Annotated in this window: 28 protein-coding genes and 7 pseudogenes (2 of these 35 cut by a window edge); 21 read left to right on the forward strand and 14 right to left on the reverse strand. The window is 46.2% G+C overall.

The window, feature by feature from the left end; translation table 11 throughout:
- Positions 1-853, reverse strand: partial view of a 3'-5' exonuclease gene (locus ACGF49_RS01830; protein ID WP_387489209.1) — the 5' portion only. It extends 623 nt beyond the left edge of the window; 853 of the gene's 1,476 nt are visible here — the first part of the coding sequence; the start codon lies at positions 851-853; its stop codon lies beyond the left edge, outside the window.
- A 686-nt stretch (positions 854-1,539) separates the two neighbouring features.
- Between ACGF49_RS01830 and ACGF49_RS01835 the strand changes: the two genes are divergently transcribed.
- Complete coding sequence (locus tag ACGF49_RS01835) at positions 1,540-1,674, forward strand: hypothetical protein (protein ID WP_350388510.1); 135 nt, start codon at positions 1,540-1,542, stop codon at positions 1,672-1,674.
- A 416-nt stretch (positions 1,675-2,090) separates the two neighbouring features.
- Here the strand turns inward: ACGF49_RS01835 and ACGF49_RS01840 are convergent, their stop codons facing one another.
- Positions 2,091-2,894, reverse strand: a complete 804-nt coding sequence (locus ACGF49_RS01840; protein ID WP_387489212.1) for a hypothetical protein — start codon at positions 2,892-2,894, stop codon at positions 2,091-2,093.
- Positions 2,895-3,037: 143 nt separating this feature from the next.
- Entirely contained in the window at positions 3,038-3,610 is a 573-nt protein-coding gene (locus ACGF49_RS01845; RefSeq protein WP_387489214.1) for a serine acetyltransferase, read from the reverse strand.
- 817 nt (positions 3,611-4,427) lie between these two features.
- Between ACGF49_RS01845 and ACGF49_RS01850 the strand changes: the two are divergent.
- Together ACGF49_RS01850 and ACGF49_RS01855 are read left to right on the forward strand one after the other, a co-directional pair.
- A pseudogene (locus ACGF49_RS01850) lies at positions 4,428-5,102 on the forward strand (phage tail protein); the annotation flags it as partial.
- Positions 5,080-5,325 (forward strand): annotated as a pseudogene (locus ACGF49_RS01855) (group II intron reverse transcriptase/maturase); the annotation flags it as partial. The pseudogenes ACGF49_RS01850 and ACGF49_RS01855, both read left to right, overlap by 23 nt.
- A gap of 459 nt (positions 5,326-5,784) precedes the next feature.
- On the opposite strand, the gene ACGF49_RS01860 reads toward ACGF49_RS01855, so the two are convergent.
- Positions 5,785-6,060, reverse strand: a complete 276-nt coding sequence (locus tag ACGF49_RS01860) for a type II toxin-antitoxin system RelE/ParE family toxin (RefSeq protein ID WP_054481487.1) — start codon at positions 6,058-6,060, stop codon at positions 5,785-5,787.
- Positions 6,061-6,071: 11 nt separating this feature from the next.
- The gene (relB, locus tag ACGF49_RS01865; protein WP_083451967.1) at positions 6,072-6,296 is read right to left on the reverse strand and encodes a type II toxin-antitoxin system RelB family antitoxin; all 225 of its coding nucleotides are present in this window, start codon (positions 6,294-6,296) and stop codon (positions 6,072-6,074) included.
- Between the two features lie 248 nt (positions 6,297-6,544).
- Between relB and ACGF49_RS01870 the strand changes: the two are divergent.
- Both ACGF49_RS01870 and ACGF49_RS01875 read left to right on the forward strand, forming a co-directional pair.
- A pseudogene (locus ACGF49_RS01870) lies at positions 6,545-6,884 on the forward strand (ISAs1 family transposase); the annotation flags it as partial.
- Positions 6,885-7,408: 524 nt separating this feature from the next.
- A complete protein-coding gene (locus tag ACGF49_RS01875) occupies positions 7,409-7,621 on the forward strand; it encodes a hypothetical protein (protein WP_387489218.1) in 213 nt (70 codons plus the stop codon).
- Here ACGF49_RS01875 and traA read toward each other — a convergent pair.
- The 9 genes from traA to ACGF49_RS01920 all read right to left on the reverse strand — a co-directional run bounded on the left by traA (position 7,618) and on the right by ACGF49_RS01920 (position 13,858).
- Positions 7,618-7,953, reverse strand: a complete 336-nt coding sequence (gene traA, locus ACGF49_RS01880; protein ID WP_387489221.1) for a TraA family conjugative transfer protein — start codon at positions 7,951-7,953, stop codon at positions 7,618-7,620. The genes ACGF49_RS01875 and traA overlap by 4 nt on opposite strands.
- Positions 7,954-8,666: 713 nt before the next feature.
- Positions 8,667-9,365 carry a hypothetical protein gene (locus tag ACGF49_RS01885; protein WP_387489224.1) on the reverse strand — a complete coding sequence of 233 codons (699 nt, stop codon included), beginning with the start codon at positions 9,363-9,365 and terminating at the stop codon, positions 8,667-8,669.
- A gap of 55 nt (positions 9,366-9,420) precedes the next feature.
- Positions 9,421-10,554: a hypothetical protein gene (locus ACGF49_RS01890; RefSeq protein ID WP_387489227.1), complete on the reverse strand. Its 1,134-nt coding sequence runs from the start codon at positions 10,552-10,554 to the stop codon at positions 9,421-9,423.
- Positions 10,555-10,871: 317 nt separating this feature from the next.
- The gene (locus tag ACGF49_RS01895) at positions 10,872-11,231 is read right to left on the reverse strand and encodes a hypothetical protein (RefSeq protein WP_387489230.1); all 360 of its coding nucleotides are present in this window, start codon (positions 11,229-11,231) and stop codon (positions 10,872-10,874) included.
- A gap of 36 nt (positions 11,232-11,267) precedes the next feature.
- Positions 11,268-11,675 carry a hypothetical protein gene (locus ACGF49_RS01900; protein WP_387489233.1) on the reverse strand — a complete coding sequence of 136 codons (408 nt, stop codon included), beginning with the start codon at positions 11,673-11,675 and terminating at the stop codon, positions 11,268-11,270.
- Positions 11,675-12,316, reverse strand: coding sequence for a hypothetical protein (locus tag ACGF49_RS01905; protein WP_387489235.1), 642 nt, complete (start codon positions 12,314-12,316; stop codon positions 11,675-11,677). The genes ACGF49_RS01900 and ACGF49_RS01905 overlap by 1 nt, the downstream gene beginning before the upstream one ends.
- Positions 12,306-13,019, reverse strand: a complete 714-nt coding sequence (gene lepB / locus ACGF49_RS01910; protein WP_387489238.1) for a signal peptidase I — start codon at positions 13,017-13,019, stop codon at positions 12,306-12,308. The genes ACGF49_RS01905 and lepB overlap by 11 nt, the downstream gene beginning before the upstream one ends.
- A 29-nt stretch (positions 13,020-13,048) precedes the next feature.
- The gene (locus ACGF49_RS01915) at positions 13,049-13,471 is read right to left on the reverse strand and encodes a hypothetical protein (RefSeq protein ID WP_387489241.1); all 423 of its coding nucleotides are present in this window, start codon (positions 13,469-13,471) and stop codon (positions 13,049-13,051) included.
- A gap of 198 nt (positions 13,472-13,669) precedes the next feature.
- Positions 13,670-13,858 (reverse strand): hypothetical protein, encoded by a 189-nt coding sequence (locus ACGF49_RS01920; protein ID WP_387489244.1) that lies wholly within the window; start codon positions 13,856-13,858, stop codon positions 13,670-13,672.
- A 120-nt stretch (positions 13,859-13,978) separates the two neighbouring features.
- On the opposite strand from ACGF49_RS01920, the gene ACGF49_RS01925 reads away from it, so the two are divergent.
- The 16 genes and pseudogenes from ACGF49_RS01925 to ACGF49_RS02000 form a co-directional block, all read left to right on the forward strand.
- On the forward strand, positions 13,979-14,272 hold the full coding sequence (locus ACGF49_RS01925) for a hypothetical protein (protein WP_387489247.1): 294 nt from the start codon (positions 13,979-13,981) through the stop codon (positions 14,270-14,272).
- Between the two features lie 1,313 nt (positions 14,273-15,585).
- Positions 15,586-15,803 (forward strand): annotated as a pseudogene (locus ACGF49_RS01930) (type VI secretion system contractile sheath small subunit); the annotation flags it as partial.
- A 38-nt stretch (positions 15,804-15,841) separates the two neighbouring features.
- Positions 15,842-16,998: pseudogene (gene tssK / locus ACGF49_RS01935) on the forward strand (type VI secretion system baseplate subunit TssK).
- Positions 16,999-17,001: 3 nt separating this feature from the next.
- Positions 17,002-17,658, forward strand: a complete 657-nt coding sequence (gene tssL / locus ACGF49_RS01940; RefSeq protein WP_387489250.1) for a type VI secretion system protein TssL, short form — start codon at positions 17,002-17,004, stop codon at positions 17,656-17,658.
- Positions 17,659-17,970 (forward strand): annotated as a pseudogene (gene tssD / locus ACGF49_RS01945) (type VI secretion system tube protein TssD); the annotation flags it as partial.
- Positions 17,971-18,173: 203 nt separating this feature from the next.
- The gene (locus tag ACGF49_RS01950; protein ID WP_387489253.1) at positions 18,174-20,549 is read left to right on the forward strand and encodes a type VI secretion system Vgr family protein; all 2,376 of its coding nucleotides are present in this window, start codon (positions 18,174-18,176) and stop codon (positions 20,547-20,549) included.
- A gap of 44 nt (positions 20,550-20,593) precedes the next feature.
- A complete protein-coding gene (locus ACGF49_RS01955) occupies positions 20,594-22,789 on the forward strand; it encodes a M23 family metallopeptidase (protein ID WP_387489256.1) in 2,196 nt (731 codons plus the stop codon).
- A gap of 2 nt (positions 22,790-22,791) precedes the next feature.
- A complete protein-coding gene (locus tag ACGF49_RS01960; protein ID WP_387489259.1) occupies positions 22,792-23,226 on the forward strand; it encodes a hypothetical protein in 435 nt (144 codons plus the stop codon).
- 80 nt (positions 23,227-23,306) lie between these two features.
- Positions 23,307-25,412 carry a peptidase M23 gene (locus ACGF49_RS01965; protein ID WP_387489262.1) on the forward strand — a complete coding sequence of 702 codons (2,106 nt, stop codon included), beginning with the start codon at positions 23,307-23,309 and terminating at the stop codon, positions 25,410-25,412.
- Between the two features lie 11 nt (positions 25,413-25,423).
- Positions 25,424-26,023, forward strand: coding sequence for a hypothetical protein (locus ACGF49_RS01970; protein ID WP_387489265.1), 600 nt, complete (start codon positions 25,424-25,426; stop codon positions 26,021-26,023).
- Between the two features lie 193 nt (positions 26,024-26,216).
- Entirely contained in the window at positions 26,217-26,783 is a 567-nt protein-coding gene (locus ACGF49_RS01975) for a hypothetical protein (protein WP_387489268.1), read from the forward strand.
- A 75-nt stretch (positions 26,784-26,858) separates the two neighbouring features.
- The gene (locus ACGF49_RS01980; RefSeq protein ID WP_387489271.1) at positions 26,859-27,167 is read left to right on the forward strand and encodes a hypothetical protein; all 309 of its coding nucleotides are present in this window, start codon (positions 26,859-26,861) and stop codon (positions 27,165-27,167) included.
- Positions 27,168-27,679: 512 nt separating this feature from the next.
- Complete coding sequence (locus ACGF49_RS01985; protein WP_387489274.1) at positions 27,680-28,912, forward strand: hypothetical protein; 1,233 nt, start codon at positions 27,680-27,682, stop codon at positions 28,910-28,912.
- Positions 28,909-32,301, forward strand: a complete 3,393-nt coding sequence (locus ACGF49_RS01990; RefSeq protein WP_387489277.1) for an ImcF-related family protein — start codon at positions 28,909-28,911, stop codon at positions 32,299-32,301. Before ACGF49_RS01985 ends, ACGF49_RS01990 begins: the two co-directional genes overlap by 4 nt.
- A 266-nt stretch (positions 32,302-32,567) precedes the next feature.
- Positions 32,568-32,699, forward strand: a pseudogene (locus ACGF49_RS01995) (helix-turn-helix domain-containing protein); the annotation flags it as partial.
- Between the two features lie 1,608 nt (positions 32,700-34,307).
- Positions 34,308-57,671: the 5' portion of a non-ribosomal peptide synthase/polyketide synthase gene (locus ACGF49_RS02000; protein WP_387489280.1), read on the forward strand. Its footprint extends 5,736 nt past the window's final position; 23,364 of the gene's 29,100 nt are visible here — the first part of the coding sequence; it begins with the start codon at positions 34,308-34,310; the stop codon falls past the right edge of the window.

The raw sequence follows: 57,671 nt of genomic DNA on the forward strand, positions 1-57,671 counted from the left end.
CTTCATCCAAAGGGCCAAGACCGACTAGAGGATGGATCTCACCTTTCATTGAAAGCACAATATTCGCCAATGCTGCGACCATTGGCCCGAATCGGAAAGATTTTGTCAGGCGCATTACCGTAGCGCCTTTCTCTTCAACGATACCTAAAGCGTTTTCTGCCCCACGCCATCGGTTAATCGCCTGGTGAACATCACCACCAAAGATTTTGCTGCATTTATTATTCAGGACAATATTGAGTGTTACAGGGTTTGCATCCTGAGCTTCGTCAAACAATATCGTGTCATAGACTTGATCCAAAGATGGGTTTGACATCTGGAAGAGCTTTAACAGGGTATTGCTAGTACAGGGTACATCGGATTTAGGGTCGATTTGCTGTTTCCATACCTGACGAGCGGCCCGTAATGCGGCATCAATTCGGGAAGATGGGATTTTATCGGGATCACCAATATCCTTCAGAACGTGGGCGATGGTAATTTCATAGTCTGCGGAGTTCATGAAGTGGGTGAGGCCATTAATCGCCAGTTTCACAACTCGCCAATCCTCTTCTCCCATCAGATCCTTGTATTCCTTCACAGCTATGTTGATCTTCGACTTGTAGCTGTAATGTTTGAATCTGGCTGCGGCCAGTGCATGCGAAGTTTTGCAGTCCACATTCTTAGGGAATTTTTTCTGGGCTTCTTCCCTGATAGATTTGTTGAACACAAGATATAGTATTTTCATTTCTGGATGAGCTTCAGCATAGGATTTTAACGTATAAGTTTTACCGGAACCGGCATAAGCCTGCACACAAACCATGCTTCCCGGGGTAGCCTTATAGTTAATAATAATCTGCTGTTCATCAGTAGCTGGCATGGGAGTACCTTTTTTGAACGGAAGGACAAATGATACCTTCACAGGCAACTCTGTAGGGGTAAAAAAGACTACAGTTTGCGGTCCTTTGCTTATGAGTACTTTATAAATCACAGTGTGCTTAAATAGGATGGGTTTCTGAGCAATCACTGAGAATTAAATTCGGGACATGATGATGTAATTGAAGTGATTGCGATGCCGTAATAAGGTGGAACTGATAATACAATACAGCTGTTGTCAAAGAATTAAGGAAATTGTACCGGTGTGAAATCTCCGATTTTTGCCAACAATTTTATCCCCATTGGTATCAACGGCTCATTGAGTAATGGTTTTCTTAAACATCATCGCTCAACTTCTCTTTCTCTCAGAGATTCTCATTTTACCTTTATTAATTCAACGAAAATCGTGGTTTGTCAGAACACGCATATCCCTTGCCTTTTGCCAGTGTTTGGTTGACAATCGCGTGGGATTAGCGGCTTGCATACCGGCTGAGACCTTCAGGCGACGGGAATGTGTCCCGTTCGTCTGATCTCTTCTCTCCTTCGAACGGAAGTCTTTTTCTTAACCCTATTTTAATTATCTTGATGCCTTGGTGTTACGTAATATTGCGATTGTGGCAGGTGTGAATTCACTTCGTTCCAGTCTTTGAAGTATGCGCCGTTGAAAGTGGTATAGCTAAAGAATGGTTGATGATGCTCAGGCGTGAACGTGCTTCTTTGCCGTCGACAGTTCGTTTACAGTGTTTTGCTATTCGTCCACGTTTTGCTGCGAATTGGGCGAGTATAATGGGGAAATTTGAGGGAATCTTTGTTGACTTGGTTTGAAAGAAATTTTACCGTTAATGTACTACTAAAAATCCTCTTCAAGTGTCTCACAACCTGAGAATAAAGATGCTCACGGCTCTGCACAGACAACTTAGAAAATTAACTACTGAGATTACTCGTTAGTTGAGAGTGCGCTGCCGCACAGCAGCTTAGAAAGCTATTAGGCTATGAAATTCATGCGATCAAAGGTGAACTGCCGTACAGGCAGTTTAAATTCTTAAAGTTCTAGGTGTGGTTTAGAGTTATAAAAGCAAGGAATTTCTATCGAGTGATAAGACTGGAAATATTGGCTTCATATTGAGATTGGTAAATATTCTACCTCAAGGATGAGGTAGAGTATAGATAAACTTGAGCCTTAATTGAGTTTTTTCGTATTTTACATGAAAATACGAAATCTTTATCAGAAATTTAATTACTTAAATTTCCCTATAATCCAACTTTTCGAATGAATTTATAGCGCTATTTTTCGATAGATTATAAATTTTAACTCCTCTATTTATTGCTATTTCATGAGCTAAGTTGAAACAAGGAATGATGAAATCGTGTAAGTTATTATTTAATTTGGTATCGAGTTTGTCATTTTGAGTTTCATAAAATCTTGGTTTTGAAAAATTGTTCATGTCTAAACCTGCGAAATATATTTTTTTATAGCCCAAGAATAATGCTATTTGCAGAGCAGAATATGCAACTGTTGTTCCATTATAAAATCCAAGATCTAAGTTCAATGAGAATGCTACACCATTTTGTATTATTATTTTATCACTCTTTATCTCAGAAAGTTCTTTTTCCTCTTTATAAACTGGTTGATCAATATTCTCAATAATAATTACCTTACATTTCAATTCAAGATAACCATAATGAATTAAGATGTCGTTGAGGCAATCCATTGTTGTGAAGAGTATTAATTCATTGTTTTTTAGTATATTTAAAACAATATTTTTCCTATTTAGAATGAATGTTCTGTCAATTATAACATGATATTTGAATTTCACCTTTGGTGATAGTTCATACGAACCGTTAACGCCCATAATATCAAACTTAGTATCATCAAAAAAATCTGTTTTGATAGTAGATACTGACGGTCCAGATGCAATAATGATTAATGGTTTTTCTGATTCTTTGGGGAATTCATTGATGCTTATATTTTTCTTATTGAACGAAACTGAGTTGATTTTACCATTAATGTTTCTTGAAATCTTTATGTGAGGCCAAAAGTTCATGTTGTGTTTCATTCTTTTGCTGGCTATATTTCTGTATATTGATTTTGTTATATTCTGCTTACAGAGCAAGCCTAATTTTAAGAGATATTTGTATTTAAAAAACATATTGTAATTCCATTTTTATTTTAAGGTGTAACATTTGGTTAATTGTTTTTTACTGTTTTTATCTTTATCTCATTTCGAGATTTAGGAGTATATACAATGCAATTAGCAGGGATATCTTTATTAATAAATGACATTGCACCGATGTAGACATTATCCCCAATTGTTATATTGTCACTTATAATACAACAATTTGCACCTATTTTTACATTATTGCCTATCCTTATTGTTCCATCAACATCTTCATTAAGAACGCCAATGGTTGTATTTTGTAAGATATGAAAATTATCACCGATAATGAATGTGCGAGAAATAACAATGCCAACATAATGAGATATACGAAAAATTTTCCCTATATAGGACCCTAATCCTAAATCACATCCATATTTATTCCTTAGATTTCTATTTATATGAATAGAGATTTTCTTGGCTTTATTTGTCCTGTATAAATAATTAGCAATTCTCCACCAGAAATAGAACCTGCGATCTGGACATTTAAGGGCTCGATGGACTGCTTTGGGCCATGAAAATGATGTTCGTGAACAGATAACTTCACTGAGTAAACATGCCTTTAAATGGTTTAGCTCTTCTTTTTGTGGTGATATTTTGTTCATTTTTCTGTTAATACTTTGTATTGACTAGTTGTATCATTTTTCAGGTGAATTATATTAAAAATGTCAAATTCAGCCAAATAGATTAGTTTGGCAAACGTAGAATATGTGGATTGGTGCTCACAAAATACAGGCTAGCTATCATATAATTTCTATGCTGCATGTTATCTCTGGCAGGTTTTTAGCCACTCAACCTTTTGAAATGAGTCCCAAAAAAGTCACTGTCAAGTGCAAACAGCGTAAATCCAGTCAAACCATCTCGCAGAAAAAACAGGGGAATTACTGGGTTGGCAATGAGACGTATATCCGGGGAATTGTAGATTTTCTTTATCGCCATACGGGTTACAAATTATTTTAGTGGAATCCACCGCTATCTGATATTGGTCTTTCCGTTGTGATGCCTATAAGTTAACGGCACTAAGTGGCAGGAATTATTCACTGTTGGAAAGATAATAAGTTTGGTATCGCTTCTACTCAAACCATATTAATTAAAATTGGGAATATTTTTAAATTATCAGTAGTTAAAAGCATCAATAATGATGTTGAAATTATTGTTAATGAATAAAATTCTGGATGCGGTTTTTAATACTGGACATTACCGTTTGGATGTTCGTGTTCAGATACCAAAATATTCAGTGTAGGACATTGAGTTGCTTATTGTAGTCAATTATACAAAAATAGTTAACCTTATAAGTAATAAGAGCAGTGCATTACTTTTTTTCTGAACTAGACTTTAATTGGTGTGAGTTGTAATGGGGTGTTTTTATAATAATTTAATGTGTTGATTGTGAAATAACATTATTTAATTTAAGGAAGGTGTATGAGTCACAAGAATGATTTTAAGGCTTTTTCTATTAGTGATAATGCGAATGTAGTCAGCCAAGAAAAATATGAGGTAAATCAGAGTTTGCTGACTGGATTTTCACCAGATAATGTTCCCACTCACTTGTTAAATAAGGTATTACGTCAAGCATCAACGGTATCATCTGTCGTGGCTGATTTTATTGCAGCAGGATCTGGCAATGATGTTCTGGATGATGGAAATATAGCCAAACTCACCGTTCAATTAAATAAAGCGTTAGAACAGAAAATTACAGCGGACATTCCCAGCGCCTCATTAACTCAAAAAGGTATTGTCCAGCTTACAAATGTGGTTGGAAGTAGCGATACATTGGCGGTTACACAAAAGCTTGTTCAGGAAGTAATAAATTCATTACATAAATATACCCGTGAAGAGATAGATAACCGGATTAAAACAGCCAATGAAATTCCTGTCGGTTCTCCTATTCCGTGGCCGTTACCTCACCCACCATTCGGTTATTTCACTTGTAATGGTTCAGCATTTAATAGATTACAGTATCCGAAGTTAGCGGAAGCTTATCCTGATGGTAGATTACCTGATTTAAGAGGCGAATTTATCCGTGGATGGGATGATGGTCGAGGTATTGATAGTGGCCGTGGAGTTTTAACTCACCAGGGGGATGCTATCCAGAGTGATCAGAGGCTGGATAAATTATCACAGCATATCTGATAACCAGAGACGAGTTGGGCAGTTTATCTACCAAAGTATGCGAATAATCTATAGATGGTTCAACCGTAAAGGGGGTCGTCGCCGACTGACGTGGAAAAAGCTGAATCTGATCCTGAAAATGCTGGGTTATCCAACTAAATGGCTATTTTTTAAATGGAAAACCCGATCTATACTCTGGGCTCGCTGAATATGAGTGGGGACACTGATCTGTCGGGAGCCGGATGCGGTAGTTCCGCACGTCCGGTTCTGAGGAGGGGCCCGTCTGGGTAACCGGCGGGTCTACTCAACCCGCATCAGAATTAATGAGCTAGCCGGAGTACGGTTGATGGTTCTACATTATCTATAGCAGCATAAACACCAATGTAGTGCCCCACACAATTTCATGCTCTCAATGCCCTGCTGGAGTCGTGTGACTGGAAAGCCTCACCCTGCCCCGATGAAACCGGGTCAACGCTGTTTAATCTGACTGCGAGAACGCTCAGTAATGCGTAGCATGAGAAACAAAAACGGTCTGGCAGGGCGGGGAATTGTCACGGCTAAAGCCGTAACGCTTTTTTCGTCCTCGCTTCGCTGCGGGGCTTCCGGCGCGTTGCGCCTCCCATGCCCTGACGGGCATGAAAAAAAGGGGCGCTATGCCCCTTTCCGATTAAAATTTCTTGTACACGTCTTTGCGGTGTCCAACGCTCAATGCAATGACCAGCAGCTTTTCATCTTCTATCGTGGCAATGAGACGGTAATCTCCGATGCGCCAGCGGATAAATTCGGCTTTATCACCTTTCAGGATTTTACCCATCAGGCGGGGATTCACCGCGTTGTTAATATGCGTCTCTATGTACTTCTGGATAACTCTCTGGTGTACCGCGTCGATTTTCTTAAACTCTTTGACAAACCGTTTTGTGTACTCTGTCCGGTAGCGTGTCATGCCTCACCACCTCAAACAGATTTAAACAGTTCGTCATGGCTGATTGTCGTTTTATCACTGAGATAGTCCTCATAGCTTTCAGTGGCGAGTTGTAAATCTAACTCGTCCTCAATTTTTTCCCTTACTGCACTTTTGCACAATTCGCTGAATGTTATCCCTTTGCCGTTCGCGTAGGATTCAAACAGGTGAAAATCTTCGTCATTCAACCGAATTGCTTTTGTCAGGTTTTTGTTCATATCCGCCTCCTTATTTATTGTTATACAATGTATAGCGATAAATAAGGACCGTCAATAAAAAAGGGGCTTTATGCCCTTTCCTTTTTGTTAAAACATCGCGTAACCTTGCAGGTAGTTTAGCCACCACCGGAATTGTTCCCACTCGTTCCCTTTCATTGCAGGATTACCCATTGAAGTGGCTGCTTAAAAGTTGGCGGTTATCGGTGTGTCACGAACACTTCTTATGGAGTGGAACTGTACGTTAGATGAGGGAAGGTCCGGTTGCCAGACAATTGATTGAATTACTGGCGCTTGATGGCGCGATTGTCACTATGGATGCCCTGCATTGCCAGAAAGAAACCCTTGCATTAATTACTCAGCGCGGCGGTGATTTTATTGTGGGTCTCAAAGGCAATCAAAAGACCCTCCATGAATGGGTCAAATCGTATTTTGCTTCGCATTATGAGAGTGATGAGCTTGTTGAATTTACGCAGAAAAATAGCGGTCATGAGCGTGATTAAACAGAATACCAGTATAAAAGACAGTCAGGCGGCTAAACGTCGAAGAGCCATTTGGTCAGGGGAATTCCGTAGTCAACTTATTTTTGATGTTGAAACAGATGATGATGACTATCAAACATGCAACATGTCTTTTGTTTATAAAGGAAAAAAATACGAAGTTGAACTTAATAATTCTGCGCTTGCTATTGAATCAGATTTTTTAGATGAAGATGATTTTGATGAACTAGATAATTATTACCTCGAAAATATTTATCATTATGTTGAAATGTTAGCAACAGCGGCGGGAATGAGTATTATTCAAGGATTAACAGGACCTGAACCAGATGATAACCATGAGATTGTAACAGGACTAGCAACAAAAGAACAACAACGTGATGTATATGTTGATATGGGCTTAAATAATGTTATTAAATTCGTTAATCAATACCGAGCTAATTAATCACTAGAGGAATCGGTTTTCTGGGAAAATTTTTTGTTATTTGTCGAACGGCCGATAGAAATAAGTGATTCGTAATATTCGTTACCAGTTTTTATTGAGTCTTTAAATTTCATTGCCGACTCCCGTAATGTTGTTTTCATGACCCCCTACATTTGCAACGCTGATTTTGATTTATGATGGACTTGCGTGAACAATTATCAGTCGTTGCGAAACCAGAAAGTAACTTCTTAACTTACGTAGCTAACGGACGTTTTGTTTGCAGAACACCGTTTGCTGATCTGCAATGGCCTAGGCTATTTTATTCGTTAAAGCACGATGGGCCACAACGTTTGAGTAATGCTGTGCAACCCGACCATCGCCGGGTTTTTTCTACTCATAGGGTTTAGATGCCAACAGGTAGAGAAGTGGTTATCGCAACGCTGGAAGCCATCATGCCATCGATGATGGACGGGGAGTAATACAGACCGATTGCTGCACCAACAGCTACAGCGAACACCATAAGAGACTGACGTACTACCGCAGCGGCCACACCGACTATAACGATAAGACCAACCAGCACACGCCCCAGAGAACCCTGCATGTATTCAGTGATGGTCTGCCAAACGTCGCTGAAACCAGTCTGAGTAGTACCGTTTGCGTAAACAGCCGCCACACCCAGAGTCAGAATAGTATTGACAGCCATTGCAGATTTTACATTTCGCAGAGAGAGAGTTTTCATCTATAACATCCTTCAGCGTAAAATTATATAAATTTAATTCTTATTTTCGCCTGACTATTAATTGTCTTTATCAGGAGATGCAGTTAAATATATATACTCGGTGGCATTTAATCACGGGGAAATGCTTGCAAAAACAGAGGATAACAGCACTAAAAAGGTGACATTTATCCGTGTGTTTTAAAAAAGGTAATTTTTTAATTTAATTTTTTGTTTTTTAAATATTTTTTAATATAAAAATCGTAATAAAATAACAGATTTTAACCTGTTTCTATAAATTAAACGAAAAGAATTGCGATGATTAATTAGAGGTCTATATGAAACTGAGAAAAAACTGCTTTATGTCATATTGTCACTATCGGTCTTGATTTGGCGCTGTATCTGTCAAAACTCTTAATGCGGTAGATATCACCGATAAGGTGGCTAATGCTGCGATGGATATTCTCGTTAATACGAAAATTTCTCTGGGTGAGTGGTCAATACGCAATTCATTACGATAAATTCATTGTGGTAGATCGGAACACAGTGGAAACCAAGTCATTCAACTACAGTTCAGCGGCGAACAAGAGCAACAAGTGAAACCGTAATTATGCTTTATAGCATGCCACAATTTGCAGATGTTTATCTGGAACACTGGGTGTCACGCTAGGCTGGGGAACGGAGCTTGAATCTTCCTACTAAAATTAAAAGCCATGCTAACCTTGCAGCCTTTTCATTTATCCCTGAAGTATGAGTTTTAGTCCATCAGAGTCTGTGTCACATAAAAATGAACGCCATGACTTCCGGGCAATAAGGGGATGCACTTTGCTGACCTGAGTCAGGGGAAGAAGTTTATTCAGGCTAAGCATCATAAAATGCTCATAAATAAGTCGTGAGTGCTTATCAAATACGCTGAGTGGCTGGGATGCAATATAAGCTGCTTCAGCCATCGTCAGTCCTTCAACCTGAAGGGGATATCCCAGAATACGGGAGCACAGTTCACGCATCACACCGCGTTTCACATTGAAAATTTCATCAGCAATATGATGTTCAGGCAATTCACTGCGGGAGCAATGTGTCGGATCAATTCCCCACATATAACATTCCTGGTTCTCTCGGATACTAAAGTGAGGTTCATCTTCCTCAACAATGCATCGCGTGAATTCACAAGGATCAATAACGGTGCCGTTGGGCAAACTAATCCATCCGTATTGCGTGTTACCTAACGTATATACGCCATAATCTCCATCCTTAGATGCCTCTTTTTTGAGTTCACGACGTGTCCCTATCAGGGGTACACCCTTGGAGATAACACATTCATCAACTAAAGCTCGACAAACCAGATAGGAATTTTGGGCACACCATTCTGTATAAGGGATCCCTATGTAGTGACTCGTTGAAATAAGTCGTAATCCTTCAATGATAGATTTATTCATAGTAACTCCGATAAAAAAGGCGTATCACTGGATACACCATTTTCAGCGTCAGATATTAGTCTTTTTTCTTAATTACAGTTTCCGGAGTGAAGAAGCGAAGGGTGTCAGTACGTTTTTCCGGATCGCCTACGGCTTGAAGAATAAGCGAGTATGTGCGGTCACCGGCCACAATGAAGAGATCAGTTGCCTGACTCCACGACCCTTTGTTTTCAGCACGATGAACACGAATGATATTGTTCGGCAGCATTGAGAGTTTCCAGCCGTTTTCATCGGAAAGGTAGGCATTGACGTTGTCGTTTATACCTAGAGGTAGTAGGAAGATCTTGGTCGCAAAAGTTGAATAAACATACACTGTGTTTTGTTGCTGCTGATTATATTCGACTTTAACAGATTTCCCTGTGTAGTTGAGGTCTGCGCCAGTGAGCATATCCTGCATCTGGCCATAAAGCGGTTTATGAAGAGATTCGGCACGCCGGAATGGCAATTCTGGCATCTGATTGGCCGGTTTTACATCCGGTTTCACTGTGGCTTGAGAATCTTCAGTAATACCAAACTTAGCAAGATCGTAGTTGTGTCCCCCAGCAGGTTTATTGGAGGTCACGACACCAGATTCAGTTTTGCTGTTATCAGCAGGCCTTACACTGCCAGTAGAAACTGTAGATTCAGACTTGGATTGAGTTGTAGACTTGACTACTTCATTAGACGGTACCACATCGGTTACCGGCGTAGGTGTGTTAATAGTGATAGCTTCTTCACTGCCATCGGTGTAACCGGGTTTAACTGTGTTAGCGTCATCTGCCGAAACCGGCGTGTCAGAAGGTTTAATTTGCAAGTTTTCATCAACGTTAGCATTGTTAGTTTTTTCTTCCGGCTTCACCAGTTGAGATTCAAAGTTACCCTCGGTTTTCTCATTATGTAGATCCGATATGTCATCTACGTTGATACCGTCTTTGTTGAGCTCAATAACGGTATCATCCACCCTTTGGCTCGGCGTTTTATCGCCGGTCAGCATAATAGTACCAATCCCTCCTCCCGCGAGAATGGCAGCAATAATCATACCCAGCATTTTTTTGGTGGCAATTTTCTTATTGCCACGGCTTTTGTCAGTATTCACTTCTGACTGCGCCGAACGCTCACTTAATTTTTCCTGCCCGTATCCGGCATCCGTTCCGCGTTTTTCAGTCGTCATTTAAAACCTCATTGATTGAAAAATCATTTGGCCGAAGCCCCACCCACGGCTTATCACGTACCGTAGAGATCACTACTAAAACTATTTTTGAAAGTGATAACATTGCCTTCCAAGCCCCCACCAATGTGTTATGACCCCTGTAACTTTTAGAATCACATGACGATTATATTGCCTACCTAGGCGGCGCTGAAATTTTGGAGGCCGAAAAGGGCCGCATTTTGCGGGCATTTTCTGACAAGAGGCTATAAAGAAAAATGCCAGCGTTGTGCTGACATGCTAGGCTTCTGTTTTTTGCCAAGATATTTCCTGTTTGATTACTAATCTGCGTTTGCCCGTAGGTATGATCGATGAATGACATCCTTGCAGTTTTTAAAGATAATGTCGTAAATCATGGTTAAAACTATAAACGCCGCAAAGCTGTAAACTATGCACTCTTTTACGAATGGGAAATGAGGATGCAATGCAGCAAAGTAAATCGAAATTAAAGCCAGATACGTAGCCCAGATATAAAAAAACATCGGACGGACAAGGATACCCGCCGTTATCCCCAAGGCTAACATGTTAGCGAAACCGATACTGTTGACACGGCTAATACCTTCCAAAGGGTGTTCGTATAGAACAGCATAAATACTTACAGTTACCGCTAATACAGCGTAAAGAAATAGTCTGAAAATCATATTTTTTCGCCCCAAAACAATCGTTGTAAAAATTCATTAAAGTGAGTCTACTACTAGCGTTCCAGGTGACGAATATCCTGATAGCTCTTCTGCTGATATAAAGTCGGTCATATCACCATGATTTTTACAGCTGATTTGCTGTGGCATCCAGAAATCTTCGTTGTGGGTAGAAACGTGTTTAAACACCATTTTACATGGAGCACTTTTTACTGTGGCAACGATCATGGTCCGGTTACTATTGGTTATGAACGAAACATCTTCATAATCTGAATCTTGAGCAAGTCCTACATCAACCAAAGTCTGCCATGCATCCGACTGCTTCTGCATTGACTGTGTAGCTGGTAATGACTTCGATTGTAATACAGGGCTCGTCTGCGTCTTTCCCGGATCATTGCCTGCACATCCTCCTGCCAGTAAAAATGCAATCAATAACAGGTATTTCATTAGGACTGTTTCTTCTTTAGACGCACATTGTGGATATTGAATTGTTCAATAACCTGTAGAGAGTTCAGAGGCTTCCAATAAACGGGAATATCTGGTTTTTCGTATACCGGGTAGGGGCCGCGCCCTCTGACCGGCAGAGAGCAAATTAACGAGAGGCTTTCGCGCTCATTTTCGATAGCCCAGATCTGACTTACACCCAGCACACCATTAATCAGGACTTCCTGATAAATCCCCAAATTCATACAAGTTGCTTTTTCAAAACCGTTAAACCGAGGAGTTCCGTATTCATCCCCAGAGATACCCAATCCAGCAATAGCTTCTGCGGATATGCCAGCCAGTTGTCGGTAAACCTCATTACCATGCACATGATCGGTACGTATAACAAAAGGAATGTAATGAGGCGGGGTAACCAGCGTTGAATCTCTCAACTGACGAAAACCACCCACCTTTTGAATGTGCTCGGCCGATGAGCGCAGAAAATACTGAGGTACACAGAAGTCGCTCCCAACAAATCTCTCAAAACCGTCCTGCTTGCAGAGGGTAAATGTTGTGGTAAACCAGTCGTTATAAAGCTGTACCGCTTGTTTGTATTTCGTGATAGCTTCAGGATTCTGGGTTCGGTAGAAAACATCAATGATCATTACTGATTACCTCATTTACATTTTTTCGAACCACCTGCATTGCACCGTCCATTGCGTCGTAATGTGTAGAAGGCTGGAAATTGAAGAGATTGGTGATAAAACGAGCTTCAATTCGTTCATAAGGCACCAATCCTCGCAGATGTTTCGGGGTACCCGGTGGATTTTCCCAATACCGGGAGTCCCACGAATGATCCCGGTTGTCCCCGGCCATGAAGTAATAGCCTTTCGGTATTTGCCATAAACCTTTAGTCGGTACATAAGTGGTCTTGTTGTCAATAATGAAGTGATAGGAGTCGTCTGACCGATCATTAGTAGCTGAATAGATGGAATACTGCCGGACTGTTTTCACCAATGTACCGAGCGGTTTCCCATTCACTCTGTAAGTTTTGTTTTCGTCAAACTCGATCACATCGCCGGGAATCCCAATGACGCGTTTGATGTACAGTGTGCGGGGGGCAATAGGCGCTTTAAATACAACAATGTCACCTCGATGTATTTTTCCATCGTCCAACAAACCATTAAGACGCACCCCAGAGATATAATCTCCGGGATGAAGCGTAGGCTCCATTGAAGCAGTCGGAATTCTATAAATTGCACCGAACCAGCGGTTGCTCACCAGTAAACACACACAGAAGGCCAGTGAAAGTATTAACCACGACTGAGGTTTTCTACGTTTAAAACTATCACGGATTAGCAGAATCACCAAAAGGCCTAACAGTATTGGAATACCTGTCATTGGGCTTTCCTTTGTTTGAGGTTACGCGCATATTGGCTCAGACAATCAGCAAGCTTCATATAGACATACAGGGCATAGAACTGATAGACCACGCCAAACGGGGTCTTTACGGGAAGGGAATAGGCATGCTGCTCACCTTGCTGGTTAATCATGAGCGTGAGGTAGATGAACGGAGAATCGCGAAAGATTCTCACGCTCTCAACTTTATGCTGCCTGACGGGTAAAAAGTAGTTGCGATACCCGATCACGGTAAAGACGAGTATACTCGCTACAAAAATACATACCGGTACATACCAATTATTCAGGCCACCAATTGTACCCCATACAGCCAGAGCTGTGATTGCATCAATACAGAGGACGAGAGTTCGGTTATGGCGTAAACGTCCAGTAAGAATCATGATCAATATAAATCGAAACATAAGCCCCCACTCGTAAGAATGAGTTCATCATACTCAAAGGCATTTTTCTCTATGCTTTTTTCAACGACAAAATGCGGTCAAAAAAATAAGCTCAGGATATATATTCTAGGACTTATTGTTACTGGTGATACTTGCCCGCCCTTTCTTCTCTTCGTCTGGCTGCCGGGATATGGATATCATAAGCGGAGGTTACTTGTATTATTTTTCTTTGTTTTTTTCATTACTGAACGTTTTGTCTGATTGCTGAGACATGATCGGTGGTGGTTCCTTATGCTGACTTCCTTTGCTATCTTCATTGTTGAAGAAGTTCTTCCATACATAGTGCGCAACAAAAGCCAGCACGCCAGCCACGATAAGGACGAGATCGAGCTTATCGAACTCAAACATATAGTAATCTCCGGTTGGTTTTAAGGATACCAGCGCATCTGGCTTACTGAAGTATAGCGATGCAGGTGAGGCCGAAAGAGTAGAAAAGGGGACAAAATAGGGGGTAAAAAAGGCGGATATATGACAGCATCATGTGACGTTAAGGCTTTTTATCAACTTAAATTATCGGTAGGTGATTTTGTGGAAAGCTCTTTCTTCATATTTATGACTTTCATTAATCCAAATCAGCATAATTTTATCCCATGCACAATAGGTATCGAAATAAAAAAGGACCGCGTTTTGTCCACATTTTCTGTGGATAAAGTGGTAGATAAAAATGTGGATATACAGAAATTTAGTCAATGCACCATTAAAGGAAGGTGGTATTTATTTGATGGGCAAAAAACAACCAAAAGGTGTAAAGATACGGCCTAAGATAGTGAAAGATACAAATCAACCGAAAGAAACAATTCGAATATAGGGAAGGGTGGTTCTATTACCAGACCACCCTTCCGTGCTGGATCCCCACCCAGACTACAATAATTAGATTAATTAGTATAAATCATACATGTTATTATTTCTATAATAAAGGATTTTTTACCTAATTACAGTGAGTTACGAGTTACTAAAAGAAAATTTAAGATATTTCCTGTAGTTAAAATTAGCATACATACTCAACCGGAATTACATTTATGTTCAAAAAATAATCTCTTAGTAATAAAAAAATAACCAAGTAATTTGGGTTTGAAAGGTTGAGAGGAGAGTAGAGCGAGCGTCCTCTGTGTCATTCCACTTCAGTGATGTGTGGATTCCTACTTTGCCATCAAAATCAATGTTGATTAATGTGCTGGATTTGAATTCCAGAGATAGTACTCAACCTAATATTCGAAGTCATTGTCAGCCGTTATGCTCGCTTTGGAAGTTATCGTGAGCGTCTTACTGTGTCAAACATTTTCCTTAATACTATAGTTTGAAATTGATTCTTGCATGATAGGCTTGGACTTAAGTATCAACACTATAATCTGTTTGCCGATTAAAATACACTTGGCACAGCTCACGAATATATCATCAGACAAAGCTGAAAAAGGTATCTCTATTTCGTCTCACAGGATAGGAATTTTTATCTTCATACTTATCACTATTATCACAGAAAAACTATCATTAAGAAGGTTGAGTATTATCTCATAATATGATGGATATGACGCGCTTAACTGAATTTATTCTCATTCTCATAACCTGACTGATAATTATTATCTTTCTTATTAATACCCTTAAGCGCTGTTCGTTTATTATCTAGTTAATTGAAAAATAGTATAAATTAAAAAATATAGTAGGGCTACATCGTACCAAATTACCTTAATTTTAACAGGGAAGATGCTCTGCTATCATTTTACAAAAAAAATCGCAATCTTTTTTATAAAAAACATCAAGTCGTTTAGATTAGGTTTATATATTATGTGTTTTTTATGTTATAGATCAGTTTTTGCGTCTGGATTGTCTTGTGCAAAAAGTGCTATCGAACAAAAAATGTCTTGATTTTATATAAATCTGTTTAGAAAATCGCCTTGATTGGGAAATGAACTGTCCAGTGAATGTGTTTATTTATTGCGACAGTGCTTATCGGTATTCTCTTATTTACTGCTCGGTTAATTGCCTGCTCTGAAATATCTGAATCCATTTTTTTGTTCCTGAAACTCATATGGTATGGATTTCATGCCTTGGATTGTTTTCTATTGTTGAGGAGCTGATTGTGGCCCAGAAGTTTTCAAAACGAGATCACCAAATATCGGGTGAATATTAAATTAGATTTGCATACTGGTGGCGAACAGAAAAAATCGAGCTCCCTTTGAAATTATTGGTGATGAGAAATTACAGTCATAGCCAAGACAGTCATCTACTGACCGAGTGCGAAAAGGTTTCTATTCACAAAAACAGTTTTGACAACGTGATGGTTGAATTCAGCCCCGTAATACCTTGACTGAAAACTAAGGAGTAATAAGTAACATGAAAATTGAGCGTTCGCTATGGGGGGCGGGAACCATCTTGTCTTCCCAACAGTTTCAGCTACAGGCATGTTGGGAAGCCTATACTAATGAATGCATTGCCCCTTTGGGGCTAGCGCATCTTTGGGGGGTACTAACAGCAGTCTTTGATAAGGATACTTTGGCCTTAGGACAATTGAAAGCCAATCATTTGTGTGTGCGTTTTGCCGATGGATCGCTGATTGATGCCGATCGGGAGGATCAATTACCGCCAGTGCTGGAATTGGCTACCGTTTTGCCAGCATGGAAAACGAACAGTATCTCACTTGTCCCATTGCTCGTTTATTGCGCGATGCTCAGGGAAAGTGGGCCTTCGACGGGCAGTTTGTGCCGCCATTATTGCGGCTGAAGGAGAGTGCGGGGCTGATAGAGCGGCTCGATCGGTTGCTGACGCAGTTGCGTGCCAAACAGGCCAGGTTAATGAGGATGCGCCGTGAGAGTAACGAAAGGATGGTGGATTTTGCTAGCACGGATATGTTGCCATTCTGGTTATTAAATGTGCTGAATAGTTATGAGCCGGTCTTCCGTAATTTTCTGATGCACGCAGATGTACACCCAGAGTTGTTTTACCGTGAAGCAATCAAGCTGGCAGGCAGCTTGCTGACTTTTTCACTAGACCATGACGCTGGGGAAATTCCTTTCTATCAGCACGATAACCTGACGGCGGTTCTTCCGCCGCTGTTTGATTTGCTGAGTGAATTACTGGAAATCAGCTTACCGTCGCAAATAGTGGCAATTGAATTGAAGAAATCAGCACAACAACAAAAGTGGACTGGGGTATTTCATGATGCCCGCTTGTGTGAGGCAGCAGATTTTTATCTTTCTGTTCATTCTTCCATGTTGGCGCATCAGTTGCAGATTCAGTTTCCATTGTTGTGTAAAGCTGGAGCAGCGGATGAAATTATCAAAATGATTAACCAGGAGTTGGCTGGTATCCCCTTGGTGGCCTTGAGCCATGTTCCAGTCATGCGCTCATTGCGACCGGAAAACCAGTATTTTGCTCTTGACCTAGCCCATCCGGCAGCTAAGCCCATGCTGGCGACAGGGACCTGTGCTTTCTACGTGCCCGGTGTACTGGGCGATATTCAGCTTGAACTATTTGCGGTATTGAGGGCATAGCACATGAATCAGTCACATTCATTAACTAAAAAGTCTTCACTGGACATCGATACCTTGTTGCAAGATAGCTATCTGTTAGTAGTAGAACTGTGCCGTGGCGTGCGGGTGGTGAAGCAGTGGAAGGTGGTATGGCAACGCTGTGTTGCTGAGATAGAGCGGACTCAACAGGTACTGCGTGACGCAGGTGTTGATGAATCTGCGATTAACCATATCAGCTACGCTCAGTGTGCCCTGTTGGATGAAATCATACAGGTATGGGCCCCAGAGGAAGGTTATGCGGCATGGCGGGTAACATCATTGCAAGAGCATTTTTTTAATACCGCTGAGGCAGGTGACCAGTTGTATGAGCGGATACGTGCGGTTTTGGATGAATCGATTCCCGATCAGGTGGTCTTGACCTGTTTTCACCGGGTGTTGCTACTGGGATTCCAGGGCGCATGCCAGAAGGATATACGTGAACAACTAATCATCCGCTTAAGTCAACAGATTGTTCATTTAGTCGATGCTCAGTCATCACCTGTGTTAGTCATGTCAAGACTTGGTGGCCCCTGGCTGCGCTCCACTGGAGTTCGGCTATGTATGATGATAGTAGGATTGGCTGGCGTCTGGTGGGGGCTGGGCCAGTATCTGTCAACGTTGTTTTCGGGGTTAGGGCGGTGAGTGCATGCTGCAATTAAGGGCTCTGTAGATATGCAGGGTAGGGAAGGCAGTACTAATTGTGGTGCAGGAACATGCGTTGTACATCCAGACAAACAACAATATTGGCCTGATAGGGACCCATGTGCATGTCCCATTGGTATTCACCAAAGAGGTGGATGCATCAAGTCCCATTTGTATAAAGCGGTCACCACCGGCCAGACCCTGAAATCTGCTGAAATCAAATGGTACAGCATTGATGACGCAGGTCAGGAGAAAGAGTACTTCATCACCCAACTGGACAATGTGAAGGTGGTAAAAGTGGTGCCGCTGATGCGTGGAATGAGCGCACGACGGCGTAGCAAGTGCGGCAGACGGTTTAATCCGTCTGCTATTTTTTCATTTTTTGTGTAATCGCGGGGGGCGGGAGGCCCCGCGATAAAAAACTTAAAACCAGATAAATCATAACCTTATGGGCCTCGGTATACGGCTATGGGCGGTAGCTTACCTAAACGACTGAGGAATAATCGGAAGAAAATATGACAAATCCAACACCGATGATCATCTTTGATCACAGCCGCTACAGACTAAAAGTGTGGGGCAATAAAGTCCCGCTGGATGTGCTGGCCTTTACCGGGCAGGAAGCCTTAAGCCAACCGTTTCACTATGCCATTGAATTCACCAGTGTGGAGAAAGGGATTGAACCGGCACAGATGCTGATGCAGCAGGCTGCATTTACCCTGACTTCGCCTGAGATCAATCCGGGGATACGGGGCTGGCCGATTGAACCCCCGGTACCGTTGCGCTCGGTTTACGGGGTGATTAGCGGTTTTAAACTGCTCTCCACCTCGCGGGACGAAAGCTGTTACGAAGTGACGCTAGAGCCACGGCTGGCACTGCTGGCGAGAAGCCATCAATTCGCCATCTATCAAAAACTCTCCGTGCCGGAGATTGTGGAGAAAATCTTGCGGGAGCGGCATGGCTTTCGCGGGCAGGATTTCCTGTTCAGTCTGGCGTACAGCTACCCGAGGCGGGAACAGGTGATGCAGTATGGCGAAGATGACCTGCGCTTTATCCAGCGCCTGCTGGCGGAAGTGGGGATCTGGTACAAAGTGACCGCGGATGACCGGTTAAAGATCGACGTGGTGGAATTTTACGACGACCAGCGTGACTACCAGTTCAACGTCTACCTGCCTGCCCGCAATCCGTCAGGCATGCACGGCGAGGAAGACGCGGTGGTGTGGGGCATGGAGACCGCGTATCAGGTGGTGGAGGGGAAAGTAACGACCCGCAATTATGACTACCACGATGCTCGGCCATATCCCGGCTTGAACACCGAGGCGGATGTGACACGGGGCGACCGAACGACCTATGGCGAAGCGTACCATTACCGCGATCACTACCGGATACCCGGCGACCGTTACGCCTATCAGCCGGAGACAGAAAGTGGGGTGTTTTATGCCCGCCTGCATCACGAGCGTTACCTAAATCAACGCATCCGCCTGCGGGGAATGACCACTTCCGCCACGCTGGTGCCGGGGCAGGAGTTGAAAGTGAAGGGGGACGCCCCGGAAGCGTTTCGCAAAGGGGCGATCATCACCCAGATCACCAACAGTGCCCGCAGGGATAGCAGTTTTGAAATGACATTCACGGCCATTCCCTATTCCGAGACAGTGTGTTTTCGCCCGGAATTAGTATCGAAACCAGTGATGGCGGGCACGATACCCGCGCGGGTGAGCAGCACGAAAGTGAATGATATCTACGGCGATATCGACAAAGATGGCTTGTATCGGGTGGCGTTTGACTTTGACCGGGAGAAATGGCCGCAAGGGGAAGAAAGCCTGTGGGTGCGTCTGGCGCGTCCGTATGCGGGAGAGACCTATGGTTTTCACTGGCCGTTGCTGGAAGGCACCGAAGTGGCGATCGCCTTTGAAGGGGGCGACCCGGACCGGCCCTATATCGCCCATGCACTGCACGATTCAATGCACCCGGATCACGTCAATCTCTACAACTACAAACGCAACGTTCTGCGCACCCCGGCGAATAACAAACTGCGAATGGATGACGAACGTGGTCGGGAACATATCAAACTGAGTACCGAATACGGCGGTAAAAGCCAGTTAAATCTCGGTCACCTTGTCGATAGCCAGCGCCCACACCCGGATAAACGGGGTGAAGGTTTTGAGTTGCGAACTGACGACTGGGGAGCGATTCGGGCTGGTAAAGGATTGTTTATCAGTGCGGATAAGCAGACCCGTGCTGGTGGGGAAGTGCTGGCAATGGAGGAGGCACTTAGCCGGTTGAATACAGCGAGCGAACAGATGCAGGCGATTTCCACAGATGCTCAGACGGCTAATGGATCTGCGGCGGATATTAATGCTCAGTTAGCACTGTTACGACAGGACATTGAACAATTGAAATCTGCGGTAGTACTGATGAGTGCCCCGCAAGGGATATCGCTGACCAGTGGTAAACACCTGCAACTGGCAGCGACTGAGAACTTTATCGCCAATGCGGGTAAACATGCAGACATTGGCGTTGTGAAGAACTTCTTTGTTGGTGTTGGTCAGGCTTTCAGTCTGTTTGTACGTAAATTGGGCATCAAGTTAGTCGCGAATCAGGGGGCGGTTTCTGTTCAGGCACAAAATGGTCTTATGGAGTTACTGGCTCGTAATGCGATTAATATCACCAGCACTGAAGATGAAATTCATATCACGGCAAAGAAGAAGATCACCATCAATGCGGGTGGCTCTTATATCACCCTTGATCCGTACAAAATTGAGCAGGGAACTGCGGGAGATTACCTGATCAAATGCACCAGTTTTGACAGAAAAGGGGCGGCTGGACAGAAAACAGAACTGGCCACATTACCCGTTAAGGCGGAGGATCCGCCAGAACGTTGGTTATTTTCCTGAACAACTTAACGAATTAACCTAACTTGATGATTAAGGAGTAAAAAATGATTATCAGTCCCCCGCTGTTGCGGAATAAGTCCGATACTGAAAGTGATGCAGCCTGGATAGAGAGAATGATCCCAATAGATGTTCGGCGCGGTTTCCCGGTAAATGCCTGGCATACCTGGCACGGTGGGGTGCATCTTACACATAGTGATAGCACCAGCCAGCCGGAAAAAATTAGGGCTATTGCGGATGGGACGGTGCATTTTGTCCGACACCCTCAATTCTCTAAACGGGACTTGCCACCATATAACTATAACGGCGGAACGGATTGTGGCTGCGTGGTGTTGAAGCATGAAACGGAAATTGGCATCGGAGAGCATGGGAAAGTCACGTTTTTCTCACTGTATATGCATTTAAAGACCTTAGATAAGGACATTTCTGTGGGAAAAACCGTTTACCAAAAAGCCCCATTGGGTACAGTGGGACAGGTGGACGGGGCCAACGCGGTTCACTTCCAGATATTTTGTGACGATACCAATCTGATGAAGCTGGTTGGTCGTACCACGTCAGAATTGGATATAACCCAAGATGGCCGTACCGATGTTCTCTACGGCGATATACATTTCTACCTGCCGGTAGGTACCGCTTTTTATGAAGAGGTCCGGATAACCCAATGGGAAAGGGTAAAATATATCAGCGCTGAACCCCTTTTCGTGACAATGAGCTTTGATAATGGCAAATGTACCTTGACAACTCGGAGACGACACCGGAACGGGTATTATGAAATGGTAGGAGAAGCCCAGGTCAGCGATGATAATGAATATGACCTGTATAAAAAAGCGGTCAAACTCTATCCTGACAGTCCGGGTGCTGGTTATGAGATGTTGCGGTTTGGCCGCATTATCAATACTGAGCATGAAACCCTGTTACCGGCTAATGCTCCTCACTGGCGGGAAATAAGTTACCCAGGAGGGGAAGGTTCAGTCAACCTGGCAGTGGATTCAGTGAAAAAATTCAGCGATGCGGATTTCCCTCACTGGATGGGATGGCAGTTGATTAATGATGATAGTAGCAATAATAGCCAATGTCACTCCCCGACATTACTGGCCCAACTTAATGCAGCAACAGAGCCTCGTACAGACCTGAACTATACAATCTGTCATTTTTTATTTGAATGGGATGATGCAACAGTAGAATCCCGTTTTAACTGGTTGAAATCGCCTAATGACGTGTTGGATGGACCTATGTCGGAGGCAAATTGGAATAAATTTATCGCTCATACTAAAGCGCTAAGTATTGATACAACGGGACTTCCATCCGGCAAAATTTGGCATTTTGAGCCGAGAAGATTTATTACTCAATTTAGGAAGTGTGATTGGAAAGTTAAAAATACGCAAACACTACCCGATGAGTCATTAAGATTAATGTTACGCCAGAATAATCAGGACGTGATGTTATTGACACTGGAAGAGGGGTTTGAAGTACTCCAGTCGTGGGGGTGGAAAAAGACAAAAGCAGCTTGGGTTTCCGCGACACAATCTGATTTAGGTCAGATCATGGTGAACTATGGAACGAATGGCAAAGATGTTGTGACTACTTCAATGGTAATTGCCAAATTAGGAGATTGGGGAATTAAAGCAACGGTCTATGTTAATCATAAAGGCACTGAACTGATAAAGTTGACCGGATACCCAGGTATTCGCAAAGTATTAAATGCACCCGTGTTTGCATTAAAAAATCCGAAAGTGGTGGATTTGGGCATCGGTAAGTACGGATTAAGTAAATCAATAGTGGAAGGGGCAAGATTGACATTTTATGTGGCCGCCGCTTATCGGACATTGGACTTTATTCTGAATGATAACACCAGTCTTGCGGAATTTATTGGTTCATTAGCGACAGATGTGGTGAAGATAGGTATTGCGTCTGCGATTAGTTGGGGAATTGGGGCGGCAGCTGTCACGTGGATACCGATTGTTGCTGTTCCTTTAGTGCTCGTTGTTGGGGTTGGGATACTGTCTGCCTGGGGGCTAAATGCGTTGGATGATAAATTTGGGGTGACAGATAGAGTTGTTGCTTATCTCAGTGCGGCTCAGCAAGAAACGCTGGAGAAAGCCCGAAAGATGGAAAAAGGGTTTTGGGATCTAGGCGCGATGTTTGCGGATAAAATTCTGGAAGAAGGTAAAGAAGTTGTAGAGACAGAAATAAGAACTTATTTAAGACGCACCCTTGAGGATATTAAACCGAGATTTTTTTAAAAGTGAATTTACCAGAAGAAATGAGAAAAAGACTGCCTACATTGATGGTATTGATTGCCATTATTGTATTCCCGGCAATAGGTTCCTATTGGGCTTTTATAAGCTTGATTGATCTATTTTTATATAAGCAAGTGATTTTATTCAGTCGGTTTGATGTTTTTGCGTTTTTAAGTCCCCTTTTTTTATACCCGTTGGCTATTTTAGGGGGATATTTTCTTTTTACCCTGAATCAGGCTCCTACGTATTTGCAAGTGAAAATAGGGAAGATCATTATTTTTTCCTTTTTTTTCGCAATAGTTTCTACGATGGTTTTCTCATTTTGTTATACCCATTTTTTGGAGGAAAAAGGATATATCCGTTGTAGCGGTGTTCCGTTAGGTTCAATGCCCGGCATGGCGGTTAAATATGCTACTGATGAAGCTCTGTGCAAGTCATGACTGTTCAGTGGGCTATGACAGTGTAGGTTATTTTCTTGACAAATTCGTTATTTGATCAATTAACGATAAGGCGTATAAAAATGATTATCAGTCCTCCGCTGTTGCGGGATAAGTCCGATACTGAAAGTGATTCAGTCTGGGTAGACAGAATGATATCCGTGGATACCCGGCGAGGTTTCCCGGTAAATGCCTGGCATACTTGGCATGGGGGTGTTCACCTTATTCACAGTGATAGCACCAGCCGGCCGGAAAAAATCAGGGCGATTGCGGATGGAACGGTCCATTTTGTCCGGCAACCTAAATTCTCTCAGCGAGATCAGCCACCGTATAACTATAACGGTGGAACGGATTGTGGCTGTGTAGTACTAAAGCATGAAACGGAAATTGGCAGCGGAGAGCATGGTAAAGTCACGTTTTTCTCACTGTATATGCATTTGAAGACGATCGACAGTACTGTGTCTCAGGGAAAAACCGTTTATCGGAAAGATCCGCTCGGTACGGTAGGACAAGTAGACGGGGCCAACGCGGTTCACTTCCAGATATTTTGTGACGATGCCAATTTGTTGAAATTAGTTGGTCGTACAGAGCGGGAGTTAAATACAACAAAAGATGGTCGTATCGATGTGGTATATGGTGATATTCACTTCTACCTGCCAGCCGGGATTGCTTTCCGTGAAAAAGTGCCAGAAAAAAGGATGACAACTTGGGAAAAGGCGCCATATACCAGCCTGGAGCCGCTGTTTATCACCATGAGTTTTGATAAAGGCAAATGCACCATGACGACCCGGCGGCAACACCGGAACGGGCATTATGAAACGGTGGGAGAAGCCTTAGTCAGTGAGGATTATGAGTATGATCTATATAAAAAGGCGGTAGAACTTTACCCTGATAGCCCCAGTGCGGGTTACGAGATGTTACGGTTTGGGCGTATTATTAATACTGAACATGAAACCTTATCTCCTGCTGATGCGCCTCACTGGCGGGAAGTGAATTATCCCGGTGGGAAGGGTTGGGTCAATCTGGCGGTGAGTGAAGTGAAGAAATTCAGTGACGCGGATTTTCCTCACTGGATGGAATGGCAATTGATTGATGATGACAGCGACAGTAATAGTCAGTGCAACTCCCCGACTTTACTGGCCCAGCTTAACGCGGAAACAGAACCCCAAGCCGATCTGAGTTATGCGATTTGTCATTTTCCGTTTGAATGGGATGGTGCGACAGTGGAATCTCGCTTTAACTGGTTGAAACTGCCCAATGACGCGCTGGATGGACCGATGTCGGAAGAGGATTGGAACAAGTTTATTGCTCATGTTAAGGCGTTATGTATTGATATGGCAGGACTGCCATCCGGCAGAGTCTGGCATTTTGAGCCGAGGAGGTTTATTACTCATTTCAGGAAATGTAGGTGGTTAGGGGAAGGAGATTTAATTAGAGTTACTAGGGAAAGTGTTAAAAATAGCAAGACACATAAGGAGGAAGAATTTTTAAGTAAAGAGAGTGTTATTACTCGTATTTTACAAAGTGAAAATAATAAAGATAATGTGGTTATCCGTCCTAAAAATATAAAGGAAAGCTTATCTAAAATTATTACCAAATATGGTCTTAATCTTTCGTCTTTAAGAGTCGCACACTTTTTATCACAAATTTTTTGTGAGACAGGCAGGCTGAAAGTAGTCGTTGAACACGGGAAATATAGCTACTTCGATAAATATGAACCCAAAAAGGATTATGCTGGTAAAGAAATGAATAATCTGGCAAGGACATTGGGGAATACCCTTGTAGGGGATGGAAGTCGGTTTAAAGGAAGAGGGATTATACAAACGACGGGTAGAAAGAATTATGAGCTCTACGGAAAATATAAAGGTGATTCTGAAAAATTCTTGACAGATGCAGGAGCTGCCATTCTTGCCAGTAATGCATATTATGCTTGTGATACGGGCGGATTTTATTGGATACAGAAGCAGAGGATGAGAAAACATAATGGAAAAAAAGTCTCCTGGGGGAGTTTAAGTTTGCATTATTGGGCAGACCAAGGGGCTTTGTATAATGATGTAAAAGCAGTGACTAAATGTGTGAATGGTGGTGATCATGGGCTGGATAATGTCAGATGGCCTTGTTTTGAACATGCATTGTATGCACTGAATGATGCTATTGTTAAACCCAATAATTTTAAGCCTATAGAGTAATGGTGAATGATATGAAACTGAAAATGTTATTTGCATTGATCATAACTGTACTTTCATTTTCTGCTTATGCAGAAAAGATAGATTACTGTTATACCATTGAATTTGACAGCGGGGTTTTTAATTTAAAATCGTTAAAAAAGTCCTCTGCTAAAAATGATTGTAGATATAATCTAGTGCCTCTTATTTATAATGGAATAAAAGATTATTTTAATTTGTCTGATGCGGCATATCCATCGGGTGGTATTATCTATATAAAATGGAATGATAAAAGTAAAAAATATAGCTATGACACAGATGAAATAAATAACACATTGAAAGAGGCTTATAGTAAAAATAAGAAATTTAGCTATGTGTTAAACATGAAATATAAGGTGGAAATAAAAACCTTTCCTAGGCGTAAAGGTGCAGTGGTTATGTCAGATGTCATTTTTCTTGATAAGAAGGATAAACCTTATAGTGTAATGAGAACATTGTTTTTTTATTCTCAAGATAATTATGCCGCTGAGTATTACCCTGACCCAATAAAATATTCTGATAAAAAGAGAATTGATTTTTTAAATAAGGTGACAGATTTATTTATGACAATGGAGATTAATTGTGATTTTAGCTAATAGATTAACCTGTGTTAAATTATGCCCGGTATGTGTTGGGATATTTAAATAACGTTTCATAATTCTGCTACACATGGCCGTTTTCAACTCATTGTTATACATAGAATTATGGGTAGTATAAGATGTAGCACTATTTTGGAATCTTATTTAACAGGCATAGTTAGTAACTATCAATCAATAGGAGGAAGAGAATATGATTAGGTTTATATCTTTATTGCTGTTTTTTTTACTTTGCTTTTCTGTAAGCAAAGTATTCTCTGCGACAGAGGATGTATTTTTCTGTGTAAGATCAGATAATGATAATTATTTGTCCAAATATATGTTATTCACTGTATCAAGTGAGGATATATATGACCATTATAGTACTGGACTGGGACCTTTGCTTATGAGAGGGAGGGCTTATTTTATTGACTCTAAAGGTCATGTTAAAGATTATAATGTTGATTACACTAGCTCTATAGAAGAGGATGGTAATGGTGATATTATTTTGTCTAATGATGTTCTGAATATATATAAAGGGAATCGTGGTGATGTGATAAATGACAATAATTACACTGATTATTTTGTAAACAACGCGAGGAAATACTTGGATTTTAAATTTTACATTAGTACAAAAAACAGTACAGATGAGAGTTATGGTTTTTATTTGTATGATTATGATTTGATCAAGCATATATACATATATGATGAAAAAAATAAGTCAGAGTGTTTATCAAAATTTCCTGAAAAATATTTAAGGAAAATTAATTTGAATAGTTAATATCGTAAGTAAAATTAATTTAATTTATTTGATGGTTATTTTTCAGGTAAAGACATCCTAGATAGGAAATTTATAATGAATGTCCGTTATATTATAATTATATTTTTTTATCTTGTGGGTATTTTATTTTCCAATAATTTAGTATATGGTAAAGATGAGAATAGTTTAATTTTGAAAAAAATTAAAGAATTTTTTTATGTTAATGGGAAACCACATAGTTTAAGTTCAGTCTACAATGTTGAAACCTCTGATAGTGGATTTTCTGCATTTTATGTCTATTTCTGGAAAAAAATGATGCAAAAACTTATCCATTTGTATACAAAGATGAAAAGGAAAGGAAGCGTTCAGGTAATGATGATAGTCGATGTAACGTTTTTATTGTGAATAATGGACAGGTCGCTATTTCAATTCGTAAATTCCAATCTGGAAGTGCTGAGGATTTTGAACCATGTCTTGGATATAACACAGGATATAGGGTAATAAAATCACCAGATCACAATATAAATTGGTTTATATTTAGAGTAATGTATGAGGATGCTAATTTGAATTCACATGAAATATATGAGGTTTATGCTAGGTAAATTATATTCCATGCAGTATCTTTATAGTAAGAAATTATTTTCCCCTATTGATAATGAACCTTATTTTATAAAGAAGGTCATTATCTTAATTTTAATATGAAAAAGGAAATAAGTGATGAATGGCATGATCCATATCGGAGATAAAACTATTTGCGGTGATCGAATGGTTTTAGGTCCTTTAATCATGAAACTTAATGGTGCCAGTGTTGCCCGTAAAGGTGACAAAGTGCCCCGATTGCCTCTTGTGGGCACCGTTATACGTGCGGTTGTGCACTGCTATTTTCTATATTCTGGATGTTACCGAGAGTAATCATTATGCCTGTTAAATTGAATCTTTTACCCGGTCCAGCTCCTCGCCCTAAAAATCCCCGACTTTTGTTTTGGCTTGTTTTACTCCCCGGCGTGCTTTTTGTTGTCGGTGTCATGAGTACCATACTGTGGGGAGGCATGGAAATTCGTCATCAACCAGTGATTTTTGGCTTACATGCGTTGGGTATCCCTGCGTTGTGCTGGTTGTTTATCACAGGATGTCGGTGGTTACTGTATACCAGCCAGCATCTCTGGGCAGATGGTTGGGACCAACGTCGCCAGCAGGTTATTTTACAGGAAACTCGGCGGGGCCGACGTTCGTTGCAGATTCTGAGTGTTGCATTGCACACGGCGTTCGTGGATGAAGAAACACCAGAGAAGCAGGTTGCATTACTCACCAGGAATGAGAAAGCGTTAAAAGCACAGCCGTCATGGCTAAGCGAAGAGGCTATTCGCCACAGCCGGTTACCCACTCTGGGAGATGAATCTTGTGATGAGCTGATACGGCGAACATTGTCATCCATTATTGCCACCTTTGCTAAGACGCTGGAACGGCTGCCAGATAACACTCCTCTTTCCCTACTTTTTGAGGCCAATACGACTTTATCTGAAAGTGAATTGAACAACATATGTCAGCAGGTATGGTCTGAGGCGGGTATTCGCCAACCTGTGAGTTTTGTTGAAGGTGCAGGGTTATCTGTGGTGGATGATTGGCTGGATAACCATATTTGTAAACGTTCGTTGTTACTGATCGTGGCACTGCAAATTTGTCCGGCACAACCTGAGAAGACGGCGGAATTGGCTGTCGGGCTGATATTAGGTAACCGGCTGACACAAAAGATATTAACACCACAGGCATTTTTGCACCGTCCTGAATGTTCCTCTCATTCGTTGCTTGCGCAAAGTATACGGCAGGCGCTGGATTGGGTGCCAGTCACATCGGAGTCGTTACAGTATGCTTGGTTATCACAATTGTCTCAGGCAGATAGTGAAGCCTTTACTATATTGAGCAGTATTGCTCCCTTAAACATGACATATGCACAGGGTATTTATGACCTGGATATCTTATTAGGTACATCGGGCTGTGTTGCCCCCTGGATTGTGATTGCCGCTGCGGCGCTTCATGCTCAGCACACTGCGGCCAGTCAGCTGACTTTCAGTGGTTCATCTGCCCTTGAGCAAGGGTGCTGGTGTGCAGTCGTGTCCCCGAATGAAACTTTACCGGAGGTAACGCAATGAAGCGTATCCGAACTCAATCTTTTTTCTGGTTGTTGCTTGTCTTCGTTTTGGTCATAGCCGCAATGCTAAGTTACTTCGCTTGGAAGATGCCTAATGAACTGGGCATTCAGGCAGATAGCCATCTTCAACAGATGTGGTTTATTGGTATCGTCATAAGCAGTGTAGTTTTTCTGCTTATAATGGGAATTTATTATGTTGCTACCTACCAAACGGGCAAGTTGAGTTTTGAAGATCTGCGCAAAAGTATTTCTGGTGATGACAAAAAAACCGAACCTGTGGAGGCTCAACTCCCTGAATCCGTCTCCGCTATAAAAGACTTGCCTGATCGCATGCGCCTCCGTTATGGGAGGTTCTGGTGGTATAAAGTCCGTATTTTACTGGTGGTGGGTGAAGTGGAACAGGTGGAAGCCATCGCACCGGGGCTGACCTCGGCGTATTGGCAGGAGGGCTATCGCACGCTGTTGCTTTGGGGCGGCAGTTTGCAGGTTGAACCGGATGCCACTCAGTTAATGGCCCTTCGTCGCTTGCGCCGTTACCAGCCATTCAATGGCATTGTCTGGGCGCTGACCGAAGCTCAAAGCGCACAGCCGGTATGGATGGATAAAGCATTGCGGATATTGCAGAAACAAGCCCAACAGCTGCGCTGGCAAGCCCCGGTCTACCTGTGGCAGGTGTGTCACAGTCTCTGGTCTCAAGAAGACCGTATCACTCAGGCCGTCGGCTGCTTTTTTCCTGAACGTTGTACCCCGGATATTGTGGCGACACAGTTGCAAGAATTGGTTGACCCCATACGCAAGAGAGGAATGCAACAAGTACTAGAAGAGAACGCCCATGATTTTCTTTATCGACTATCATCCACATTGGAAAAACAGGGAATTGATCACTGGCGACAGGTCTTGGCTCCGTGGTTAGTGGAGTATGGCGATGTGGTATTGCTGCGTGGTTTGATGTTCAGTTTGCCGCTCAAAGCGCAGGCGAGTAGCATCCCGCAAAGCTGGCTGCCCGACTCGGCTTGGCAGGGGGTGTTGGAGGGCAGTCGTCGTTTCCACGGTCGGCGGGTGGGCATACTCCACACACAGACCATTTATCGCGGCTTGATGGCGTTGGCCTTGTTATGGGGGGCTGGAATGGTGCTCTCCTTTTTCACCAACCGTGACCAGCTAGCCGTGGTGCAGGCGGCGGTGACTGATCTGAAAGCTCAGCCGGAAGGTTCTGATGCCCAGTTGATGGCCTTAAAGGACCTGCGTAACGAGGTGGGCCGGTTGCAATATCGGGCTGAACATGGTGTGCCGTGGTATGAGCGTTTTGGTTTGAGTCAGAATCAGAAACTGTTGACGGCAGTGCTGCCTTATTATGCGCAGGCCAATAACCACCTGATACGAGACAATGCTGCCGCAGTGTTGCATGCAAAACTGAGCGCACTGGTGGATTTACCGCCGGGCAGCTCTTTGCGGGCTAAATGGGCGCAGGCGGGTCATGACCAGTTGAAAGCCTACCTGATGATGGCGCAGCCGGAAAGAGTGGATGTCGCGTTTTTAACCCGGATACTGAACGCAAATGAACCCGAGCGGGCCGGTATTGCCCCCGGTGTCTGGCTAGATGCGGCGTCGGATTTGTGGGGGTTTTATGCGGAGAATCTGTCCGCGCACCCTGAATGGCGGATAACCCCGGATAAGGCTTTGGTTAAACAGGTGCGTCAGCTGTTGCTGATCCAGCTGGGTAAGCACAATGCTGAAGCGGCGCTTTACCAGCAGATGCTGCAATCGGTGGAGAAAAATTATGCTGACCTGACACTCAGACAAATGACCGGCGACACGGATGCTGAACGGCTGTTTACCACCTCCCGCGTGATACCGGGGATGTTTACCCGTCAGGCATGGGAAGGCGGGATACAAAAAGCGATAGCGGAGGCGGTGGCGTCACGTAAGGAGGCGATTGACTGGGTACTGAGTGATAACCGTCAGGCAGTCTCGGCTGCGGTGTCACCCGAAGAGCTGAAAGCCCGTTTGACTGCCCGTTACTTCACCGATTTTGCCGGCGTGTGGCAGGATTTTCTCAACAGCCTGCGCTGGCATAAAACCCGGAACCTGTCGGATGTTATCGATCAGCTAACCCTGATGGCGGACAGGCGTCAGTCTCCGCTGATTGCGTTGATGAACACACTGGCCTACCAGGGGGAGACCGGGCAACAGGGGCCGACGTTATCAAATTCGTTGGTAAAATCCGCCAAAACGTTGCTGAATAAAAAAACGTCTAGGGTGATTGACCAACAGACGACTGGCGTGCACGGCCCAATGGATGAAACCTTTGGGCCGTTGCTGGCGCTGATGGGAGAACATCAGGTGGCCGGGGGAATGAAGGTTGACAGCACGTTGAATTTACAAACCTTTCTCACCAGGGTAACCGAAGTGCGGCTGAAACTGCAACAGATGAATAACAGTGATGATCCGCCAGAGATGGCGAAAACACTGGCTCAGACGGTGTTTCAAGGAAAAAGCGCAGATCTGACTGAGACGCGAGGCTACGGTCGTTTGATAGCCGCCAGTCTGGGGGGGCAATGGCGTGGTTTTGGTCAGGCAATGTTTGTTAAGCCGCTAACGCAGGCATGGCAGGGCGTACTGAAACCGGCTGCGGCGAGTCTGAATGAACAATGGCGGTCGGCGATAGTCGCTAATTGGAATACAGCTTTTGCTGGTCGGTATCCGTTTGCTGGTGGGCAAAGCGAAATCTCGTTACCGATGCTGGGGCAGTTTATCCGGTCTGATTCAGGTCAGATAGAGCGGTTTCTGACCAGTCAGTTAGGGGGGGTGTTGCATAAAGAAGGTAACCACTGGGTGCCAGATAGAGTGAACGGCCAAGAATTGCGTTTTAATCCGCGTTTCCTGAAGGCGATAAATCAGCTCAGTCAGCTATCGGACCTGTTATTTGCCGATGGCAGTCAGGGGCTACGGTTTGAACTGCGGGCCAAACCGGTTCGGGATGTAGCGGAAACCGACCTGACGATAGATGGACAGCAATTGCGTTATTTTAACCAGATGGAAAGCTGGCAGAGTTTTCGCTGGCCGGGCGAGACCGATGAACCGGGGGTGACGCTGATGTGGACCAGTGTTAATACCGGGGCGCGGTTGTTCGGTGATTATCAGGGGAACTGGGGGTTGATCCGCTGGCTGGAACGAGCGAAAGCGGAAAGGCTGGATGAAAGCCGTTACCGCCTGATCTTTACTGCCCCGGATGGTTTACCACTAACCTGGATATTACGCACGGAAATGGGTGAAGGGCCATTGGCATTATTGAAACTGAGAGGATTTACGTTGCCGAAAGACATCTTTGCGGTGACGCCAAGTGATGATACAGCTATGTCAGCAACTCATGATGACTGGGAGGAATAATATTGCAACTTAGTTAGGTGAATGTAATTTATTGATTCTAATAACATAGTCGATTAGAGTTGTCATGCTACCAGCAAAATCTGATAGTCAGGGTTTCGCAGCCTTGAACTCATTGGACACTGGTAAGTAGTTTTACCAGTGCGCCGCCTGCTATCTCCAATCAATGGTGATTCAGGCAGGGAGAGGTTATGCCTCGCTGAGTTGATGAGCTCAGACTGCGAATCCTGTCTGTATCACCACCACTATTTTGAGGGAGTAAAGCAGAAATGAGTGATGTACAAGACTGGCATCCAGCAGACATTATTGCGGCATTTAGGAAACGAGGAACCACTCTTGCGGCCGTTTCCCGAGAAGCTGGATTGGCATCAAATGCTTTAACTAATGTTTTTGCTCGTCGATGATCAAGAGGCGAACAAATCATAGCGGAAGCTTTAAATTGTAGCCCTGCTGAAAAATTGCGCTTATTAGTCGAATCCGCCTGCTATTATTGTTTTGGCTTTTGTTTTTACGAATGATTGATAGTGGGATATATGTAATAACGTGTTTTTTGATGGAAATATGGGGTAATTCAGTTAACTTGAATTAAGAAATTTTGCTTTGGTATTAAAATAATGGATGGTAATAACTATGGGGAAGTGGTGATTATAGCCTTTGTTGTATAATTATTATTTATGATAACCACCAAAAATATTAAATCGAAGTTAAAATTTTACCACTCTAAGTTAATATTGTTGAATATTTTATAAATTACCTTATATTGAAATTAATGGTTTTATTTTTGTTGTAAAGTAATGCCTTGAAAATTTTTTTAATCTAATTTTCTATTTTTATGAAATTGGATATACCCGACATTCCGCGCCGCATTCGTAATTTGTTGTTTTAATTGAGAATCAACAAGTGCATGAATTTTATACAAACGATTTAAAATCAGTATATTACAGATATGGCTGCGGAATGACGGATATACAGGGTGTTTTTATGAATTTATTGATAATTTAATAACAATTGGTTTAATTTTTTTTAAATGATTTTAATTAGGAATTAATAGTGAGTAGATAAAGTTCAATAGTAATTTGACATTTATGCATAATCAATACAATCAACAGTTCCATTCTTAATGATAATGGTGACTTATGACAGCATCTCAGAATTGCCAATAAACCGTATCGTAAACTCTATGTCTGTTCTGAAAGAGGAGGAAAAATTAAAAATAAAGTGAGTATTGATGAACGAACATAACTCATTGATAAAAAATGTATTGGTGACTGAGAAGGCGATACGATAATCATCAGATTTAATAGAAAATAAGAACCAAAAGCCATAATCATAATGAAGGAGTTATACTTGTTAAAATAAATAGCTAAAACAATGACGCGTGATAACAATTTGGAGTTTTCGAGTCATGAAATTATCAGCAAAAAATTAGAAATAAATACCTACTTTTTGAATCTTTATTCCGTCTGGTAAATAGGGGTAAATGAAAATATCAATGAGTTTATTAGACAATACTTTCCGAAAGGAATAGACTTTAATAAAATCTCTAACCAAGGGATAAATTTGGTTGTAACCCGATTAAATAATCTACTAAAAAACTCGGGACGGCAAAGTTCTTTAATAGATTATTTAAAGGAATACGAAATTGTTTACTCGTAGTGTAATGATGTTGCATTTACTATGCGAAACCATCATGGAATTCAATATCAGTCAATAAATATAATAAGAAATTAATGGGAGTTATTCAGAAAACAAGAGTTAAAAAGGAATGTTTTATTCAGAAATATAAGGTGAATTATTTGTTCCTTTGTAAGGGTGATTAGCGTCGAAAGATTATTAATTGGCAATGATTGACCCAGCTATGGCATCCAGTATCTGAGTATCTTGAATTGATGTAAGACGTGTCGGTTTTTATTTATTGGAAACAAGAAATAAGAGAAAAGCCCGATTGATGGCTGTTGGGAACGACAGTTTTCAAATTTCTAACAAATTCGTTAAGGGAATAGATATAGATGAAAGATAACGTTGCTAAAATGAAAAATGTTCTTAAAGCTAAACTATTTTCTCCGACGTCAGAGGATATAACTAACGTAAATGATGCTTCACAACAGCTCCATAATGTGAAGAATTTCGTCACATCTAGTGAATTATTTTGGCATGAGCGTCTTGCTTCTTTAGAGGCATTCCAATTACCTTTCGAAATGACAGGGCAACAAGCGGAACCCAGATGGACAATAAGCGCCTGGCAGCCCCCACTGCCAGGAAATAGTGAAGAAGATCCATTACGGCTACTGTTACAGGCGTTTGTTATCTATCTTGCGCGTTTGACTCATCAAGCTGAATTCCAAGTTGGGTGGCGTGTGGATGAGGCAGAAGATAAACTGGATAATTTGTCGCCGGTGGTACCAATGGTGGTTGAGGTGGAGTTTGATAAGCCTTGGTGTGCGGTAGCTGACTGGATTGATGACGAGTTTGAGAGGTTGACACAGCACCATACATTTAGTTGTGATCTCCTTTCTCACTCTCCTATACTGCGTACTATTCCTGAATTAACAACAAGCCGACCGTGGCGAATTGCTATCTCTGTAATACAGGATGACAGACTGTGTAATCAGGAAGTGTCTGGTGAATTGTTGACCCTCCAGGTAAATTCGCGGGGTGGTTTTCGTTGGATCTACGATAGAAATTGCCTTAGCCCAGAAGTTGTTCTGCGGATGAGCGAACATTTACAGGTATTGGTAGCGTCAAAAAGGCGGGAAGAGGAAACCCCTATCTGGCAGCTTAATTTGCTGTCTGCGGCTGAGCGTATATTGCTACTGGAAACCTGGAACACTACAGAAAACCCCTATCCTAATCCGCTATGTATTCATCAGTTATTTGAACGACAGGTGGAGATTGTTCCAGAGACTTTGGCATTAGAATGTCAAGGGCAAATCCTCAGTTATGCTGAATTAAATGTCAGAGCCAACCGATTGGCTCATCAACTGATTGCGCTGGGCGTTACACCAGACCAGCGGGTAGTGATTTGTGTGGCACGCTCTCCGGCTATGGTGGTAGCGCTGCTCGCGGTGTTGAAAGCAGGCGGGGCGTATGTGCCGCTGGACTTAACTTATCCGGGCGAACGTTTGACTCATATGCTGAATGATGCTGCCCCATTAGTGATACTAGCTGATGAGGCAGGGCAAGTGGCGCTGGGTGAGAAAGCACTTGCTAAGTTGACTGTACTTGATCCGAATACCCAGCTAGATCAACGGGACAGTAACCCGCAGGTACCCGAATTGACGCCACACCACCTAGCGTATGTGATTTACACCTCAGGTTCTACTGGTACACCGAAAGGGGTGATGGTGGAACACCAGGCTGTTTACCAACGTATTCTGGGCTTTAATGAGGTCTATGCGGTCACGGCGCAAGACCGAATGCTGCAATTTTCATCGTTTGCATTTGATGCGTCAGTCGAGGAATTTTTCTCGTCATTATGCCATGGCGCTACGCTGGTGATGCGCGATGATAACTGGTTGTCTTCCCTACAGGCGTTTATTTCTTTAACTCAGCAAAATCGTATCACGGTGATGTCTCTGCCGACCCTGTTTTGGTCTGAACTGGCGGCCAGAGACAACGCATTACGACTACCGGAGTGTCTCAGATTAATCATTATTGGTGGTGAGGAGGTGAAAAAGCGAGCTATTCAGGATTGGTTTGCGAAGGAAACTCATCGCCCACGGTTATTGAATACTTATGGTCCGACTGAAAATACCGTGATTGCGACTTGTCAGGAGATATTATCCCCAGAGGATGATGGCTCAATTGGTCGGCCAGTAAGCAGTACTTGTATTTATTTGCTGGACAGATATGGACAACCGGTACCATTAGGTTGCATTGGCGAATTGTATATTGGTGGTGTGGGTGTCGCTCGGGGTTATCTGAACCGGCCAGAATTGACGGTTGAACGTTTCCTGCTTGACCCGTTTAGCGATAGGCACAATGCACGGATGTATCGCACTGGGGATTTGGCGCGTTATTTGCCGGATGGCAATCTGGAATTCCTGGGTCGCAATGACCAGCAGGTCAAAATCCGCGGTTTTCGCATTGAACTGGGGGAGATTGAAACCCGATTAACTGAGTATCCAACGGTACAAGAGGCAGTGGTACTGGCGTTGAATGATGGTCAGGATAAACGACTGGTCGCCTATGTGATAGCGGAAACCCATGAAGGGCTGGCGGCTGGTTTACATGCTCATCTGACTGCCATTTTGCCAGATTATATGGTGCCGTCTGTCTTTGTGCGTCTGGATACTTTCCCTCAGACTCCGAATGGTAAGCTGGATCGCCTGGCATTACCGGCACCAAGAGAGGGAGATTTTATCCGTCAGGTTTATGAAGCCCCGCAAGAGGAGGCTGAAATCGTTCTGGCGACCCTCTGGGGGGAGTTGTTGGGTATTGAGTTGATTAGCCGGCATGACAGCTTCTTTGCGCTAGGAGGCCATTCACTGCTTGGTGTGAGGATGATTGAACGTCTGCGTCACCAGGGGTTAACATTGGCGGCGCGTGATCTGTTCCAGTCTCCGGTGCTGTCAGCACTGGCCCAAACGTTGGGGCGGCATCAGGCCGTGAGGATACCGGCCAATATCATTACACCGACTACAACGGTACTGACGCCGCTGATGTTGCCGTTGATTGATTTGACTCAGGCTGACATTGACTACATTGTCGGGCAGGTACCTGGTGGAGTTACCAATATTCAGGATATTTATGCGTTGTCGCCGTTACAGGACGGAATCCTGTTCCACCATGTGCTGGAAAAGGAAGGCGATCCGTACCTGTTGATTTATCCAGTTGTCTTTGCTGATAGGTCTCTGCTGGACCGCTATCTGGCGGCGGTGCAACAGGCGGTTGATCGTCACGACATCCTGCGTACCGCTTTTATCTGGGAGGGATTATCAGTTCCAGCTCAGGTGGTTTGGCGTCGGGCGCAGTTGTCCGTGACGGAATTGACTCTGGATCCGGCTGACGGTCCTGTCATTGACCAATTAACCTGGCGTTTTGATCCGGGTCACCATCGTCTCGATCTAAGTCAGGCACCGCTACTGCACTTTGTTATCGCTCAGGAAACTGATGGTCGCTGGTTTTTACTGGAATTACAGCATCATTTGATCGGCGACCATGAAACAATGGAAGTGATGCACAATGAAGTACAGGCGTATTTTGCAGGACAGGCGGACTGTTTGCCTGCGCCGGTACCGTTCCGTAATCTGGTGGCTGAGGCCCGGCTCGGCGTGAGTCAGGCTGCACATACCCGTTTCTTTACCGAGATGTTGGCGGCGGTGGATGAACCCACGTTGTCGTTCGGGTTGGCGGACGTGCATCGTGATGGATCTCAGAAAACGGAATCCCATAGGATGTTGGCACCTGAGTTGAATGACTGTCTGCGCAATCAAGCCCGACGTCTGAACGTCAGTCTGGCGACGTTGTGTCATCTGGCCTGGGCACAAGTATTATCGCGTACCTGCGGGCAAGAGAAAGTGGTGTTTGGCACAGTACTGTTTGGGCGGATGCAGGCAGGTAAAGGCTCTGACAGTGGCATGGGATTGTTTATCAATACCCTGCCGTTGCGGTTGGATATGGATGATACTCCGGTACGGGATAGTGTGCGAAAGGTACATTTGCAACTGGCCGGGTTATTGGAGCATGAGCATTCCTCTCTGGCGCTGGCTCAACGGTGCAGCGGTGTTGCCAGCGGTACACCACTTTTTAATGCTCTGTTGAACTATCGGCATAATGAGCAGCTGGTGACTCTGGATGGAACGATGGACGGTATTGAATTCTTGGGGGAACAAGAACGGACCAACTATCCGTTTGTACTGTCGGTAGAAGATGGTGGTACTACTTTGGGTCTGACTGCTCAGGTAGTGTCACCGTTTAAGCCAGAAAAGATATGCGGTTATATGCAACAGGCGCTAGAAAGTTTGATAGAGGCTCTTGAACAAGCCCCGGTAATGCCTGTTCGGGCATTGGAAATTTTGCCGGAAGCGGAGCGTACGTTGCTGTTAAAGACCTGGAACGCCACGGAAACTGCGTATCCTGACCAATTGTGCGTTCATCAGCTGTTTGAACAACAGGTGGAGAAAACCCCTGATGCGATAGCGTTAGCATATGAAGAACAGACGCTCAATTATACCGAATTGAATGTTCGTGCTAATCAGTTGGCTCATCAGCTAATTGCATTGGGTGTAGTACCAGATCAACGAGTGGCGATTTGTGTGTCACGTTCACCGGCAATGATAGTGGGGTTGATGGCGGTGCTGAAAGCTGGTGGAGCTTATGTACCTCTGGACCCTGCCTATCCGGGTGAGCATTTGGCGCATATTCTAAGGGATGTTGCCCCAACTATTTTGCTGGCTGATAAGGTCGGGCGTGCAGCGTTGGGTGAGCAGGCACTGGCAGAGCTCACCATACTTGACCCGAATGCACTGTTTAACCTGCGGGACTGCAACCCAGAAATACCTGCATTAACCTCACGACATCTGGCGTATGTCATTTATACTTCGGGTTCGACGGGGACGCCGAAAGGGGTGATGTTGGAACATCGTGGTGTTTGCAACTACCTGCTATGGGCACTGAGTAATTACCTAACTGAAAAGCAATTTGATGGTATTGTTTCGTCGCCGCTAGCCTTTGATGCCACGGTTACCAGTCTTTACCTGCCCTTATTGTGTGGCGGCAAGATCCATTTGCTCCGTGACGGGCAGGAGCTAATTGAACTTCTCCCTGCGCTGATGTCAATGGAGTCGGGTGCTTTGGTTAAAATGACTCCTAGCCATCTTTCAGCAATGGGGCAGGAGTTGAAAACCGTGGGGCGAAAATGTCCTGCACACTGTTTTGTTGTGGGTGGGGAGACGCTACCCAGTTCTACTGTTGCACTCTGGCGAACACTATCGCCTGGATCACGTATCATCAACGAGTACGGTCCAACCGAAACCGTCGTGGGTTGTACTGTGTTTGATACCAATCATCCGAGCTGTTTTGTCGATAACATACCGATTGGTCGCCCAATTTCTAATACCCAAATCTATATTCTCGATACTCATGGGGAACCTGTTCCAATGGGTGTCGTTGGTGAGCTTTACATTGGGGGAGTCGCTGTCGCTCGTGGCTATCTGAATCAGCCGGAATTGACGGCTGAACGTTTCTTGTCTGACCCATTTAATGATAAACAGGGTGCACGAATGTACCGCACCGGAGATTTGGTTCGTTATTTACCAGATGGCAACTTGGTATTTGTTGGCCGTAATGACCAGCAGGTCAAAATCCGTGGGTTCCGTATTGAACCTGGTGAAGTTGAAACACGACTGACAGAGTACTCATCGGTACGTGAGGCGGCTGTGTTGGCGCAGGGTGAAGGGCAGGCTAAACGTTTGGTGGCTTATGTGGTGGCACCAGCAGATGACAAGTTGGTGAATAATCTACGTACTTACTTGAGTGCAGTTTTGCCTGACTATATGGTACCGTCAGCCTTTGTGCGTCTGGATGCCTTCCCGTTAACCCCGAACGGCAAGCTGGATCGCCGATTACTGCCGGTGCCAGGTGAGGAAGCCTTTGCCCGTCAGGTTTATGAAGCCCCGCAAGGGGAAACAGAAATTGCGCTGGCCGTTATCTGGCGTGAAGTCTTGGGCATTGAACAGATTAGTCGGCATGATAATTTCTTTGCCTTGGGCGGTCATTCTTTGCTGGTTATTCGGCTGATTGAGTGTTTGCGTAACCTTGGACTTACATTGGCGGCTCGTGATCTGTTCCAGTCTCCGGTGTTGTCAGCATTGGCTCGAACGCTGAGGCAGCACCAAACTGTGACGGTACCTGCTAATGTTATTACGCCGAGAACTACGGCATTAACACCGACGATGCTGCCATTGATCGAGCTGACTCAGAATGAGGTTGACTGTATCGTTGAGCAAGTACCAGGCGGGATCGCCAATATTCAGGATATCTATGCCCTGTCACCGTTACAGGATGGCATCCTGTTCCACCATTTATTGACCAACGAAGGCGACCCGTATCTCTTGGTCAGCCAGATGGCCTTTGCTGATCGTTCATTGCTGGATCGTTATCTGGCGGCAGTGCAACAGGTGGTTAATCGCCACGATATTCTGCGTACCGCCTTTACCTGGCAAGGGTTATCAGCACCGGTTCAGGTGGTTTGGCGTCAGGCACCGTTATCAATTATCGAATTGATGTTAAATTCTGCTGACGGGCCGGTTTATGAGCAACTGGCTCAACGTTTTAATCCCCGTCATTATCGTCTCGATTTAAGTCAGGCACCGCTATTGCGTTTTGTGGTGTCGCAGGAGACCGATGGTCGCTGGTTTTTACTGGAGCTACAACATCATCTGATTGGCGACCATACCACAATGAAAATGATGAATCGTGAAGTGCAGGCATATCTCACTGGACAAGGGAACAACCTGCCTGCACCGGTTCCTTTCCGTAATTTGGTAGCTGAGGCACGGTTAGGGATGAGTCAGGAAGCGCATATCCGTTTCTTTACCGACATGTTGGCGGAAGTGGATGAGCCCACATTGCCATTTGGGCTGTCGAATGTGCATCTTGATGGTTCTCAGATGACAGAGTTTCATTGGATGTTGACTGCTGAGTTAAATGACCGCCTGCGTAGTCAGGCCCGACATTTGGGCGTTAGTCTGGCGTCGTTGTGTCATCTGGCTTGGGCACAGGTGTTGTCGCGTACTAGCCAGCAAGATAAAGTGGTGTTTGGCACTGTGCTGTTTGGGCGCATGGCGGCGGGAAAAGGGGCTGATAGTGGTGTGGGACTGTTTATCAATACCTTGCCGCTGCGGTTGGATATCGATGATACCCCTGTGCGGGATAGTGTGCGGGCGGCGCATTTGCGACTGGCTGGATTGCTTGCACATGAGCATGCCTCACTGGCGATAGTCCAGAGGTGCAGTGGGGTTGCCAGTGGTATGCCGCTCTTTAGTGCTCTGTTGAACTACCGATATAGTAATGAACCGATTACTTCGGATGAAATGATGAGTGGTATTGAATTTCTGGGCGGACAAGAACAACAGGAGCGCACTAATTATCCCTTTGGGTTATCGGTGGAGGATGGGGGGGACACTTTAGGGTTGATTGCTCAGGTGGTGCAACCATTTGATCCAAAAAGAATATGTGGTTATATGCAACAGGCGTTGGAAAGTTTGGTGGAGGCCCTTGAACAAGCACCGGAAATGCCTGTTCGGGCATTGGAAGTCTTACCGGAAGCGGAGCGTACGTTGCTGTTAAAAACATGGAATGCCACGGAAACCACGGATTTTGACCTGTTATGCATTCATCAACTGTTTGAGCAGTGGGCAGCAAAAAAACCGGAGTCAATAGCGTTAGTGTATGAAGGGCAACGCCTCAGTTATGCCGAATTAAATGCCCGTGCCAACCGTCTAGCCCATCAACTGATTGAATTGGGCGTCATACCGGATCAACGGGTGGCGATTTGCGTAGTACGTTCACCGGCAATGGTGGTGGCATTATTAGCGGTATTAAAAGCCGGTGGAGCTTATGTGCCGTTGGACCCTACCTATCCGAGTGACCGTTTGGAATATATTCTGATGGATGCTGCGCCGGCTATTTTGCTGGCAGACAATGCCGGATGTACCGCGTTGAGTAAGAAGGCATTGGCAGAACGGATAGTGCTCGACCCGAATACTCTGTTTAACCAGTCGGACAGTAACCCGCAGATACCGGAATTGACCGCACAGCATTTAGCGTATGTGATTTATACCTCAGGTTCGACCGGTATGCCAAAAGGAGTCATGATCGAACATCGTGGGCTGGTCAATCTTATCCGGGATAAAATCGCCCAGTTCGATATTCACGCTGGTAGCCGGATGTTGCAGTTTGCTTCATTTAGCTTTGATGCCAGTGTCTGGGAAATCATGATGTCGCTATGCGGTGGTGCTACTCTGGACATTCCCGCCGATATCGTTCGTCAGGACCCGCATCATCTTTGGCGTTACATAGAAGAGCAGTTGGTAACGCACGCTTGCCTGACGCCAGCACTGCTTCGGGATGGCGCTGATTTACCGGCGATAACGATAAAACCGACCTTAATATTGGGAGGGGAGACCCCCAATGTGGCGCTGTTCCAGGCTTTGCGTAGTCAGGTAAACCTGTTCAATGCGTATGGACCGACAGAGATAACAGTTTGTGCTACAACTTGGCATTGTCCATCAGACTATACAGATACAGGGAGGCTTATTGGGTGCCCAGGGGCCAATACGTCGGTTTATTTATTGGATGCTGATGGTCAACTGGTGCCACTAGGAGGCGTGGGTGAGTTGTATATTAGTGGCGCAGGTGTGGCGCGTGGCTATCTGAATCGCCCTGAATTGACGGCTGAACGTTTCCTTATCGATCCATTTAGCGATAAACCGGGTGTACGAATGTATCGAACCGGAGATTTGGCCCGTTATCTGCCGGATGGCAATCTGGAATTCCTCGGCCGTAATGACCAACAGATTAAAATCCGGGGCTTCCGGGTTGAACCGGGGGAGATTGAGGCCCGGTTAGTAGAACACCCGGCGGTGCATGAAGCGGTTGTGTTGGCATTAGGTGATGGGCCGGACAAACGGTTGGTGGCTTATGTGGTGGCACCAATGGATGAGGGATTGGTGAATAATTTGCGGGCTCACCTGAGTGCCATTTTGCCGGATTATATGGTACCAGCAGCCTTTATGCGTCTGGATGCATTGCCATTAACCCCAAATGGTAAGCTGGATCGTCGGGCACTACCGGCACTGAATCATGAGGCTTTTGCCCATCAGGTTTATGCAGTGCCGCAAGGAGAAACAGAAATTGCCTTGGCGACGATTTGGTGTGAGCTACTGGAGGTTGAACAGATTGGTCGGAATGACAATTTCTTTGCGCTGGGAGGACACTCGCTGCTTGTTGTACGGATGGTTGAACGCTTGCGTCATCAAGGGTTGACTCTGGCAGTGCGTGATCTGTTCCTATCGCCGGTGCTGTTTGAACTGGCGCAAAAACTGGGGCAACATCCGATTGTGTTTGTTCCACCGAATGTCATTACATCAACGACGACGAGAATCACCCCAACGATGTTGCCGCTGATTGATCTGACTCAATCAGAGATTGACCGTATCGTTGAGCTGGTGCCGGGTGGAATGGTCAATATTCAGGATATCTATGCGTTGTCACCGTTGCAGGACGGCATTTTATTCCACCATTTACTGGCAAATGAAGGTGATCCATATTTGTTAGCCGGTCAGGTGGTCTTTGCTGACCGGTCTCTATTGGATCGCTATCTAGCGGCGGTACAACAGGTGGTTGATCGCCACGATATTCTGCGTACTGCCTTTATCTGGCAAGGGTTGTCAGTGCCGGCGCAAGTGGTCTGGCGTCAGGCGCTATTGTCAGTCACAGAACTAACGCTGGATCCGGTTGATGGGCCGGTTTGTGAGCAACTGATGCTGCGTTTTAATCCCCGTCATTATCGTCTCGATTTAAACCAGGCACCTCTGTTGCGTTTTATAGTGGTACCGGAGACTGATGGCCGCTGGTTTTTACTGGAGTTGCACCATCACTTGATTGGCGATCATACTACGCTGGATGTGATGAACCGTGAAGTACAGGCGTACCTTGCTGGACAGGAGGGCAATCTGCCAGCACCCGTTCCTTTCCGCAATCTGGTGGCGGAGGCCCGGTTAGGGGTGAGTCAGGCCGAGCATACCCGTTTCTTTACCGAGATGTTGGCGGCGGTGGATGAACCGACGCTGCCGTTCGGGCTGTCAGATGTACATCATGATGGATCTCAAGAGAGGGAATCGCACCGGACACTAACGGCCGGGTTGAATGACCGTCTTCGTCGTCAGGCACGGTGTTTGGGGGTCAGTCTGGCGGCGTTGTGTCATTTGGCTTGGGCACAGGTGTTGTCTCGTACCAGCGGGCAGGAGAAAGTGGTGTTTGGCACTGTGCTATTTGGGCGCATGGCAATAGGGGAAGGGGCTGACAGTGGGATGGGGTTGTTTATTAATACCTTGCCGCTGCGGTTGGATATGGATAATACCCCAGTACGGGACAGTGTGCAGGCGGTACATCTGCGACTGGCTGGGTTACTGGCGCATGAGCATGCTTCACTGGCGCTGGCTCAGCAGTGCAGTGGGGTTGCCCGCGGTACGCCCCTTTTTAGTGCCTTACTGAACTATCGGCATAATGATCAGCCAGTGGTTTCAGATGAAACGATAGAGGGTATTGAATTTCTTGACGGTCAGGAGCGCACTAACTATCCCTTTGGGCTGTCGGTGGAGGATGATGGCACCACGTTGGGACTGACCGCTCATGTGGTGCAGCCGTTAAATCCGGATCGGGTATGCGGTTATATGCAGCAGGCACTGGAGAGTCTGGTAGAGGCCCTTGAGCAAGCCCCGGAGACACCAGTACGAGCACTGAACATCTTGCCTGAAATGGAACGCACGTTGTTGCTGGAAACCTGGAACGTCACAGAAATTCCGTATCCTGACCCGTTATGTATTCATCAGCTTTTTGAGCAGCAGGCAGAGCAAACCCCGGGAGCGACGGCGTTAGCATATCAAGATCAGACTTTCAGTTACACCGAGTTAAATGCCTGTGCTAACCGTCTGGCCCATCAACTGATTGGGTTGGGTGTCACACCGGATCAGCGGGTGGCAATTTGCGTGACACGCTCCCCGGTGATGGTAGTGGCATTGTTGGCGGTGCTAAAAGCAGGGGGCGCTTATGTGCCGCTGGATTCAACCTACCCGGGGGAGCGTCTGGCGTATATCCTGAATGATACAACTCCGGCAGTAGTTTTGGCTGATGCGGTTGGCCGGGCGGCGTTGGGTGAAGAAGCGCTGGTCGGGTTGACGGTACTTGACCCGAATATTTTGCCTGATCAACTGGACAGCAATCCGCAAGTTCCGGCATTGACGCCCCAGCATCTGGCCTATGTGATTTACACCTCCGGCTCAACCGGGCAGCCGAAAGGGGTGATGGTAGAGCATCAGGCGGTATATCAACGGTATCTGGGTTTTAATGAAACTTATGCCGTTACCGCGCAAGACCGGATGTTGCAATTTGCTGCTTTTGCCTTTGATGTTTCCATCGAAGAATGCTTCTCGTCATTATGTAATGGTGCCACGTTGGTCATGCGGGATGATAGCTGGTTGGCTTCGGTACCGGAGTTTATTGCCTTAGTCTGGCAAAACCATATCACGGTCATGTCTTTGCCGACATTATTTTGGTCTGAACTGATTGCCAGAAATCATTCCTCACCGCTACCAGATTATCTCAGACTCATCATCATTGGCGGTGAGGCGGTCAAAAAGAACGCCGTTCAGGACTGGTTTATGCAGAAAGGCCGGCTCCCTCGGTTGTTGAACGCGTATGGCCCGACGGAAAATACCGTGACGGCCACCTGCAAGGAAATATTATCCCCAACGGATGATCATACTATTGGTCGGCCGATTAAGAATACCTGCGTCTACCTGTTGGACCGAGACGGGCAACCCGTGCCATTAGGTTGCGTTGGCGAAATGTATATTGGCGGTGTTGGGGTGGCACGGGGTTATCTAAACTTGCCGACATTGAGTGCGGAACATTTTATGCCGGATCCCTTTAGTTCGGTATCCGGTGCACGTATGTATCGTACCGGGGATTTGGCCCGATATCTGCCGGACGGTGATCTCGCGTTCTTGGGGCGTAATGACCAGCAGGTCAAAATCCGCGGTTTCCGTGTTGAACTGGGGGAAATTGAAATCCGATTAACTGAGTATCCAACGGTACAAGAGGCGGCGGTACTGGCGCTGAATGACGGTCGGGATAAACGGCTGGTCGCTTATGTGGTGGCGGGAGCCCATGAGGGGCTAGCGGCTGGCTTGCATGCTTACCTGACTGACATTTTGCCAGATTATATGGTGCCGTCGGCCTTTGTGCGTCTGGATGCGTTTCCATTGACCCCGAATGGTAAACTGGATCGCTGGGCGTTGCCGGTACCACAGGAGCAAGACCTTGCCCGCCAGATTTATGAGGCCCCGCAAGGGGAAATGGAAATGACACTGGCGGCGATTTGGCGTGAATTACTGGGGATTGAGCAGATTAGCCGGCATGACAATTTCTTTACATTGGGGGGCCACTCACTGCTCGTTGTGCGGATGATTGAGCTCCTGCGGCGTATTGGTTTGAGTATATCGATACAAACGTTGTTCCAGTATCCAACCCTCCGTGTTCTGGCCCAGTCCCAGGTTCAGTATAATGAAATCCCGGCACCTGATAACCGTATTACACCGGATACGGTGGCGTTGACGCCGGATCTACTGCCGTTGATTGACCTGACTCAGCCTGAAATTGACACCATCATCGGGCAGGTCCCGGGTGGGATCAGTAATATCCAGGATATCTATGCGCTGTCGCCGTTGCAGGACGGTATTTTGTTCCACCATCTGCTGGAGAAGGACGGTGATCCGTATTTGTTGATCAGCCAAATGGCTTTTGCTGACCGGGCGCTGTTAGATAATTATTTGACTGCGGTACAACAGATAATTGATCGGCATGATATTTTGCGTACCGCCTTTATCTGGCAAGGTTTGTCAGTGCCAGTGCAGGTAGTCTGGCGTCAGGCCCCGTTGTCAGTCACTGAATTGACGTTAGACCCGGTTGATGGGCCGGTTTGTGAGCAACTGGCTCAACGTTTTAATCCCCGCCATTATCGTCTTGATTTGGGCCAGGCCCCTCTGCTGCGTTTTGTGGTGGTACAGGAGACCGATGGCCGCTGGTTTTTACTGGAATTGCACCATCACCTGATTGGCGACCATACCACACTGGACGTGATGAACCGCGAAGTACAGGCATATCTTTCAGGTCAGGAAGACAGCCTGCCTGCGCCAGCGCCATTCCGTCATCTGGTGGCACAGGCCCGGTTGGGTGTCAGTCAGGAAGCGCATACGTGTTTCTTTACTGAAATGCTGGCGGCGGTGGAGGAACCGACGTTACCGTTCGGGCTGACGGAGGTACACCGTGATGGCTCTCAGGTGACGGAATGCCACCGGATGCTGACGAGCACACTGAATGACCGTTTGCGTCATCAGGCGAGACATCTGGGCGTCAGTCTGGCGGCCTTGTGTCATCTAGCTTGGGCGCAGGTGTTGGCGTGTACCAGTGGTCAGAAGAAAGTGGTGTTTGGTACGGTGCTGTTTGGGCGTATGCAGGCCGGGGACGGCGCGGATAGCGGCATGGGGTTGTTTATTAATACCTTGCCGTTACGGCTGGATATCGATGAGACCCCGGTACGTGACAGCGTGCAGGCTGCCCATACCCGACTGGCCGGATTATTAGCCCATGAGCATGCTTCACTGGCGCTGGCCCAGCGTTGTAGTGGTGTACCGGGTGAGATCCCACTTTTTAGTAGTCTGTTGAACTATCGACATAATGTCTTGTCGGCAACGACGGATGAACTTATCAGCGGTATTGAATTTATTGATGGACAGGAGCGAACAAACTATCCGTTTGTGCTGTCGGTGGAGGATTTTGGTGGCGCGTTGGGGCTAACCGCTCAAATTGTCCAGCCGTTTAATCCGGAAAGGATATGCGGTTATATGCAACAGGCACTGGAGAGTTTGGTGGCGGCGCTTGAGCAGGCACCGGAAACCCCGGTACGGGCACTCAACATCTTGCCGGAAACGGAACGCTTGTTGTTGGAAATCTGGAACGCTACCGAAACCCCATATCCTGAACAGTTGTGCATTCATCAATTATTTGAACAGCAGGCGGAGGAAAATCCGGGGGCTATAGCGCTCATAGCGGGAGATCAAACGCTGAGTTATGCTGAATTGAATGCCTGCGCTAATCGATTAGCCCGTCAACTGATCGAACAAGGCGTTTACCCAAATGAGCCTGTGGCAATTTTGTTAGGGCGATCGGTGGAACTGGTGGTGGCTCAGTTGGCTATTCTCAAAGCCGGGGCTATTTACGTGCCTGTTGATACCCGCGTGCCGGACGAGCGGAAAAATTGGCTAATAAACGATTGTTCAGCCAAATTGCTGCTTACTGATGCGCGGATGGATATTCCGACTGATCTGGCCGTGCCGCTGCTTCGGCTCTCAAATGACATGGGCACTATCAGGGAGGAGGATGGCCTTAACCCTGAATTGCCACATTCCAGCGCTGAACCGGCGTATGTTATGTATACCTCCGGCTCGACCGGGATACCCAAAGGGGTGGTGGTGCCGCATCGTGCTGTAGTCCGGCTGGTCATCAATAATGGTTATGCTGAAGTGGGGCCGGATGATCGGGTTGCTTTTACCGCTAATCCGGCTTTCGATGCTAGCACATTTGAAGTCTGGGCTCCGTTGCTTAATGGCGGGGAGCTGGTCATTATCGACCATACCACGTTGCTGACACCATCGGCGTTAGTGCGGGCTTTGCAGGCTCATCGCATCACGGTTCTGTGGCTGACTATTGGGCTGTTTAACCGGCTGGTGGCAGAGTTGTCCCCAGCTCTGCCGCAGATAAAGATCTTGATTTTCGGGGGAGATATTCCTGATCTGCATGTGATTGCCCAGGTTCTGGATAATCATCCGCCACAGCAATTATTGCAAGCTTATGGTCCGAGTGAGGGAACCACCTTTACGACGACATATCGTATCACTGCATTGCCTGTGGGGGCGACCAGGCTCCCCATTGGGCGGCCAATCGCTAATACGCGGGTTTATTTGTTGGATGCTGGCGGTCAGCCGGTACCGTTGGGAGTGGTCGGTGAGATTTATGTCGGAGGCGATGGGGTTGCCTGTGGGTATCTGAACCGTCCTGAGTTGACGACTGAACATTTCTTGGTCGATCCCTTTAGCAGTAAGCCGGCTGCTCGGATGTATCGCTCTGGAGATTTGGCCCGTTACCTGCCGGACGGTAATTTGGAATTTTTGGGCCGTAACGACCAGCAGGTCAAAATCCGTGGTTTCCGTGTTGAGCCGGGGGAAATTGAAGTGCGGCTAACTGCGCACCCGGCAGTGCGTGAGGCGGCGGTATTAGCGTTGGATGACGGTCAGGATAAACGGTTGATCGCCTATGTTGTGGCACCAGAGGATGACCGGTTGGTGAATAGCTTGCGTGACCACCTGAGTGCAGTTTTGCCTGACTACATGGTGCCGGCGGCCTTTGTGCGTCTGGATGCCTTCCCACTAACCCCGAATGGCAAGCTGGATCGCCGGTTGCTGCCGGTGCCAGGCGAGGCAGTCTTTGCCCGTCAGGTCCATGAAGCCCCGCAAGGGGAAACAGAAATTGCGTTGGCGGTTATCTGGCGTGAAGTTCTGGGGATGGAACAGATTAGCCGACATGATAATTTCTTTGCGCTGGGCGGCCATTCGCTATTGGCAGTGCGGATGATGAACCGGATAGCGGCGTTAGGTATCGAACTGCCACTGAGCACATTGTTTGCAGCGCCCGTTTTAATGGCTTTTGCTGAGGCAATGCGTACCCGGTTTGATGAACTGCGTAAGAGATTACCCGTCATCCTGCCGGTATCTCGTGAGGGGGTGTTGCCGCTGTCATTCGCTCAACAGCGTCTGTGGTTCCTCGCGCAGTTTGAGGGGGTCAGTGATGCCTATCATATTCCGATGGCACTGCGCTTGTGTGGCCAATTAGATATCGTTGCCTGGCAACAGGCGCTTAACACGTTATTTGCCCGTCATGAAGCGTTACGTTCTGTTTTCGTTTCTGTTGGCGGTCAGCCACAAGTGCAACTGTTGGCTGCGGACAGCGGGTTACCGTTGTCTCAGTATGACCTGCGTGGGGTACCGGATGCTGAAGCTATGCTTGAACACCTGAGTATCGGAGAAGCTCGCACGTCATTTGACCTCAGTCATGGCCCGCTTATCCGAGCTGCGCTTATCCGGCTTACGGACGACGAATACCAGTTCCTGCTTACCCAGCATCATATTGTGTCGGATGGCTGGTCTGTAGGCGTGCTGATCCGTGAACTGAGTCAGCTCTATACGGCTTTTCTGGCGGGGCAGTGTGATCCATTGCCACCGCTGGCGATTCAGTATCCTGATTACGCCGCCTGGCAGCGTCAGTGGCTGTCGGCTGAACGGGTCCTGGCTCAATCGGATTATTGGCGTACCGTACTGGCTGACGCGCCAGTGCTGCTTGATTTACCAACCGATCGGCCTCGCTCGCCTCAGCAGTCGTTTGCCGGGCATGTTGTGCCCATTGATCTGGATACGGAATTAACGACAGCGCTTAAGCACCTGAGTGAACAGCAAGGCGTCACGTTATTTATGACGCTGTTGTCAGCCTGGGCGACGGTCCTGTCACGCTTGTCAGGTCAGGAGGCGGTGGTTATCGGCACCCCGAGTGCGGGCCGCAGTCGCCAGGAAGTGGAATCCTTGATCGGTTTCTTTGTTAATACGCTGGCTTTGCGTATTGATTTATCGGGTGCGCCGAATGTGATTGAGTTGCTGGCGCGTGTGCGGCAAACCGCTTTGGCGGCACAGGGATATCAAGATTTGCCGTTTGAACAGGTAGTGGAAGTTGTGCAGCCACCACGCAGCTTGGCGCATACCCCGTTGTTTCAGGTAATGTTTGCCTGGCAAAACAATGAGAGCCCGGCATGGGAACTGCCTGAATTGGCTGTCTCGCTTGTTGATACTGCTTTTGACACAGTTAAGTTTGATCTAGAACTAGAACTGTCTGAAGAGGAAGGCCGGATTGTGGGTGCGTTAGGTTATGCTACGGCCCTGTTTGATCAATCAACCATCGAGCGTTATGTAGGGTATTTTCACGCGGTACTGCAAGCGATGGTGGCTGATGCTGAACAGCGGGTTGGGGAAATTGATATCCTGACACCGGCAGAGCGCGGACTGTTGCTGGCAACCTGGAACGCGACGGAAACCGCGTATCCTGACCAGTTATGTATTCATCAATTATTTGAGCAACAGGCGGAGAAAACGCCGCAGGCTACCGCGCTTATCGCAGGGGATCAAACGCTGAGCTATGCTGAATTGAATGCCCGTGCTAATCGGTTAGCCCGTCAGTTGATCGCACAAGGCGTATGCCCAGATGAGCATGTTGTGATCTTGCTAGAACGATCGATTGAATTGGTGGTGGCTCAGTTGGCTATTCTCAAAGTTGGTGCCGTTTATGTCCCTGTTGATCCCAGCGTGCCGGATGAGCGGAAAAATTGGCTGATAAACGATTGTTCCGCCAAATTGTTACTCACCGATACTCGGACTGATATCCCGGCTGATTGGATTGTTCTCGTATTTCGTTTCGCTGATAAGACAGAGGTGATTAAGGGGGAGGATCGCTCCAATCTTGATGTGCCTTGTCTCAGTTCTGACTCAGCATATGTCATGTACACCTCTGGTTTGACCGGCACGCCAAAAGGAGTGATAGTGCCTCATCGTGCTGTGGTCCGGTTGGTCATCAATAATGGCTATGCTGAAATTGAGTCGGATGATCAGGTTGCTTTTGCGGCTAATCCGGCTTTCGACGCTAGCACGTTAGAAGTTTGGGGGGCTTTGCTTAACGGTGCCACACTGGTGGTTGTCGATCACGCTACGTTGCTGACACCATCGGATTTTGCACTGGCTTTGCACAGATATCGAATTAATATCCTGTGGTTGAGTGTCGGGTTGTTTAACCAGATAGCCGAAGAATTATCCATGGTTCTCCCACAAATCAAGATACTGATTGTTGGGGGTGATGTTCTTGATCCGCATGTAATTGCCCAGGTATTGCATAATAATCCACCGCAACAACTGTTGAATGGTTACGGACCGAGTGAGGGAACCACCTTTACCACAACATATCGCATCACTGCGTTACCGGTGGGTGCGACCAATATCCCCATAGGCCGACCAATCGGCAATACGCGAGTTTATCTGTTGGATGTTTACGGTCAGCCGGTACCGTTGGGGGTGGTCGGTGAGATTTATATTGGTGGAGATGGAGTAGCCCGAGGTTATCTCAATCGTCCTGAATTGACGGCTGAACGTTTCCTGGCAGATCCATTTAGTCATAAATCGGATGCCCTGATGTATCGCTCTGGGGATTTGGCCCGTTACTTGCCAGATGGTAATCTGGAATTCTTGGGCCGTAGTGACCAGCAGATCAAAATCCGCGGTTTCCGCATTGAACTGGGAGAAATTGAAACCCGATTAATCGAATACCCGGTGGTACAAGAGGCGGCGGTACTGGCGCTGAATGACGGTCGGGATAAACGGCTGGTCGCCTACGTGGTGGCGGAAGCTCACGAGGGGCTGGCGGCTGGCCTGCGTGCTCACCTGACTGCTATTTTGCCGGATTATATGGTGCCGACGGCTTTTGTGCGTCTGGATGCGTTTCCATTGACCCCGAATGGTAAATTGGACCGCCGGGCGTTTCCGGTACCGAAGGCGCAAGACCTTGCCCGCCAGATTTATGAGGCCCCGCAAGGGGAAATGGAAATAGCGCTGGCGGCTATTTGGCATGAGTTATTGGGGATTGAACAGATTGGCCGGCATGACAATTTCTTTGCCTTGGGGGGCCACTCGCTGCTCGTCGTGCGGATGATTGAGTGCCTGCTGCGTGTTGGTCTGAGTATATCGGTACAAACGTTGTTCCAGTATCCAACCCTCCGTGTTCTGGCCCAGTCTCTGGTTCAGCATGATAAAATCCCGGTACCTGATAACCGCATTACACCGGATACGACGGTGCTGACGCCGGAGATGTTGCCACTGATTGATTTGACTCAACCTGACATTGACCACATCGTCGGACAGGTACCGGGAGGGATCAGTAATATTCAGGATATCTATGCGCTGTCGCCGTTGCAGGACGGTATTTTGTTCCACCATATGCTGGAGAAGGACGGTGATCCGTATCTGTTAATCAGCCAGGTGGTTTTTGCTGACCGGGCGCTGTTGGATCGTTATTTGGCCGCGATTCAACAGACCATTGATCGGCACGATATCTTACGTACCGTTTTTATCTGGCAGGGATTGTCAGTGCCAGCACAGGTGGTCTGGCGTCAGGCCCCGTTATTAGTTACAGAATTGACGCTGGACCCGGCTGATGGCCCGGTCTGTGAGCAACTGGCTCAACGTTTTAATCCCCGCTATTATCGTCTTGGCTTGAGTCAGGCGCCTCTGCTGCGTTTTGTGGTGGCGCAGGAGACCGATGGCCGCTGGTTTTTGCTGGAATTGCACCATCACCTGATTGGCGACCATACCACGTTGGAAGTGATGAATCGTGAAGTACAGGCCTGTCTTTCAGGTCAAGAGGACAGCCTGCCTGCACCAATGCCATTCCGTAATCTGGTGGCGCAGGCTCGGTTGGGTGTCAGTCAGGAAGAGCATACTCATTTCTTTACCGACATGCTGGCGGCGGTGGCGGAGCCGACGTTACCGTTCGGGCTGACGGAGGTACACCGTGATGGGTCACAGGTGACGGAATACCACCGGATGTTGACGAGTACACTGAATGACCGTTTGCGTCGTCAGGCGAGACATCTGGGCGTCAGTCTGGCGGCCTTGTGTCATCTAGCTTGGGCGCAGGTGTTGGCGTGTACCAGTGGTCAGAAGAATGTTGTGTTTGGTACGGTGCTGTTTGGTCGTATGCAGGTGGGGGACGGCGCTGATAGCGGCATGGGGTTGTTTATTAATACCTTGCCGTTACGGCTGGATATTGATGAGACCCCAGTACGGGATAGCGTGCAGGCTGCCCATACCCGACTGGCCGGATTATTAGCCCATGAGCATGCTTCACTGACGCTGGCCCAGCGTTGCAGTGGTGTATCGGGTGAGATCCCGCTCTTTAGTAGTCTGTTGAACTATCGGCATAATGCTTTGCCGGCAACGACGAATGAGCTTATCAGCGGTATTGAATTTATTGATGGACAGGAGCGGACTAACTATCCATTTGTGCTGTCGGTGGAGGATTTTGGTGACGCATTGGGGCTAACGGCTCAAATTGTCCAGCCGTTTAATCCGGAAAGGATATGCGGTTATATGCAACAGGCGCTGGAGAGTTTGGTAGCGGCGCTTGAGCAGGCCCCGGAGATCCCGGTACGGGCACTCAACATCCTGCCGGAAACGGAACGCTCGTTGTTGTTGGAAACTTGGAACGCCACAGCAACCTCGTATCCTGAACAGCGATGTATCCATCAATTATTTGAACAACAGGCGGAGAAAACGCCGGGGGCTATAGCGCTCATCGCGGGAGATCAAACGCTGAGTTATGCTGAATTGAATGCTCGCGCTAATCGGTTAGCCCGTCAACTGATCGCACAAAGCGTTTGCCCGCATGAACATGTAGCAATTTTGTTAGTGAGATCGGTGGAGCTGGTGGTGGCTCAGTTGGCTGTTCTCAAAGCCGGGGCTATTTACGTGCCTGTTGATACCCGCGTGCCGGACGAGCGGAAAAATTGGCTAATAAACGATTGTTCGGCCAAATTGCTGCTCACTGATGCGTGGATGGATATTCCGGTTGATTTGACTGTGCCGCTGTTTCGTTTCTCAAGTGACATGGGCACTATCAGGGAGGAGGATGGCCTTAATCCTGAATTGCCGCATTCCAGCGCTGAACCGGCGTATGTTATGTATACCTCCGGCTCGACCGGGATACCCAAAGGGGTGGTGGTGCCGCATCGTGCTGTGGTCCGGCTGGTTATCAATAATGACTATGCTGAAGTGGGGCCAGATGATCGGGTTGCTTTTACCGCTAATCCGGTTTTCGATGCCAGCACATTTGAAGTCTGGGCTCCGTTGCTTAATGGTGCCACACTGGTGGTTATTGATTACGCTACCTTGCTAACACCACCGGATTTTGCACTGGCTTTGCACAGGTATCAAATTAATATCCTATGGTCGAGTGTGGGATTATTTAATCAGCTGGTAGCGGAATTATCCCCGGTTCTCCCGCAGATAAAAATCCTGATTGTCGGGGGTGATGTTCTTGATCCGCATGTGATTGCCCAGGTACTGCATAATAATCCACCGCAACAACTGTTGAATGGCTACGGGCCTAGTGAGGGAACCACCTTTACTACGACATATCCTATTACTGAGTTGCCAGTAGGAACGATCAAGATCCCCATTGGGCGGCCAATCGCTAATACGCGAGTTTATTTATTGGATGCTTACGGTCAGCCGGTACCGTTGGGGGTGGCCGGTGAGATTTATATTGGTGGAGACGGGGTTGCCTGTGGGTATCTGAACCGGCCTGAGTTGACGGCTGAACGTTTCCTGGTCGATCCATTTAGTAATAAACCGGCTGCCCGGATGTATCGTTCTGGGGATTTAGCCCGTTACTTGCCGGATGGTAATCTGGAATTCCTGGGCCGTAGTGACCAGCAGGTCAAAATCCGTGGTTTCCGTATTGAACTGGGAGAAATTGAATCACGATTAATAAAGCATCCTGCGGTAAGTGAAGCACGGGTATTGGCGTTGGGTGACGGTCAGGATAAGCGTTTAGTTGCCTATGTGGTAGCGGAAGCAGATGACGGGTTGGCTGCTATATTGCGTGAACATCTGAGTGATATTTTGCCTGATTACATGGTACCGGTGGCTTTTGTACGTCTGGATGCCTTCCCGCTAACCCCGAACGGCAAGTTGGATCGCCGGTTGCTGCCGGTGCCAGGCGAGGCAGCCTTTGCCCGTCAGGTTCATGAAGCCCCGCAAGGGGAAACAGAAGTTGCGCTGGCCGTTATCTGGTGTGAAGTCTTGGGCATTGAACAGATTAGTCGGCATGATAATTTCTTTGCTTTGGGCGGCCATTCGTTGTTGGCAGTGCGAATGATGAACCGGATAGCGGCGTTAGGTATCGAACTGCCATTGAGCACGTTGTTTGAGTCCCCCGTTTTAATGGCTTTTGCTGAGGCAATGTGTACCCGGTTTAATGAACAACGTAAGAGATTACCTGTCATTCAGCCGGTATCTCGTGAGGGTGTATTGCCGCTGTCATTCGCTCAACAGCGTCTGTGGTTCCTTGCTCAGTTTGAGGGGGTCAGTGATACCTATCATATTCTGATGGCATTGCGCCTGTATGGTCAGTTGAATATCGTTGCCTGGAAGCAGGCGCTCGACACGTTATTTGCCCGTCATGAAGCGTTACGTTCTGTTTTCGTCTCTGTTGACGGTCAGCCACAAGTGCAATTGTTGGCTGCAAACAACGGGTTACCGTTGTCTCAGTATGACCTGCGTGGGATACCGGATGCTGAAGCTATGCTTGAACACCTCAGTATCGGGGAAGCTCGTACGTCATTTGACCTCAGTCATGGCCCGCTTATCCGAGCTGCGCTTATCCGGCTTACGGATGACGAATACCGGTTCTTGCTTACCCAGCATCATATTGTGTCGGATGGCTGGTCTGTAGGCGTGCTGATCCGTGAACTGAGCATGCTCTATACGGCTTTCCTAGCGGGGCAGTGTGATCCATTGCTACCGCTGGCGATTCAGTATCCAGATTACGCTGCCTGGCAACGTCAGTGGCTGTCAGCTGAACGGGCCCTGGCTCAATCGGATTATTGGCGTATCACACTGACTGACGCACCAGTACTGCTTGATTTACCAACCGATCGGCCACGCCCGCTTCAGCAGTCGTTTGCGGGGCATGTTGTGCCCATCGTTCTGGATACGGAATTAACGACAGCGCTTAAACGTTTGAGCGAGCAGCAAGGCGTTACATTATTTATGACGCTGTTGTCAGCCTGGGCAACGGTCCTGTTACGCTTATCAGGTCAAGAGGATGTGGTTATCGGTACCCCGAGTGCGGGCCGAAGTTGTCAGGAGGTGGAATCGCTAATCGGTTTCTTTGTCAATACGTTGGCTTTGCGTATTGATTTATCGGGTGCGCCAAATGTAATTGAGTTGCTGGCGCGTGTGCGGCAAACCGCTTTGGCGGCGCAGGCGCATCAGGACTTGCCGTTTGAACAGGTAGTAGAAATCGTCCAGCCACCGCGCAGATTGGCACATACCCCGTTATTCCAGGTGATGTTTGCCTGGCAGAGCAATGAGAGCCCGGCATGGGAACTGCCTGAGTTGGCTGTCTCGCCTGTTGATACTGTTTTTGACACAGTTAAGTTTGATCTGGAACTAGAACTGTCTGAAGAGGAAGGCCGGATTGTTGGTGCGCTGGGTTATGCTACGGCCCTGTTTGAACAATCAACCATCGAGCGTTATGTGGGGTATTTGCACGCGGTATTGCAAGCGATGGTGGCTGATGCTGAACAGCGGGTTGGGGAGATTGATATTCTGGCACTGACGGAGCGCAGATTGTTGCTGGAAACCTGGAACGCGACGGAGACTACTTATCCTCACCAGCTATGTATTCATCAATTATTTGAACAACAGGCTAGGAAAACG

Source organism: Photorhabdus sp. RM96S, from assembly GCF_042879335.1.
Taxonomy (GTDB): Bacteria; Pseudomonadota; Gammaproteobacteria; order Enterobacterales; family Enterobacteriaceae; genus Photorhabdus; species Photorhabdus kayaii.

Bases quoted from the DNA above. Each gene is read 5' to 3' on its own strand.
- ACGF49_RS01835 (WP_350388510.1), top strand. From the start codon at position 1,540: ATGATGCTCAGGCGTGAACGTGCTTCTTTGCCGTCGACAGTTCGTTTA.
- ACGF49_RS01840 (WP_387489212.1), bottom strand. From the start codon at position 2,894: ATGAACTTTTGGCCTCACATAAAGATTTCAAGAAACATTAATGGTAAA.
- ACGF49_RS01845 (WP_387489214.1), bottom strand. From the start codon at position 3,610: ATGAACAAAATATCACCACAAAAAGAAGAGCTAAACCATTTAAAGGCA.
- ACGF49_RS01860 (WP_054481487.1), bottom strand. From the start codon at position 6,060: ATGACACGCTACCGGACAGAGTACACAAAACGGTTTGTCAAAGAGTTT.
- relB (WP_083451967.1), bottom strand. From the start codon at position 6,296: ATGAACAAAAACCTGACAAAAGCAATTCGGTTGAATGACGAAGATTTT.
- ACGF49_RS01875 (WP_387489218.1), top strand. From the start codon at position 7,409: ATGATGGACTTGCGTGAACAATTATCAGTCGTTGCGAAACCAGAAAGT.
- traA (WP_387489221.1), bottom strand. From the start codon at position 7,953: ATGAAAACTCTCTCTCTGCGAAATGTAAAATCTGCAATGGCTGTCAAT.
- ACGF49_RS01885 (WP_387489224.1), bottom strand. From the start codon at position 9,365: ATGAATAAATCTATCATTGAAGGATTACGACTTATTTCAACGAGTCAC.
- ACGF49_RS01890 (WP_387489227.1), bottom strand. From the start codon at position 10,554: ATGACGACTGAAAAACGCGGAACGGATGCCGGATACGGGCAGGAAAAA.
- ACGF49_RS01895 (WP_387489230.1), bottom strand. From the start codon at position 11,231: ATGATTTTCAGACTATTTCTTTACGCTGTATTAGCGGTAACTGTAAGT.
- ACGF49_RS01900 (WP_387489233.1), bottom strand. From the start codon at position 11,675: ATGAAATACCTGTTATTGATTGCATTTTTACTGGCAGGAGGATGTGCA.
- ACGF49_RS01905 (WP_387489235.1), bottom strand. From the start codon at position 12,316: ATGATCATTGATGTTTTCTACCGAACCCAGAATCCTGAAGCTATCACG.
- ACGF49_RS01915 (WP_387489241.1), bottom strand. From the start codon at position 13,471: ATGTTTCGATTTATATTGATCATGATTCTTACTGGACGTTTACGCCAT.
- ACGF49_RS01920 (WP_387489244.1), bottom strand. From the start codon at position 13,858: ATGTTTGAGTTCGATAAGCTCGATCTCGTCCTTATCGTGGCTGGCGTG.
- ACGF49_RS01925 (WP_387489247.1), top strand. From the start codon at position 13,979: ATGACAGCATCATGTGACGTTAAGGCTTTTTATCAACTTAAATTATCG.
- tssL (WP_387489250.1), top strand. From the start codon at position 17,002: ATGAATCAGTCACATTCATTAACTAAAAAGTCTTCACTGGACATCGAT.
- ACGF49_RS01950 (WP_387489253.1), top strand. From the start codon at position 18,174: ATGACAAATCCAACACCGATGATCATCTTTGATCACAGCCGCTACAGA.
- ACGF49_RS01955 (WP_387489256.1), top strand. From the start codon at position 20,594: ATGATTATCAGTCCCCCGCTGTTGCGGAATAAGTCCGATACTGAAAGT.
- ACGF49_RS01965 (WP_387489262.1), top strand. From the start codon at position 23,307: ATGATTATCAGTCCTCCGCTGTTGCGGGATAAGTCCGATACTGAAAGT.
- ACGF49_RS01970 (WP_387489265.1), top strand. From the start codon at position 25,424: ATGAAACTGAAAATGTTATTTGCATTGATCATAACTGTACTTTCATTT.
- ACGF49_RS01975 (WP_387489268.1), top strand. From the start codon at position 26,217: ATGATTAGGTTTATATCTTTATTGCTGTTTTTTTTACTTTGCTTTTCT.
- ACGF49_RS01980 (WP_387489271.1), top strand. From the start codon at position 26,859: ATGAATGTCCGTTATATTATAATTATATTTTTTTATCTTGTGGGTATT.
- ACGF49_RS01985 (WP_387489274.1), top strand. From the start codon at position 27,680: ATGCCTGTTAAATTGAATCTTTTACCCGGTCCAGCTCCTCGCCCTAAA.
- ACGF49_RS01990 (WP_387489277.1), top strand. From the start codon at position 28,909: ATGAAGCGTATCCGAACTCAATCTTTTTTCTGGTTGTTGCTTGTCTTC.